This window comes from Streptococcus agalactiae, from assembly GCF_949788565.1.
Taxonomy (GTDB): Bacteria; Bacillota; Bacilli; order Lactobacillales; family Streptococcaceae; genus Streptococcus; species Streptococcus agalactiae.
This window is the reverse complement of record NZ_OX460931.1, coordinates 751,029-808,699: the sequence shown is the minus strand read 5'-3', so window position 1 is coordinate 808,699 and position 57,671 is coordinate 751,029. Positions and strand designations below refer to the sequence as shown.

The 57,671-nt window shown below is 35.6% G+C and carries 49 protein-coding genes and 2 riboswitches (1 of these 51 only partly in view); of the genes, 3 read left to right on the top strand and 46 right to left on the bottom strand.

Going from position 1 to position 57,671, the window contains the following annotated elements; translation table 11 throughout:
• The 5 genes from lpdA to QOR44_RS04205 all read right to left on the bottom strand — a co-directional run.
• Positions 1 to 377 carry the 5' end (the start) of a dihydrolipoyl dehydrogenase gene (gene lpdA / locus QOR44_RS04225; RefSeq protein WP_000863368.1) on the bottom strand. It extends 1,381 nt beyond the left edge of the window, so 377 of the gene's 1,758 nt are visible here — the first part of the coding sequence; the start codon lies at positions 375 to 377; the stop codon falls past the left edge of the window.
• Positions 378 to 436: 59 nt separating this feature from the next.
• A complete protein-coding gene (locus QOR44_RS04220) occupies positions 437 to 1,825 on the bottom strand; it encodes a dihydrolipoamide acetyltransferase (RefSeq protein ID WP_000257565.1) in 1,389 nt (462 codons plus the stop codon).
• A 126-nt stretch (positions 1,826 to 1,951) separates the two neighbouring features.
• Positions 1,952 to 2,950 carry an alpha-ketoacid dehydrogenase subunit beta gene (locus QOR44_RS04215; protein ID WP_000005088.1) on the bottom strand — a complete coding sequence of 333 codons (999 nt, stop codon included), beginning with the start codon at positions 2,948 to 2,950 and terminating at the stop codon, positions 1,952 to 1,954.
• 74 nt (positions 2,951 to 3,024) lie between these two features.
• Complete coding sequence (locus QOR44_RS04210) at positions 3,025 to 3,993, bottom strand: thiamine pyrophosphate-dependent dehydrogenase E1 component subunit alpha (RefSeq protein ID WP_000258166.1); 969 nt, start codon at positions 3,991 to 3,993, stop codon at positions 3,025 to 3,027.
• A 148-nt stretch (positions 3,994 to 4,141) separates the two neighbouring features.
• Positions 4,142 to 6,052: an ABC-F family ATP-binding cassette domain-containing protein gene (locus tag QOR44_RS04205; protein ID WP_017647152.1), complete on the bottom strand. Its 1,911-nt coding sequence runs from the start codon at positions 6,050 to 6,052 to the stop codon at positions 4,142 to 4,144.
• A 127-nt stretch (positions 6,053 to 6,179) separates the two neighbouring features.
• Between QOR44_RS04205 and mnmE the strand changes: the two genes are divergently transcribed.
• A complete protein-coding gene (gene mnmE / locus QOR44_RS04200) occupies positions 6,180 to 7,556 on the top strand; it encodes a tRNA uridine-5-carboxymethylaminomethyl(34) synthesis GTPase MnmE (RefSeq protein ID WP_000028886.1) in 1,377 nt (458 codons plus the stop codon).
• Between the two features lie 31 nt (positions 7,557 to 7,587).
• On the opposite strand, the gene QOR44_RS04195 is transcribed toward mnmE, so the two are convergent.
• Genes QOR44_RS04195 through rexB form a run of 3 tightly spaced genes read right to left on the bottom strand, consistent with a single transcriptional unit; the run spans position 7,588 to position 15,364 of the window.
• On the bottom strand, positions 7,588 to 8,505 hold the full coding sequence (locus tag QOR44_RS04195; protein ID WP_000634649.1) for a magnesium transporter CorA family protein: 918 nt from the start codon (positions 8,503 to 8,505) through the stop codon (positions 7,588 to 7,590).
• Between the two features lie 12 nt (positions 8,506 to 8,517).
• On the bottom strand, positions 8,518 to 12,141 hold the full coding sequence (gene addA / locus QOR44_RS04190) for a helicase-exonuclease AddAB subunit AddA (protein ID WP_000143237.1): 3,624 nt from the start codon (positions 12,139 to 12,141) through the stop codon (positions 8,518 to 8,520).
• Positions 12,131 to 15,364, bottom strand: a complete 3,234-nt coding sequence (rexB, locus tag QOR44_RS04185; protein ID WP_000772303.1) for an ATP-dependent nuclease subunit B — start codon at positions 15,362 to 15,364, stop codon at positions 12,131 to 12,133. The genes addA and rexB overlap by 11 nt, the downstream gene beginning before the upstream one ends.
• Before the next feature lie 177 nt (positions 15,365 to 15,541).
• Between rexB and ypfJ the strand changes: the two genes are divergently transcribed.
• A complete protein-coding gene (gene ypfJ, locus QOR44_RS04180; protein ID WP_000686764.1) occupies positions 15,542 to 16,444 on the top strand; it encodes a KPN_02809 family neutral zinc metallopeptidase in 903 nt (300 codons plus the stop codon).
• Positions 16,445 to 16,511: 67 nt separating this feature from the next.
• On the opposite strand, the gene pheT is transcribed toward ypfJ, so the two are convergent.
• From pheT to QOR44_RS04065, 23 genes are all read right to left on the bottom strand, one after another.
• Positions 16,512 to 18,917, bottom strand: coding sequence for a phenylalanine--tRNA ligase subunit beta (pheT, locus tag QOR44_RS04175; RefSeq protein WP_000961581.1), 2,406 nt, complete (start codon positions 18,915 to 18,917; stop codon positions 16,512 to 16,514).
• A gap of 53 nt (positions 18,918 to 18,970) precedes the next feature.
• Positions 18,971 to 19,492, bottom strand: coding sequence for a GNAT family N-acetyltransferase (locus tag QOR44_RS04170; protein ID WP_000078401.1), 522 nt, complete (start codon positions 19,490 to 19,492; stop codon positions 18,971 to 18,973).
• A gap of 82 nt (positions 19,493 to 19,574) precedes the next feature.
• Positions 19,575 to 20,615, bottom strand: a complete 1,041-nt coding sequence (pheS, locus tag QOR44_RS04165; RefSeq protein WP_000365655.1) for a phenylalanine--tRNA ligase subunit alpha — start codon at positions 20,613 to 20,615, stop codon at positions 19,575 to 19,577.
• Between the two features lie 290 nt (positions 20,616 to 20,905).
• On the bottom strand, positions 20,906 to 21,763 hold the full coding sequence (locus QOR44_RS04160) for a DNA/RNA non-specific endonuclease (protein ID WP_000163016.1): 858 nt from the start codon (positions 21,761 to 21,763) through the stop codon (positions 20,906 to 20,908).
• Between the two features lie 74 nt (positions 21,764 to 21,837).
• A complete protein-coding gene (locus QOR44_RS04155) occupies positions 21,838 to 22,029 on the bottom strand; it encodes a DNA-directed RNA polymerase subunit beta (RefSeq protein WP_000168511.1) in 192 nt (63 codons plus the stop codon).
• Position 22,030: 1 nt separating this feature from the next.
• On the bottom strand, positions 22,031 to 23,302 hold the full coding sequence (gene murA, locus QOR44_RS04150; protein ID WP_000357877.1) for a UDP-N-acetylglucosamine 1-carboxyvinyltransferase: 1,272 nt from the start codon (positions 23,300 to 23,302) through the stop codon (positions 22,031 to 22,033).
• 62 nt (positions 23,303 to 23,364) lie between these two features.
• Positions 23,365 to 23,595 (bottom strand): DUF1146 family protein, encoded by a 231-nt coding sequence (locus tag QOR44_RS04145; RefSeq protein ID WP_000602601.1) that lies wholly within the window; start codon positions 23,593 to 23,595, stop codon positions 23,365 to 23,367.
• A gap of 64 nt (positions 23,596 to 23,659) precedes the next feature.
• A complete protein-coding gene (locus QOR44_RS04140) occupies positions 23,660 to 24,073 on the bottom strand; it encodes a F0F1 ATP synthase subunit epsilon (protein ID WP_000068053.1) in 414 nt (137 codons plus the stop codon).
• A 12-nt stretch (positions 24,074 to 24,085) separates the two neighbouring features.
• Complete coding sequence (atpD, locus tag QOR44_RS04135; RefSeq protein ID WP_000094375.1) at positions 24,086 to 25,492, bottom strand: F0F1 ATP synthase subunit beta; 1,407 nt, start codon at positions 25,490 to 25,492, stop codon at positions 24,086 to 24,088.
• A 73-nt stretch (positions 25,493 to 25,565) separates the two neighbouring features.
• The gene (locus QOR44_RS04130) at positions 25,566 to 26,447 is read right to left on the bottom strand and encodes a F0F1 ATP synthase subunit gamma (protein WP_000919083.1); all 882 of its coding nucleotides are present in this window, start codon (positions 26,445 to 26,447) and stop codon (positions 25,566 to 25,568) included.
• 15 nt (positions 26,448 to 26,462) lie between these two features.
• Positions 26,463 to 27,968, bottom strand: a complete 1,506-nt coding sequence (gene atpA / locus QOR44_RS04125) for a F0F1 ATP synthase subunit alpha (RefSeq protein WP_000996613.1) — start codon at positions 27,966 to 27,968, stop codon at positions 26,463 to 26,465.
• A 15-nt stretch (positions 27,969 to 27,983) separates the two neighbouring features.
• Positions 27,984 to 28,520 (bottom strand): F0F1 ATP synthase subunit delta, encoded by a 537-nt coding sequence (locus QOR44_RS04120; RefSeq protein WP_001036757.1) that lies wholly within the window; start codon positions 28,518 to 28,520, stop codon positions 27,984 to 27,986.
• Entirely contained in the window at positions 28,520 to 29,017 is a 498-nt protein-coding gene (atpF, locus tag QOR44_RS04115) for a F0F1 ATP synthase subunit B (RefSeq protein WP_283572665.1), read from the bottom strand. The genes QOR44_RS04120 and atpF overlap by 1 nt, the downstream gene beginning before the upstream one ends.
• A 17-nt stretch (positions 29,018 to 29,034) precedes the next feature.
• Positions 29,035 to 29,751, bottom strand: a complete 717-nt coding sequence (gene atpB, locus QOR44_RS04110; protein ID WP_000446421.1) for a F0F1 ATP synthase subunit A — start codon at positions 29,749 to 29,751, stop codon at positions 29,035 to 29,037.
• Positions 29,752 to 29,782: 31 nt separating this feature from the next.
• On the bottom strand, positions 29,783 to 29,983 hold the full coding sequence (locus QOR44_RS04105) for a F0F1 ATP synthase subunit C (protein ID WP_001046538.1): 201 nt from the start codon (positions 29,981 to 29,983) through the stop codon (positions 29,783 to 29,785).
• 331 nt (positions 29,984 to 30,314) lie between these two features.
• Entirely contained in the window at positions 30,315 to 31,745 is a 1,431-nt protein-coding gene (gene glgA / locus QOR44_RS04100) for a glycogen synthase GlgA (protein WP_000699868.1), read from the bottom strand.
• Positions 31,742 to 32,875 (bottom strand): glucose-1-phosphate adenylyltransferase subunit GlgD, encoded by a 1,134-nt coding sequence (gene glgD / locus QOR44_RS04095; RefSeq protein ID WP_000687090.1) that lies wholly within the window; start codon positions 32,873 to 32,875, stop codon positions 31,742 to 31,744. The genes glgA and glgD overlap by 4 nt, the downstream gene beginning before the upstream one ends.
• A complete protein-coding gene (locus tag QOR44_RS04090; protein ID WP_000787289.1) occupies positions 32,865 to 34,004 on the bottom strand; it encodes a glucose-1-phosphate adenylyltransferase in 1,140 nt (379 codons plus the stop codon). Before QOR44_RS04090 ends, glgD begins: the two co-directional genes overlap by 11 nt.
• 41 nt (positions 34,005 to 34,045) lie before the next feature.
• Positions 34,046 to 35,914 (bottom strand): 1,4-alpha-glucan branching protein GlgB, encoded by a 1,869-nt coding sequence (gene glgB, locus QOR44_RS04085; protein WP_000066075.1) that lies wholly within the window; start codon positions 35,912 to 35,914, stop codon positions 34,046 to 34,048.
• Positions 35,915 to 36,119: 205 nt separating this feature from the next.
• Positions 36,120 to 38,420, bottom strand: coding sequence for a type I pullulanase (gene pulA / locus QOR44_RS04080; protein WP_000370747.1), 2,301 nt, complete (start codon positions 38,418 to 38,420; stop codon positions 36,120 to 36,122).
• A gap of 3 nt (positions 38,421 to 38,423) precedes the next feature.
• Positions 38,424 to 39,443, bottom strand: a complete 1,020-nt coding sequence (locus QOR44_RS04075; RefSeq protein ID WP_000744290.1) for a diacylglycerol kinase family lipid kinase — start codon at positions 39,441 to 39,443, stop codon at positions 38,424 to 38,426.
• A gap of 11 nt (positions 39,444 to 39,454) precedes the next feature.
• Complete coding sequence (gene ligA / locus QOR44_RS04070) at positions 39,455 to 41,413, bottom strand: NAD-dependent DNA ligase LigA (RefSeq protein WP_001883531.1); 1,959 nt, start codon at positions 41,411 to 41,413, stop codon at positions 39,455 to 39,457.
• 139 nt (positions 41,414 to 41,552) lie between these two features.
• Entirely contained in the window at positions 41,553 to 42,062 is a 510-nt protein-coding gene (locus QOR44_RS04065) for a QueT transporter family protein (protein ID WP_001091613.1), read from the bottom strand.
• Positions 42,060 to 42,173, bottom strand: a riboswitch (PreQ1 riboswitch). Its footprint overlaps the gene before it by 3 nt.
• 70 nt (positions 42,174 to 42,243) lie before the next feature.
• On the opposite strand from QOR44_RS04065, the gene QOR44_RS04060 reads away from it, so the two are divergent.
• The gene (locus QOR44_RS04060; RefSeq protein ID WP_000239850.1) at positions 42,244 to 42,699 is read left to right on the top strand and encodes a GtrA family protein; all 456 of its coding nucleotides are present in this window, start codon (positions 42,244 to 42,246) and stop codon (positions 42,697 to 42,699) included.
• A 16-nt stretch (positions 42,700 to 42,715) separates the two neighbouring features.
• On the opposite strand, the gene QOR44_RS04055 is transcribed toward QOR44_RS04060, so the two are convergent.
• The 15 genes from QOR44_RS04055 to QOR44_RS10260 all read right to left on the bottom strand — a co-directional run bounded on the left by QOR44_RS04055 (position 42,716) and on the right by QOR44_RS10260 (position 57,593).
• Complete coding sequence (locus QOR44_RS04055) at positions 42,716 to 43,636, bottom strand: YihY/virulence factor BrkB family protein (protein ID WP_000768440.1); 921 nt, start codon at positions 43,634 to 43,636, stop codon at positions 42,716 to 42,718.
• A gap of 1 nt (position 43,637) precedes the next feature.
• Positions 43,638 to 44,498 (bottom strand): methionyl aminopeptidase, encoded by an 861-nt coding sequence (locus tag QOR44_RS04050; RefSeq protein ID WP_000631567.1) that lies wholly within the window; start codon positions 44,496 to 44,498, stop codon positions 43,638 to 43,640.
• 22 nt (positions 44,499 to 44,520) lie between these two features.
• On the bottom strand, positions 44,521 to 45,804 hold the full coding sequence (spxR, locus tag QOR44_RS04045; RefSeq protein WP_000033796.1) for a CBS-HotDog domain-containing transcription factor SpxR: 1,284 nt from the start codon (positions 45,802 to 45,804) through the stop codon (positions 44,521 to 44,523).
• Positions 45,797 to 46,351, bottom strand: a complete 555-nt coding sequence (locus tag QOR44_RS04040) for a GNAT family N-acetyltransferase (RefSeq protein WP_000355951.1) — start codon at positions 46,349 to 46,351, stop codon at positions 45,797 to 45,799. The genes spxR and QOR44_RS04040 overlap by 8 nt, the downstream gene beginning before the upstream one ends.
• A gap of 101 nt (positions 46,352 to 46,452) precedes the next feature.
• Positions 46,453 to 47,712: a UDP-N-acetylglucosamine 1-carboxyvinyltransferase gene (gene murA / locus QOR44_RS04035; protein ID WP_001226245.1), complete on the bottom strand. Its 1,260-nt coding sequence runs from the start codon at positions 47,710 to 47,712 to the stop codon at positions 46,453 to 46,455.
• Positions 47,713 to 47,838: 126 nt separating this feature from the next.
• Positions 47,839 to 48,510: a thiamine phosphate synthase gene (gene thiE, locus QOR44_RS04030; protein ID WP_001883534.1), complete on the bottom strand. Its 672-nt coding sequence runs from the start codon at positions 48,508 to 48,510 to the stop codon at positions 47,839 to 47,841.
• Positions 48,511 to 48,523: 13 nt separating this feature from the next.
• Entirely contained in the window at positions 48,524 to 49,294 is a 771-nt protein-coding gene (gene thiM / locus QOR44_RS04025; protein ID WP_000280419.1) for a hydroxyethylthiazole kinase, read from the bottom strand.
• A gap of 1 nt (position 49,295) precedes the next feature.
• Entirely contained in the window at positions 49,296 to 50,093 is a 798-nt protein-coding gene (gene thiD, locus QOR44_RS04020; RefSeq protein ID WP_000221577.1) for a bifunctional hydroxymethylpyrimidine kinase/phosphomethylpyrimidine kinase, read from the bottom strand.
• Position 50,094: 1 nt separating this feature from the next.
• Complete coding sequence (gene tenA, locus QOR44_RS04015) at positions 50,095 to 50,775, bottom strand: thiaminase II (RefSeq protein ID WP_000910126.1); 681 nt, start codon at positions 50,773 to 50,775, stop codon at positions 50,095 to 50,097.
• Between the two features lie 83 nt (positions 50,776 to 50,858).
• Positions 50,859 to 51,527, bottom strand: coding sequence for an energy-coupling factor transporter transmembrane component T family protein (locus tag QOR44_RS04010; protein WP_000482627.1), 669 nt, complete (start codon positions 51,525 to 51,527; stop codon positions 50,859 to 50,861).
• Positions 51,515 to 52,801: an ATP-binding cassette domain-containing protein gene (locus QOR44_RS04005; protein ID WP_000953603.1), complete on the bottom strand. Its 1,287-nt coding sequence runs from the start codon at positions 52,799 to 52,801 to the stop codon at positions 51,515 to 51,517. The genes QOR44_RS04010 and QOR44_RS04005 overlap by 13 nt, the downstream gene beginning before the upstream one ends.
• Positions 52,802 to 52,804: 3 nt before the next feature.
• A complete protein-coding gene (locus QOR44_RS04000; RefSeq protein ID WP_000766004.1) occupies positions 52,805 to 53,359 on the bottom strand; it encodes an ECF transporter S component in 555 nt (184 codons plus the stop codon).
• Positions 53,356 to 53,922 (bottom strand): energy coupling factor transporter S component ThiW, encoded by a 567-nt coding sequence (gene thiW, locus QOR44_RS03995; RefSeq protein WP_000181409.1) that lies wholly within the window; start codon positions 53,920 to 53,922, stop codon positions 53,356 to 53,358. The genes QOR44_RS04000 and thiW overlap by 4 nt, the downstream gene beginning before the upstream one ends.
• Positions 53,923 to 54,077: 155 nt before the next feature.
• Positions 54,078 to 54,167, bottom strand: a riboswitch (TPP riboswitch).
• Positions 54,168 to 54,317: 150 nt separating this feature from the next.
• Positions 54,318 to 54,863, bottom strand: a complete 546-nt coding sequence (locus tag QOR44_RS03990; RefSeq protein WP_000724547.1) for a GA module-containing protein — start codon at positions 54,861 to 54,863, stop codon at positions 54,318 to 54,320.
• A gap of 66 nt (positions 54,864 to 54,929) precedes the next feature.
• A complete protein-coding gene (locus QOR44_RS10260) occupies positions 54,930 to 57,593 on the bottom strand; it encodes a Rossmann-fold NAD(P)-binding domain-containing protein (RefSeq protein ID WP_000743871.1) in 2,664 nt (887 codons plus the stop codon).
• Between the last annotated feature and the right edge of the window lie 78 nt (positions 57,594 to 57,671).

Genomic DNA, 57,671 nt, shown 5'->3' with positions numbered 1-57,671 from the left:
TCATCAGCTGCAAGTTCTTCTTTAGGAGTTGCTGCTGCAACTGTCTCTTGTGAAGGAGCAGCAGGTCCAGAAACTGATTGACCATCTTCAGCTGTGATAGTTGCATCAGCCGAAGGTGATGACGTACCTACTTCTTCACCTTCTTCTCCGATATAGGCAATCACTTCAGTGACAGGAACAACATCTCCTGCCTGATGTACAATTTTTAAAAGTACACCAGTGTCTTCTGCTTCAATTTCCATATTGGTTTTATCAGACATGATTTCAAGAAGGACATCACCTTCATTAACGGTGTCACCTTCATTTTTTTTCCACTCAAGGATTTCGCCTTCTTGCATGTCAACCCCAAGTTTTGGCATAATTACATCAAAAGCCATTTTTTATTTCCTCTTTCGTTTTTCGAATAACTTATTATATCAAATTAAGACCTACGGAATCAAATAAGTAAACCAAATGGGTTTTCCATTAAGTTCTTAAGATCAACCATAAACTTAGCACCATTCATTCCATCAACAATACGGTGGTCAATTGTTAAACACATTGCCATGATTGGTCGAGCTACAATTTCACCATCAACCACTGTTGGAGTCGGAATAGTAGCGCCTACTCCAAGGATTGCTGAGTTCGGTTGATTGATAATTGGGTTAAACGTCTTAGTACCAAACATACCTAAGTTAGTAATTGAGAATGTTGAACCTGACATTTCAGCTGATTTTAATTTACCTTCTTGAGTTTTCTTAATAACATCTTTAGATGCTATAACAAAGTCAGAAAGTGACATCTGATCAGCATTGTGAACAACAGGAACAATCAAACCATCATCAAGACCAACTGCGATTCCAATATTAACAAAATTATGAAGCTCAATTTCTTGTGCATCGTTAATTAATGAAGCATTTAGGTATCGATGCTCTGGTTTCATCAATGTCTTAACAACGGCCATTCCAATCAAATCAGTAAAGCTGACTTTCAAGCCCGTTTTAGCCATGATTGGATCAATTAATTTCTTGCGAAGAGCCATCATTTCAGTCATATCAATGTCATAGTTAAGTGTAAAGCTTGGAGCAGTGAGGTAAGAGTTAGTCATACCTTTAGAAATAGCCTTACGCATTGCAGACATCTTAATGACTTCAACACCTTCTGGTAATTGTTTTTCTTCTGTTGTTGGTGTAGCTTTAGTTTCTACAGGAGCCTCTGCTGCTTGCGGTGACATAGCAGCCAAAACATCATTTTTAACAATTTTACCACGAATACCACTGCCAGTGATTTCTGCTATATCAACTCCTTGATCTTCAGCAATTCGACGTGCCAATGGTGTAATACGTGGTTGAGCACCCTTGAAGTTTTCAACATCTTCTCTGTGAACGCGACCATTTGCCCCTGTTCCAGATACTAGTGCAAGGTCAATAGACATCTCTCTTGCTAATTTACGAGCTGCAGGAGTGGCACGTACTTTTTCACCACTTGTAGCTGCTGGCACACTTGGTTCTGATGTTTCTTCAACTTTTTCTGGTTCTGAAGTTACTTGTGTCGCGTTTTCTTCAACTGATGTATTTTCAGAAGAGGATGCTTCTGTTACTTCTTCACCTTCAGCACCAATATAGCCAATTGTCTCAGTTACAGGAACAACATCTCCATTCCCATGTGTGATTTTTAGTAAAACACCTGAGTCTTCTGCTTCAATCTCCATATTTGTTTTATCTGACATAATTTCAAGTAGGACGTCACCTTCATTAACAACATCACCTACCTGTTTTTTCCACTCAAGGATTTCGCCTTCTTGCATATCAACCCCGAGTTTAGGCATAATAATTTCGACAGCCATAGTTTTCCTTTCACACTAAACTATATCGTCAAATATATGTTTCATCTAACGATATAAATTAAAACCTATAAACAAGGAAAGAGGCTAAGTTTTCACTCATTCCTCAGTCCCTCTTTGTTTTATGAATTATTTACCTTTGTTAACTACTTTGTAGATAGCATCTTTAATTTTTGCTACATCAGGTAAGATTCCTTGTTCAAGTACACGTGAATACGGTACTGGAACATCTTCACTTGCAAGACGCACGATAGGATGATCAAGGTAATCAAATGCTTCACTTTCAGCAACCATAGTTGCAATTTCACCAGTGAAACCGCCAGTTTTATAAGCATCGTTAACCAAGATCAATTTACCAGTTTTCTTAACAGAATCGATAATTAATTCTTTATCAAGCGGAATAAGTGTACGTGGATCAACAACCTCAACGTTAATACCTTCCTCAGCAACTTCTTCAGCAGCTTGCATAACACGCTCAAGCATACGGCCATAAGAAACAATTGTTAAGTCAGTACCCTCACGCTTAATATCCCCTTTACCAAGTGGAATATAGAAATCAGGATCCATATTAACTTCTTCTTTCTTACCATAGAGAGCTTTTGGCTCTAAGAAGATAACTGGGTTATTGTCAAGAATAGAAGATTTCAAAAGTGCTTTTGACTCATTAACAGTACCAGGTGCAACAACTTTTAGACCTGGAATGTGTGTTAACCAAGCTTCTAATGATTGTGAGTGTTGTGCAGCCGAACCAATACCTGACCCTGATGCCACACGGAAAGTAACTGGAGTTGATAGACCTCCACCAAACATATAATTCGTTTTAGCACCTTGGTTAACGATAGCATCCATTGCAATTGTTACGAAATCCATGAATGTCAAATCAACGATAGGACGCAAACCTGTTTGTGCAGCACCGATAGCTGAACCTGCAATCGCAGCCTCTGAGATTGGTGTGTCGCGAACGCGCTTAGCACCAAACTCTTCTAACATACCAACAGATGTACCGAAGTCTCCTCCATATACACCTACATCTTCACCCATTAAAAATACTTTTTCATCTTTGCGCATTTCTTCGCTCATAGCGACATTAATCGCTTCGCGCAAAGCCATAACTTTAGTTTCGCTCATTATTTCCTCCGAATATCCGTTTTTTAATCAATTGAATAATAGAACGAGATAAATCTCATCTACTTTAGGTTATTTTAGTCCACAAAAACGTCTTCAAATGCAACAGACATATCAGGGAATGGACTTTCTTCAGCGAATTTAACCCCTTCTTCAACTTCTTTAATCACTTGTGCTTCAATAGCTGCAAGCTCTTCTTCAGTAGCGATTTCATTTTCAATTAAGTATGCACGGTAGCGTTTTACTGGATCTTTAGCTTTCCATGAATCAACTTCTTCTTTAGTACGGTATACCCCAGCATCAGCAGTTGAATGACCAAACCAACGGTATGATTCAACCTCTACAATAGCTGGTCCATTTCCTGAACGCACGTAATTGATAACTTCATGCATTTTTTCGTAAACAGCCATAAGGTCATTACCATCTTCAACATAATGCCCTGGAATACCGTACGCATCAGCACGCATGTAAAGGTGAGGAATTTTAGTTGAGTATGTGATGTCTGTTGAGATACCATAACGGTTGTTGATGATAAAGAAGATAACTGGTAAGTTCCAAACAGCAGCTAAGTTAACTGACTCATGGAATGAGCCCTCGTTAGTCGCTGAGTCACCCGAAAAGGCGATAACAATGTTATCAGTTCCTTCATATTGCTGTGTAAGGGCAGCACCTACTGCAAGCGCATATCCTCCACCGACGATACCGTTTGTTCCATAGTTACCTTTTTCAAGGTTTGCTAAGTGCATTGAGCCTCCACGACCTTTTGATGTTCCTGTTGCTTTACCAGCAAGTTCAGCAAACATTCCACCAATATCAATACCTTTTGCAATAGTTTGTCCGTGTCCACGGTGGTTTGAGAAAATGATATCTGAATCTGTTAAATCTTGGATAGCACCTACTGAAGCAGCTTCTTCACCAACAGAGAAGTGAGTCATCCCTTGGACGAAACCACGACGAACCAATTTGTTAAATTTCATATCAACATCACGAATACGTTGCATTTTTAGAAACATATCCAAGTGTTGTTCTTTAGATAGAGTTACCATTCTAACCTCCAAAAAAATCTTTATTACTTAATTATTGTATAAGTTTTTTTCACAAGATGCAAGAATTTGAACCGCTTTCTTTGTTTTCGTAAAAGGCATCTCAATTTAAAATGTACTTTTTTCACAAACTATTGTTTTTGAAATTTTCTCACAAATCTAGTCTCATATTTAGATTTTCCCACTCTTCCATTAATAGCAATTGTTCTTCTTGGATTGATTCCAGCTCTTTTTGCAAATCAGAGAGTTTTCCGATGTCATTGGTTTCTAACATTAAACCATTGATATTGTTTTCATCATTTTCAAGAACTTCCAAACGCGCCTCAATTTCTACAACGCGACGGGTAATTTTCCTAAATTCCTTTTGATTTGCTTTTTGTGTCTCATAATCTGATGTAACGTCGATTTCTGTTTTTGAAGCACTCACTTCTTCTTCATTTAAACGTGCTAATTCCTCTAGTTCGGCTTTCTTAGTGAGGTAATAATCATAATCTCCTAGATAGAGAGTACTTCCCTTATCAGAAATTTCGAGAACCTTAGTTGCCACACGATTAATAAAATAGCGATCATGACTAACAAAAAGTAATGTGCCATCAAATTCGATGAGTGCATTTTCTAAGACTTCTTTACTATCAATATCCAAGTGGTTTGTTGGCTCATCTAATATGAGAAAATTATTATTTTCCATAGATAATTTTGCCAATAGCAAACGCGCTCGTTCACCACCTGATAGCATTGAAACTGATTTTTTAACATCATCACCTGAAAAAAGAAAAGCTCCTAAACGGTTTCTAATTTCAACTTCTGGCGTTGTTGAAAAAGCATTCCATAACTCATCTAAAACAGTATTCGTTTTTGTTAAATTACTTTGACTTTGATCGTAATACCCAGTTTCGACATTTGCTCCTAATTTTGCTTCTCCTTTGATAAAAGGAATTTGCCCAACAAGCGATTTGATTAAAGTTGATTTCCCGATACCATTTGGACCTACAATTGCAATAGCATCAAATTTCTTCACGTCCAAATCGATTGGCTCCGATAAAGAAACACCTTCATAACCAATAGCTGCATTCTCAAGTGTTAAAACAACATTCCCTGAGACTTTCCCAGCATGAAAAGTCATATTAGCTGATTTTTGCTCTACATTCGGTTTGTCGAGTCGTTCCATCTTTTCTAATTGTTTACGACGAGCTTGTGCTCGTTTAGTGGTTGAAGCCCTAACAATGTTACGTTGTACAAAATCTTCTAACTTAGCAATTTCTTTTTGTTGCTTTTCAAAATTCTTTTCTTCAGTCGCTATTTTCTCTGCCTTAAGATCCATAAATTTCGAATAATTGCCTACATAGCGGTCTAGAGAATGTGTCGTTAAATCATAAGTTACTGTAGCTACCTTGTCTAAAAAATAGCGGTCATGGCTGACAATAATAAGGGCTCCTTGATAATTTACAAGATAATTTTCTAACCAAGCAATCGTATCAATGTCTAAATGGTTCGTTGGTTCATCTAAAACAAGTAATTCTGGCTTTTCAAGTAGCATTTTTGCAAGCGCTAATCGTGTATTTTGCCCGCCAGACAATTCACTAATAGGCATTTCCCACATATCACTGTTAAACTTAAAGCCATTTAAAATAGCCTTTATATCTGATTCATAGGTAAAGCCACCTTTTTCACGAAATTCTTCTGACAAAATATCGTATGTTTTCATTAATTGTTCCAGGTCACTTCCTGAAACTTGGCCCATTTGTAATTCCAATTCGCGTAAGCGCTTCTCTACTTCTCTTAATGAGTCAAAAACTTGTAACATTTCTTGGAAAATTGTATTTTCAGATTGAAAACGACTATCTTGTGCCAAGTAGGACAAACTCAAATCACGCTTTTTATTTATTTCTCCTTTTGTCGGAGCCTCTTCACCAACTAAAATTTTAAGAAGCGTTGATTTGCCAGCACCATTACGTCCAACAAGAGCAATACGATCACGTTGATCAACTTGAATATTAATATTATCAAAAAGCACATCACCTGAAAATGAGCGCTCAATTTTGTTTCCTTGTAGTATAATCATAGTTTTATTATAGCATACCTTCAAATAAAACCATTATGGAAATCTTCTCTTTTAATCAAATGATTGCACCTTTTAGGGCTTTAGGTTACAATGAATGTTAGTAATTTCCAAGAAAGAGAGAGACTTTATGTCTATTACAAAAGAATTTGATACCATCGCAGCTATTTCAACTCCTCTCGGTGAGGGAGCTATTGGTATTGTCCGTATATCTGGTACAGATGCCTTAAAGATAGCATCAAAAATTTATCGCGGAAAAGATCTATCCGCGATCCAATCCCATACTTTAAACTATGGTCATATTGTGGACCCAGATAAAAATGAAATCTTGGATGAAGTTATGTTAGGCGTTATGCTTGCTCCAAAAACATTCACAAGAGAAGATGTTATTGAAATTAATACGCATGGAGGAATTGCAGTTACTAACGAAATTCTTCAGTTAATTTTACGACATGGAGCACGAATGGCTGAACCAGGAGAATTTACTAAACGTGCTTTTTTAAATGGTCGAGTCGACTTGACTCAGGCTGAAGCTGTTATGGATCTTATTAGAGCTAAAACAGATAAAGCAATGGATATTGCCGTTAAGCAATTAGATGGTTCTCTAAAGACACTAATCAATAACACTCGACAAGAAATTCTAAATACTCTAGCCCAAGTTGAAGTTAATATCGATTACCCTGAATATGATGACGTTGAAGAGATGACTACAGCACTGATGCGTGAAAAAACACAAGAGTTTCAAGCACTTATGGAAAATTTACTTCGAACTGCCCGACGTGGAAAAATTCTTCGAGAAGGACTTTCAACAGCAATCATTGGTCGTCCAAATGTCGGTAAATCCAGCTTACTAAATAACCTCTTACGTGAAGAAAAGGCGATTGTGACAGATATTGAAGGAACAACTCGTGATGTTATTGAAGAATACGTCAATATTAAAGGAGTTCCTTTAAAGCTAGTTGACACTGCTGGTATCCGTGATACAGATGATATCGTTGAAAAAATTGGTGTTGAACGTTCAAAAAAGGCTTTAGAAGAAGCCGACCTTGTGTTGTTGGTTCTCAATAGTTCCGAACCACTAACATTACAAGACCGCTCCCTTCTAGAACTAAGTAAAGAAAGTAATCGTATCGTATTACTCAATAAAACGGATCTTCCTCAAAAAATAGAAGTTAACGAATTACCTGAAAATGTTATTCCAATTTCGGTTTTAAAAAATGAAAACATCGATAAAATCGAAGAACGTATTAACGATATTTTCTTTGACAATGCTGGTATGGTAGAACATGACGCTACTTATCTATCGAATGCTCGCCATATCTCACTAATTGAAAAAGCCGTTGATAGTTTAAAAGCTGTCAATGAGGGCTTGGAATTAGGAATGCCTGTTGATCTCTTACAAGTCGATATGACTAGAACTTGGGAAATACTTGGAGAAATCACTGGGGATGCAGCTCCAGATGAGCTAATAACTCAGCTCTTCAGCCAATTCTGCTTAGGTAAATAAAAAATGTTCGGTGCTTACGCACTGAACATTTTTATTTTCTTAAGTTAAAAACTCGTTTTAAAATTTGAGCAATAATAACCCAAAGTAAGACCGAAGTAGCAATAACAATTAACCATGAACTCCGTGATTCTGTAAGAGGTAATGGAATATTCATCCCAAAAAAGCCAGTAATTGCTGCAATAATCGCTAAATTAATCGAAATGATATTCAAACCTGTTAAGTTTTCGTTCAAGTTATTATTTAAGACATTGTTAAAAGTAGATGATAATTGTGAAAGTACCTGACTGTTTAATTGTGTCATACTGACTAACTGATGCGCTTCAATGAGAGCATCTGATAACTGTTCTTTTTCCACTTCAGAATTAAATCGCTGACTAGGATGAACATCTAATTGCTCTAATACCAATGCATTTTGATTGGCAGCTGTCAAAAGATAAACGGATCCTGTCTCTAGGTCACTCATGGCTAATAAGCGCTTATTGGTTGTTTGTTCTCTCAATTGACGGTTGAGAATATCCTTTTCTCTATCAATTTTCGACACAACATTAAAATATTGTTTTGTAATCAAAGTTAAAGCTGCAAATAAAAATTTTTTAGGAGAGACATCTGGATTACGGTCTAGATATTTTTGCAATAGTTCTAGCATATAACTATTTCGAGACCGTGTCACCGTTATCAAACGGTCGTGTGATAAGCAAAAGGTCATCGGAACGGTCTCATAATAACTTTCTTTCTGCTTTAGATCAATAGTATTAAAAATAATCGTCAAGACTTCTTTTCCTTTAATATGAGAACATTCCATAAAGGCTCGTTCATAATCATCCAGAGCATATGTAATAATCTCACTATCCAAATATTTTGCTTGAATTTCCGATGTTTCTGTTCGCAATTGCTCTGCTTCAATGTTAATCCAAGTAAAACCATTTCCAAATTTTTGTTCGACTATCATTTTTTCCTTTCTTTAATCCATTTTTACCACTTCTAGCTGTTTGCCACCTAAAAGAATTAAGTATTTGTCTATCTTTTCTATCTCGTAAGATTTTTTTAAAGCTTCTGCATATAAAGCCATTTGTCCCTGATAGCGTTCTTTTAATTCCAGAGGATTGACAAATTTATCAGTCTTATAATCAAATAGAATTATCCGATTTTCTAATAGTAGATACCCATCAATAATACCACGTACAACGAATTTCTCACCACTCTCCGGATCTTCTTTTAACATGGCAAAAGGTGCCTCTCGATGCAGATGTTCTACTTCTTCTTGTATATACTTACCGAGTGAGGTTTCTTGGAAAAAATAGTTGATTTTTTCAATCTGAATAGCCGCTTTGACACTTGTTTCAGCATTCACTTCTGTCAAGGCTTTTTGAATATCTTCCATTTTGACATGAGATGACATCTCTATGCGTTGCATTAATTCATGTACAGCAGATCCTAAAGCTGCTGGGTCTTGCTTTTTACTTGTAGAAAAATCAGGTAACTTAAAATCTACTGATGTTTTAGTAATAGTTTCCATCACATCAACGCCTTCTATATCTAGAATAGGCTCATAGAATTTTTTGACTTGACTTGGTGTTCTTACTGTCGGTAACTCAATAGCCGCTTTATAAGTTTGATTAATCTGTTCAACAGATTCTAACACGCTAATCGCGCGCACGATATCTTCAGACTGACGATTCTCTGCCTTATTATCGGGATTGAAAGGTAGACTAGGATTAACCATCCCTATGTGGTGATCTGTTAATTCCTCTAATGATACGAAGTTGATGTCATAAAACAACTCTTGTTTCTTATAGGTTTCATGAACAGCCAGTAACCAATCTTGAAAGGTCACAAAAGTCTCACGACTAGCTAATGGGAGATGATTATTTTCAGATACTAAGTCATAATGATCAGCCCATTTGGTTTGACTAGCCTTACCAACCAGATATAATTTTTTCTCTGCACGTGTCATAGCTACGTAAAGTAAACGCATTTGCTCTGATAAAGTAGCTAAGCGTAACTCTCTTTTATTAAGTTGGTAAGGAAGTGTTTCCATGCTAACCTTTACTGCAGGCAGTATCTCTTCTTCGAGTTCATGTCGCATATCAGCAACATATTTAATACCAATTCCTTGATTTCGGCTTAAAATAAGAGGGGAAGTTATGTCTACCATTGAAAATTTCTTATCAATATTTAAAATAAATACATACTTAAACTCAAGCCCCTTTGATTTGTGTATAGTCATTAGGTTAACAGCATTTTGCGGTAATGCCACCTCAACATCTGCCAAATCATTTTCATTTTCTAAAACTTTATCAATCATTCGAATAAAGCGTGATAAACCCTTGAAACCTGTTTTTTCAAACTGATTTGCTCGAAGTGCCAAGGCATATAGATTGGCTTGACGTTGCTCAGCTTTAGGCAGAGCTCCTACATAATCATAATAAAAACGGTCATTATATATTTTCCATATTAAATCATAAAGCGAATGCCATTTAGCAAAATCACGCCAAGTCTGGAATGTTTTCATAAAGTGATCTATTTTAGAAGATAATTCTGGAGTAATTAAATCACTATGATGACCTTCTTTATGATAAGACAATTTCACTTTATGATAAAAAGCCATTTTGACATCCTGAATAGCAATTCTTGTTAAATCATCTTCATTAAAGCCAAACATGGGAGATCTCAAAAGAGCAACTAGAGCATAATCATTTAAGGGATTATCAATTGACCGCAAAGTATCAAGCATTACCATCACTTCGACTGATTTTAAGTAATTTTGCTCCCCACCGTCAGTTACCAAAGGAATACCATAACGGTCAAAAGTTTGTAAGATACCATCATTCCTTGTCCTTGAAGAAACTAAGAGGGTGATATCTTGAAAGGGAACATTCTCTTCTTTATGCAATCGAATAATTTCTTTTGCGACTAACTTTGCTTCAGCTGGGCTAATATCATATTGTTGACTATCACTGTCATCTATCTCATCTTCATCAGTATCTAATAGTAAAACTTGTGTTTTATTATTCGGATGTCTTTCTTGCTGTCTTGGACTACCAGCTTTTAATTGGTGACTTTCATCATAAAGAATGTCTCCTACTTCTTCATCCATAAGATGTGTAAACACACTATTTGTACTGTCTAAAACCTCTGATTGACTCCGAAAATTCTCTTTCAGAATAATTAATTTCCCTTGACTTGGATTGTCTTGGTAAGCTTTGTATTTATCATTAAAAATTTGTGGATCAGCCTGACGAAAACGGTAAATTGATTGTTTTATGTCTCCAACCATAAAACGATTATGTCCATTAGACAATAGTTCTAACATTCTCTCTTGGGTGTGGTTATTGTCCTGATACTCATCAACCATTACTTCATGATACTTATCTTGATAAAGTTGCCTAATATCATGATTTTCTTCCAATATTTGAATTGCAAAATGGGCAATGTCAGAAAATTCAAAAGCATTTTCTTGAATCTTCTCCTGTAAATATTGTTCTGAGAAATCTAGAACAAAGGATTGCAATAATTCTAACAAGAAAAGAGATTCTCCTTGATACTTAAAAATAACTTCTAAGTGCTTAAGTCCAACGATACGATTATGCAATTGTTTAAAGATAGGATATTTAACGCCAGCAACTGTAACATCATTGCCTGAAGGAATCACATTAGTGATATCACGTGCCAAATTAGCCAATCCTTTTTTTCCATACAGCAGATTAAAGTCTTGAGACCAATGGACTAAATTTTCAATTATTTTAAGGTGTTTTTTGTAATTTGCTGTCGGAACCCCTTTAGCAGTTAATTGCTTATAATCTTCTTGATCCGTTAAATCACGTAATTGATTAGCAGTTGTTTGCATTACATTTAAAAGGCTTGAAACTTCTTGATCTGGAATAGCTTCAAAATCAGTGTAAGTTTGTGCACCTTTTAGAAAAACTGTTTGCATCCAGCGCTTGGGGTTATCGGTGGACTGGCTAAAAGCATAAACTTTATAAACCATTTCTCGAAAAGCTTTGCTATCTTTACGATTACCTGAGAAATTTTTGACTAATTTTATGAATGAAGCTGCATTCTTTCCAGTCATGTAGTCAGAAAATAAATCAGCATAGACCTCATTCTTTATGACGTCTTGCTCATTTTTATCTTGTAAAATCCTAAATATAGGTGATATGCCCAAAGTATAACCATATTGGTTAACTATTTTTTGCGTAAAAGCATCCATAGTACCAATATCAGCTGTTTGAATGCTGACAAGTTGCTGGGTGAGAAACTGTTTTAAATCATCTGATTCTGCGGATTTCAAAGACTCGTTTATTTTCTTTTCTAAACGTTCTTTGAGCTCACCTGCCGCTTTTACTGTAAATGTTGAGATAAACAAAGAGTCAATCGGAACCCCTCTTAAAAGTTTATCTAAAATCCGCTCAACCATTACAAAAGTCTTTCCAGAACCAGCCGAAGCTGATACCAGGACATTGTTACCAAAAGTATAAATGGCTTCAATTTGTTCAGGCGTTCGCTTTTGTTTTTTATCAGAATTTTTTTCTTCTGTCTGAATAACAGCAATATCTTCTGGATTTAAGAAAGGCTTAAAGGTCATCATTTTCCTCCTCTTGCTGCATTAATGTTAAGAAACCTTGACGTTTTTCCTTAGCAGGTAATTTATAAAGCGCTCTGGCACGTGCCATATGCCTATCCGCCTCGAACCCCGTAATACTCTTAAACTGATCACCGTCAACTGTTTTAGCATCTTCTGTATATGGATTGATCAAAAACTTACCTGACTTAATAGTCTCAGATGCTTTTTTGTAAAGCGATTGGTTATGTGCTTGTAAAATAGCAATTTCAGCCTCTGAATAAAGGGAATCTTTGAGATGGTATTTCCCATTTGCTAAAAATTCTTTTTCAGCTTCTGAAAATAATCCTTTATAAGTTAAAGCTTGATGATTTTTTGTTACTAAATCATCTAAATTTTTAATTTTAGACAAGTCTTGTCTAGGTTCTTGCATATGTAAGTACATAGCTCCAAAAATCGGTGGTTTTTGTTCAACTTCCCTGTCACGACTGATAGCATCAATGTAGGTGACTAATTGTGGACTTAGACCGTTATAAAATTTTTGGATATCGAATTTTTGAGCGCTTGATTTATAGTCCACGACACCCAAAGAACCATCAGATAAACGATCGATACGGTCAATAATACCGTTAATTTTTATAGTATTATCAATCATTAGTTCAAATCGTTCTTCTTCACTTTCAACAGTCATCTGACTATCTTGTCGTAATATGGTTGCAGTTGCACGCGCGATATCTTCTAAAATTTCTAAAGAATAACGACTTTCTGCATCTTCTGAATACAAGGATTTGAAAACATCTTCTTGATTGGTTTTATTAATTGCAGAGTTGAGTTTCTCTTCAAAAGATTCTATCCCTTGGTTTTTCATCAGAATTTCAAAAACACGATGAAGGTACGTTCCATGGTGCCGCATATCTGGATGAATTGAGTCTTGTTCTTCCAAACCTAACACATATTGTAAAAAATACTTATATTGATTATTATAAAAAGTTGTCAAAGCAGATGAGGATAATTTAAGTGGGTGATCTTCTGGGAAGCGTCTGGTCATCACATCTGATGAAACTGTCACAGTATCAAGACTATCTGTAATTATTGGTATTTCGATCCCTTTAGAAGTTAATTGACGACGCAAATAACGAACAGCAACTGACCAAAAAGTTTGTTCTTCTTTAGTCATCTCTTTGTCAATAGCAGAGCGATACAAGTCAACAACACGCGATAATAAAGCTTTGTAATTCCCAATATTATCAGCTTCTTCTTTTAACGATTGGCGTCCTTTATGATTAAAAGGAACACCTATATCTCTTAGTTCGACAAGATATGGTGACATCTGATCTTCAGACTCATTCAATAATTGTGGTATAGTCAACACTAATTCTTGTTTAGCAGCATTAAAAAGAGAGAGGGCAGCAAAATGGTTTTTCTTCAAATTTTCTCGCGTCATAATGTCAAAATGACCATCAGTGTCATTGGCATCGTTTATAAGCTGACGTTCAATATCAGATATTAAAGATTTGTTTTGAGCAATCTTTGGAAAATGTGATTGTGTCATGCCTAGGGCATAGACAAATTGATTACTATGTGGTTCTACCAAGTCGTAAGACTTAATAGTAACCACATCAACAGTAGCAGGGACCATACGATACTCGGCTTGCATCATACCTGAATTTAATAACGATAAAAATTCGTCTAAATTTAATTTTTCTTGACCAAATATTGTTTGAAACTGCTCTAAAATATCTGTAAATGTTTTCCAAACTTCTTTATGTTTTTCTTGTTCATTTTCAGACATTTGACCAACTAATCGCGATAAATTGTCACTCAAACCTACCTGAGTAAGGAAAAACATGAATTGGTTGAGTGTTTTTATACCGTCTTGTTTTTTCGTTTTAACAAAACTTTCCAGTGGAGTAAGGAGGGACTGACGAATAGTGTTAAGACGCCCTAAATCAAATTTTTTAGCCCCCACAACAAAATCTGTAAAGAACTTCTTAGGACCTTTAATGTCTGCATATGAGATATAAGCCTCAAAATAATCTAAATCATCTTGACTAATCTCTCCATAAATACCTGTCTTAAAAAGATTTAAAACATCTTCAGCTCTAAATCGATAACGTTTTATTCGAGACAAGGAATCCATAAAATGAACTAAAGGGTGCGCAGCCATTGTTTCAGCTTTACCGAAATAATAAGGAATATCATACTGCTCAAAAATCTTGCTTAATTGTAGTTTATAACTATCTACATCTCCTAGTAAAACTAAAATATCTTTGTAGCGATATCCTTGATAAAGTTTCTGACGTATAGCTCTAGCCACATGTTCCACTTCATCTTTTTGATTAATGCACTCCCAAATTGTTATACAATCTTTAGCAGTGTCGTCTAAAATGTGACTACTATTTGTAAAATCATGTTTACCTTCGATATTTTTCGAAATCATTTCAAAACCAGACTTACTTTCCCACTTGGACAAGATAAATTCTGGTTTTGTTTGAAATGTCGTTGCTAGATATCTTAAAAAATCAACCCCTGCAGAATAAATATTTCCATTAGTAAAGTTAGCCTTATACGCTTTTTGGCTAGCATAAGCTCCGATGATAATCTCTTGACAACGTGAACTCAGGCTTTTAATTAAAGCTTCTTCTTCAGCTGAGAAACGGGTAAAACCATCGACTATAAGGATAGTGTTCTTTAAATCCACATCTAGCTGGCCTGACCTTACTTGTTCTGTAAAAAAGGCAATTTTAGATTGATTGTCGTATTCTCCTTCTCTTAAAAGATCTGAAACCACTAGAAAAATAGCTAATAAATCTTCAAATTTTTCAGGAGAATGCAAATATTTTAAATCTAAAATACTCAGATTTGCTGTCTGCAATTCTTTGTATAGGTCTACCAATTGACTGATAAAGGAAGCATCTTGCTTCAATCGTCCAAAAACTTTTAATTGTCCATCTTCAAAACTTGCTAAAGCACGATAAAAGATCATTGCTAATCCAATATCGTTTAAACTTTCTTTTTGATTAGGCTGGTTTAAAGTAAAATAACGTGCCAATTGAGCAAAGCGAGTAATTGTAATAGCAAAAGAGGCTTCTTGAGGAAGGGTCTCTAATACTGCACGCTCCTTTTCAAAAGATAAAGAGTTTGGAGCAATATAAAAAATACGCCATCCAGCTTCAGCAGCATGCGCGGCCTGATTGACTAAGATTTCTGTCATATCATGATTAATATCAGTATAAAGTAATTTCATGAATCTCCTATCTTATAAGTCAACTGAGAAGTAAACCTTCTTCAACTTATCCTTTACAGTTTATTAATATTATACCAAAAATAGCTTCAAATCTAGGGGAAGATATTTAGTTAAAAATTCAAGCATTTCTTATTAAAATAGTTTATAATGAGCCTATAAAACACTTTGGAGATACTTATGAAAATAGATGACCTAAGAAAAAGCGACAATGTTGAAGATCGTCGCTCCAGTAGCGGAGGTTCATTCTCTAGCGGAGGAAGTGGATTACCGATTCTTCAACTTTTATTGATGCGAGGGAGTTGGAAAACCAAGCTTGTGGTTTTAATCATCTTACTGCTACTTGGCGGAGGGGGACTAACCAGCATTTTTAATGACTCATCCTCACCTTCTAGTTACCAATCTCAGAATGTCTCACGTTCTGTTGATAATAGCGCAACGAGAGAACAAATCGATTTCGTTAATAAAGTCCTTGGCTCAACTGAGGATTTCTGGTCACAAGAATTCCAAACCCAAGGTTTTGGAAATTATAAGGAACCAAAACTTGTTCTTTACACCAATTCAATTCAAACAGGTTGTGGTATAGGTGAATCTGCTTCAGGACCATTTTATTGTTCAGCAGATAAAAAAATCTATCTTGATATTTCTTTTTACAATGAATTATCACATAAATATGGTGCTACTGGTGATTTTGCTATGGCCTATGTCATCGCCCATGAAGTTGGTCACCACATTCAAACAGAGTTAGGCATTATGGATAAGTATAATAGAATGCGACACGGACTTACTAAGAAAGAAGCAAATGCTTTAAATGTTCGGCTAGAACTTCAAGCAGATTATTATGCAGGGGTATGGGCTCACTACATCAGGGGAAAAAATCTCTTAGAACAAGGAGACTTTGAAGAGGCCATGAATGCTGCCCACGCCGTCGGAGACGATACCCTTCAGAAAGAAACCTACGGAAAATTAGTGCCTGATAGCTTTACCCATGGAACAGCTGAACAACGCCAACGCTGGTTTAACAAAGGCTTTCAATATGGTGACATCCAACACGGTGATACTTTCTCCGCAGAACATCTATAAATTTTAAATAAAAAACAGCATCTTAATTGATGCTGTTTTTTATTTATTTTTCAACGTAAGATATAAATTATCTTATTTCTGCATTAACTTTCTCAACGAGTGATTTAGTGATTTTTTCCATATATTTAGCCACTTCTTCGTCCGTTAGATTGTCATTAGGGTTTTGGAAAGTTAAGCTATAAGCCATTGATTTATACCCTTCTGCAATATTATTTCCAGCGTAGACATCAAACAGTTTAATCGCTGTTAGACGTTTTACCCCTGATGACTCAATTGCTGACACAATATCATGATGACTAACAGATTCTGCAAGTAATAATGCAATATCGCGAGATACAGACGGATACTTCGTAATATCTTCAAAAATCAACGCTTGGTTCATTTGACTTTCAATAGTTGATAGATTGATTTCAGCAACATAAGTTTCAGGAATATCATATTGTTTTGCAGTTTGTGGGTGTACTTGACCAACAAAACCAATCTCTTTCCCATCTAATAAGATAGTTGCTGTACGACCTGGGTGCATACTTGCTAAACCTTTTTGTGCTACAAAAGTAACATCTAATTTTAATTTAATAAAGAGCGCCTCTACAATACCTTTGGCGTAGAAGAAATCAACTGGCTTGGCTTTTGTTTGGAAATCTTTTTCCTCTACTAGACCTGTTAAGGCAAAAGTAAACGTCTCTACTTCAGTTGGTAAATCTTCTTTTGGATTACCAGTTTGTTCAAAAACTTTTCCTATCTCATAAACTGCAAGGTTACTGTTTTTGCGAGCAACGTTATAAGCAATTGTATCAAGCATTCCTGAAACAACATTTTGGCGAAGTGCTGAGCGATCAACAGTCATCGGCCACATAAGTTCAGTTATATTAGTTGGTTGAGTTGAGAACTGCACTGCTTTTTCTGGAGTTGTTAAAGCATAGGTGATAATTTCAGATAATCCTGCTCCTTCAGCAACCGTACGGACTCTACGACGTAAGCGTTGCATACTCGTTAATTCTCCTGCAGTCGCTCCGGCTTCTGGCAATGTTGTTGGTAATTTTTCGTAACCATAAATACGGGCAATCTCTTCAACTAAGTCAGCTTGAATGGCAATATCCCATCTACGACGCGGTACCAACACAGTAAATTTCACTTCTGAACCAGAAATAGCAAAGCCGAGTTTTTCAAATACTTCTTCAATATCAGTATAGGTAAGTTCTGTTCCCAAACGAGTATTAACGTAACCAAGAGTCGTTGATACCTCTACCGGCTCAGTTGGAAGAACTCCTTCTGTAACTTGCCCAGAAAGAACTTGACCGCCTGCCAATTCTTGTAACATTGCAGCCGCAAAATCCATAGCCTCTGAAACCGTATCATAATTGATACCTTTTTCAAAGCGAGAAGATGACTCTGAACGAAGGTTGAGTCTTCCACTTGTTTTGCGGATACTTGTTCCATTAAATACTGCCGCTTCAAGGACCACTGTCTTAGAAGAACTATCAATTTCAGTTGATTGTCCTCCCATAACGCCTGCCAAAGCAACTGGTTGATCATTTACCGCAATGACCAAGTCATCAGCTATTAAGTCACGCTCTTCACCATCAAGAGTAATTAACTTTTCACCATTCTCAGCATTACGTGCTACTATAGTTGTCCCATCAAATTTATCAAAATCAAAAGCATGCATTGGTTGACCATAAGTCAAAAGAACATAGTTTGTCACATCAACAACATTATTAATTGGACGTATACCAGCATTCATCAGTTTATTTTGAAGCCATTGTGGACTTGGTGCAACTGTTACATTCTTAACAATACGAGCCGAGTAAGATAAAACTTTATCTGATTCAATGACAACAGAAATCTTATCAGCTGCCCTTTCTGCTTCTTCAATGAGATTTTTTTCTTCAAAATGAACTTTTTTCCCATAAATTGCTGCCACCTCATGGGCAACACCACGCATTGAAAGAGCATCTGCACGGTTTGGTGTAATTGATAATTCAATAATTTCATCATCTAAGTCAAGATAAGAGAAAATACTATCACCAGGTATAGCTCCCTCAGGTAAAATTTGGATACCATCAGAAAACTCTTTTGGAATGATACTTTCCGATAAGCCCAACTCTTGAAGTGAACAAATCATTCCAAGTGACTCCATACCACGGATTTTACCTTTTTTAATCTTATAGTTATCTGCAATACGAGCACCAGGAACCGCTACGATAACATTAATACCAGTCTTGACATTTGGAGCACCACAGACAACTTGGCGAAGTTCATCGTCCCCTGTATCAACTTGACACAAATGTAAGTGGGTATCTGGAACATCTTCACACGAAACAATATGACCTACAACTAATTTTGATAAACCTTCCGCTGGTGTCTCCACACCTTCAACCTCAATACCAGTGGTTGACATTTTCTCAGCTAGTTCTGCTGTTGTGACATCAACATCCACTAACTCTTTTAACCATTTATACGATACTAACATGTAATTTCTCTCTATTTATTTTCTTTTATTTTTATACAAGTGCTTTGTAGTTTTTAGTGTAAACTTTTTCTTAATAACCAATCCGTATCCACTTTATCACCTACTGAAAATTGGTGCTCAGAAAATTTTTCAAATCCGTATTTAGCGTAAAATGCCTGAGCTTTATGATTAAACTCCCAAACACCTAACCAAGCCCAATCTAAGCCTGATTTATAAGCTAAATCCAAAGCAAATTCGAAAGTAGCCTTACCTATACCTTTCCCTTGGTAGGCATCTAGAAGATAAATCCTTTGAATTTCAAATGCTTTATCAAGAGCTTTTTCAGTTTGCTGACTTCCCCAGTTTACTTTTAAATAACCCACTAAATCTGTATCAAGATAAACAAAATAAGTATCAGATTCAGCATGGGTAATTTCCGATTTTAATACTGGTAAAGTGTAAGACTCATTGAAAAATGCTTGAAGTTGTTCCTCACTATTATCATGAGAAAACGTCTGCCGAAAGGTTTCTATAGCAAGATTCTGTAAAATATTCACATTATCAAGGCCAACCTTTTTAAAAGTAATTTGAGACATTAGAAAACCTCCTATTGAGTAAGGTAATAGCGTTAACATAAATTTATCATCACACCAATGATGCTACTTGCTTTCTAAAATCTTAAAATTGATCTGTGAAGCGAACATCACCTTGATAGAAGCCACGAATGTCATTGATACCGTAGCGTAACATTGCAATACGTTCTTGACCTAAACCAAAGGCAAAACCGGAGTATTTCTCAGAATCAATACCAGACATTTCCAAAACACTTGGGTGAACCATACCAGCACCCAATATCTCAATCCAACCTGTCTGTTTGCAGACATTACATCCCTTACCTCCGCACTTGAAGCAAGAGACATCAACTTCAACTGAAGGTTCTGTGAATGGGAAATATGAAGGACGAAGTCGGATTTTACGCTCTGCTCCAAACATTTTTTGAGAAATCAGTTGAAGTGTTCCTTTGAGATCGCCCATTGAAATATTTTCTCCAACAACTAAGCCTTCAATTTGATGGAATTGATGGCTATGAGTAGCATCATCAGTATCACGACGGAAAACACGTCCAGGAGAAATCATTTTTAAAGGCCCTTTAGAAAAATCATGTTGGTCCATTGTTCGTGCTTGAACAGGCGAAGTATGAGTACGTAGCAAGATTTCTTCTGTAATATAAAAAGTATCTTGCATATCACGGGCTGGATGATCTTTTGGTAAATTCATTCGTTCAAAATTATAGTAGTCTTTCTCAACTTCAAAACCATCAACCACTTGGAATCCCATACCTAAAAAGATATCTTCAATCTCTTCGCTAGTTTGTGTTAAGACATGACGGTGACCTAATGTCATTTGACGACCAGGCAAGGTAACGTCGACACTCTCAGACTCTAACTGTGCTTGAATCTTCGCAGCTTCCACTACTTTAGCTTGTTCCTCAAACGCTTTTGTTAAAATATCACGTACTTCATTGACTTGTTTTCCAACAACTGGTCGTAAATCATTAGATAAATCTTTCAGACCTTTTAGTAATTCTGTTAGAGAACCTTTTTTTCCTAAAACTTGTACACGTAAGTCTTGTAATTCTTTAGTGTGGTTCCCAGTCATTTCTTTAAGCTTTTCTTGAGTTGATATTTTCAACTCTTCTAATTGTTTTTGTAAATCCATCTTTCCTCCAAGTCAAAATAAGTAGCTTTGAAAACAAAAAAAGCGTGCCACTACCCCTTAATCGGAGCGTTGACACGCGGTACCATCCGTTTTCTATCTGATCGACCAATCAGACCTTAATTATAGTCCTATTTGTGAGTGAATTCCACCCTCTTTCACTGATTCAGCTTGCAGTCACGGCTGAACTCCCTAAGCAGCTTCCCTTGGTTTACTAGTCTCACAGACCTCTATTCAATTAAAGACTATTTTATCAAATTTTTCAGTCTTTAACAAGCACTATTAGATAAAGATTACTTTGTCTGCTTCACTTTTCCTGTTGCATAATCAAATAATAATCCCGATTGTACATTAGGAATAAAAACATTAAATTCTAAACTTCCATCTGAAGATTTAGCCTCAATATGTGATCCCGAAGATAAAAGATTATCTCTGTCATAAATTAAAGTCACACGATACCTAACAGCTTTATGACGATCCAATGCTTTACGAACTAAAGTTTCATAATAATTTTGCCCTGTTGATTGGTTGCTATTAGCTTGGTTTGCCCAAGCTGCTTGTGTGGCAATATTTTTAGGATTACTTGTGGAGGCATCAAATCCTCTTAAACTCCCTACTAAAGCATAACCAATTAAATGGCCTCTGTCCACAGCGTGGTTATAGCTCCCTTTTAATCCATTTATCTGATGCCATCCAGCTGGTTTCCAATAAGTTCTACCATTCCCTGTTTCTTCTCGATTTCGATATTGACGAGTTGCTTTTGTTAATAAGGCATTTGCTTTAGTTGGAACAATTTGGTTATTAACCCTCTTTATTTCATTAATAGCATATGGTGCACTTGACACTTTAGCATTCAAATCTGTTTTATTTTGATTAATGATAAAAGCACCTGACTGGTTCCAAGCTATATTTGTTCCCAATTGTTTTTTAACATTGCTAGTCAAAACAGATTCAGATAACTCTCTACTAGGGGTTCCTGATATATTTTTAAGGGAAGTATTTTTGCCAGATTCATTACTAATAATTAAATCTGTCACCTGTTTTAAAAAGTGATCATTAGGCAAAGATTTGCTTTCACCTAACCCTATTGCCAGTAATGAAAAAAGCAAAGTTACAATCGAAGCTGTTATTTGTTTTTGTTTTTTTGTCATTGTATTATTCTACTGCTAAAATTAACTCTCAAAGGAAACCACTATAAGCATCAAATAACTTATAGTGGCTCTTTCTATTTTCCTAAAAATTTTCCAATAATATTTTGCCATTTATCCAGCGATAAAATAGAGTAAGCATGCTCTCCGTCACCAAAAACACTATAACCCAACATCAATCCAACCGCTAAAAACAGCAAGGCTAACAGTATGACTAATACTATTAGACCGATTTGTTTTAATACATATTTCCAACCACTAGATGCCATATTACGCCTCACTTACACGTTTAATATTAGCACCAAGAGCCGCTAATTTTTCATGGAATTGATAATAACCACGGTCTAAATGGGTTAATTGGCCAACTACTGTTTGCCCTTGCGCAACCATTCCTGCCAAGATTAAAGCTGCACTAGCTCGTAAGTCAGTAGACATGACCGGTGCACCTTGTAAGGCTCTCCCACCATGAATCATTGCAGTATCTCGTAAAATTTCCGTTTGTAATCCCATGCGACGCATTTCTTCCAAATGTTGAAAACGATTTTCAAAAACTGTCTCAATCATAGTTGATTCGCCATTAACTACTGCCATTAGAGCTGTAAATTGAGCTTGCATATCAGTAGGAAATCCTGGATGAGGGAGTGTTTTCACAGTCACTGGCTTCAATTTTTTAGTATCAGCTTTTACACGAATACCATCTTCTTCCTCTGACACTTCAACACCCATCTCCATCAATTTAGAGATTAAAGGACGGTTATGTTCCCAAATAGCATCCTTTACTAGAACATTTCCAGAAGTCATAGCAGCTGCCACCATAAAGGTTCCAGCTTCAATACGATCTTGGACAACATCATGTTCTGTACCATGTAAAGCATCAACACCAATGATCGTTAATGTTTCCGTACCAGCACCCTTTACTTTAGCTCCCATTTTATTTAGTAACTGCGCAAGGTCTACAATTTCTGGTTCACGTGCAGCATTCTCTATCGTTGTTGTGCCTGAAGCAAGTGTAGCAGCCATCATTAAGTTTTGAGTGGCACCGACTGAGGGAAAATCCATGTATATATTAGCTCCCTTAAGCTTTTCAGCTTGGGCAGTAATATCACCACCATTTTGTGTAATCGTAGCTCCCATAGCTTCTAAACCTTTAAGATGAAGGTCAATTGGTCGGCTACCAATTGTACAACCGCCTGGCATTGAAACCTTAGCATGGCCATTTCTAGCTAAAATAGGTCCCAAAACAACAATAGAAGCTCTCATTTGACTAACAAATTCATAAGGTGCAACATCTAAAATATCACCTGAGGCATCCACTAAGATTTCTTTTTTATCGCAATTAAAATCAACTTGAATATCTAAACCACGAACAACATTGTTCATTGTAAATACATCAGACAAGATAGGAACATTGGTCAACAATGTTTTCCCTTGGCTTGGTAAAATTGTGGCTGCTAAAAGAGGTAAAACTGCATTTTTAGCTCCTTCAATAACAACTTGACCTTGAAGCTGCGTTTGCCCACCTTCCACAATAATTTTATCCATTTGAATCTCCATTCTTATAACAATAGTAAGTTGATTATATCATAGTTCAGCTAATATTTCCTTTATTGGAGAGCCCAAAAGATTGATTGACACAACTGAATCACTTCCAATAAAAAATGACTAACCACATAGCCACCAACTATACTTATCAACAAAATAAAAACTTTTAATTTTGAGATGTTTTGAGGGGACATTTTAATCATTTTAGACCAGTCAAATAAATCTACAAAAAGTTGATAAAAAAGGGCAATAAAAATAAAATTACTAACTATAGTTACTATATTTAATATCATATTCATGCCTTCTATTATACACTAAAAAAGCCTAATTAGTCACAAAACTAATTAGACCATTTTTCTACTTTTTACCGACGCTAATACGGTTAATTGCGCGACGAAGAGCAACCTCAGCTCTACGCATCTCATCAATATTCTGAGTTGTTTGAGCTTTTTCTAATGCACGCTCAGCGCGTTCCTTAGCCCGTTCTGCACGGTTAAGGTCTATATCACGTGCTCGTTCTGCTGAATCCGCAACAATTGTCACCTGATCCTCATTAACTTCAATTATACCACCATTAACAGCTACCCAGTCTACACCTTCTTGATGAGAACGATTAATCTTCATCTGATGAACAATAAGGGGAGCAATCAAATTTATGTGACCTGGTAAAATTCCCATTTCACCATCTGGCGTTCTAACAGTAATGAGACTAGCGTGATGGTCATATCTAATACCATCTGGTGTTACTACTTGAACAGTCAATTGTGCCATAGCATCACCTCATTAATAGTTCATTTTTTCTGCTTTTGCGATAACATCCTCAATACCACCAACCATACGGAAGGCATCTTCTGGAATTTGATCATGTTTACCATCTAAGATTTCTTTGAATCCGCGAACAGTTTCTTCAACCGGAACATATGAACCTGGTTGACCAGTAAATGTTTCTGCAACATTGAAGTTTTGAGAAAGGAAAAATTGGATACGACGTGCACGTCCAACCAACGTTTTTTCCTCATCTGATAATTCATCCATACCTAAAATCGCAATGATATCTTGCAACTCACGGTAACGTTGAAGAACCCGCTGTACTTCTGTTGCAACTTCATAGTGCTCATCTCCAACAATTTCTGGTGTGAGTGCACGAGAACTTGAAGCTAATGGGTCAACGGCTGGATAAATCCCCATTTGTGTCAATTTACGTTCAAGGTTAGTTGTTGAATCTAAGTGAGCAAAGGCTGTAGCTGGCGCAGGGTCAGTATAGTCATCTGCTGGCACATAAATAGCTTGGATTGAGGTAACAGAACCTTTTTTAGTTGAAGTGATACGCTCTTGTAATTGTCCCATTTCTGTAGCAAGTGTTGGTTGATAACCAACGGCTGAAGGCATACGACCTAAAAGCGCTGACACTTCTGACCCCGCTTGTGTGAAACGGAAGATATTATCAATGAAGAGAAGCACATCTTGTCCTTCTACATCACGGAAGTACTCAGCTATTGTAAGGCCAGTAAGTGCCACACGCATACGTGCTCCTGGTGGTTCATTCATTTGACCAAAGACCATAGCCGTTTTTTCAATAACGCCAGATTCTTTCATTTCCCAATAAAGGTCATTCCCTTCACGAGTACGTTCTCCTACACCAGTAAATACTGAAATACCACCATGTTCTTGGGCGATGTTGTGGATTAATTCTTGAATAAGAACGGTTTTACCAACACCCGCACCACCGAAAAGCCCGACTTTACCACCTTTTAAGTAAGGTGCTAATAAGTCAATAACTTTAATACCTGTTTCTAAGATTTCTGATGATGTTGATAATTCATCAAACGATGGTGCTTTTTTATGGATTGGTTGACGTTCTGCATCTTCTGCAAAAGGCTCTTCAAGGTCAATAGCATCTCCAAGAACGTTGAAGACACGACCCAAAGTATCCTTACCAACCGGCACACTAATTGCACGACCAGTATCTAATACTTCCAAACCACGTGTAAGCCCATCAGTTGATTCCATAGCGATTGTACGAACGAGGCCGTCACCAAGTTCAAGAGCAACTTCAAGTACTACTTTTTGTGACTTATCGCCATTTTTATAGACAATCAATGCATTATTAATCTCAGGAAGTTTGTCGCCACTTGCAAATACAACGTCAACGACAGGTCCAACTACCTGAGCAATTTTGCCTGAGCTCATGTATTTCTCCTTATCATATGATACAAAGGATTTAAGATACCTTTGTTCACTATTTTTTCTATAGACTAATTAATTATTCAAGTGCATTAGCACCTGCAACAATTTCTGTAATTTCCTGTGTGATAGCTGCTTGACGAGCACGGTTATATTGAATAGTTAAATCATTGATAACATTTTTAGCATTATCAGTTGCAGTCTGCATAGCTGTCATACCAGCCGCATGCTCTGCTGTTTTAGCATCAATAATAGCTCCATAAATCAAACTCTCAGTATATTGAGGCAATAATTGCTCCAATATAACTTCACGGTTTGGCTCAAGTTCAAAACCAGTAATCACTCTATCCTCAGAAGCCTCTTCTGCATCCAATTCTTTGATAGGAAGCATTTGTTGCATTCTGACTTGGCTAGTTAAACTGTTAACATGGTGATTGTAGCAAACATATAATTCATCGAATAACTCATTTTTGTACATTTCAACTGCTTGAGCAATAATTTTACCAACTTGATCAAAACTTGGTTGGTCCTCTAAACCACGTAATTCGAAAGAAACATTCATTCCACGTGCTTTGAAAAAATCAGAACCAACACTACCAATTGAAATGATGGCATAATCATCATTCTCAGTATGATAGTCAGTTATAGTGTCCATCATCGCTTTTAAGATTTTTGAATTGTAACCACCAACTAAACCCTTATCAGAGGTAATAACAATATAACCTGTTTTCTTCACCGGACGTGAAGCTAACATAGGGTTATCTGATCCAGATACTAAGTCTGACTTCAAGAGGTTAGTAGTAATTTGACGAATTTTAGAGGCATACACTTGAAAATCTCTAGCAGCTTGTTCAGATTTAACCAACTTAGCAGATGAGACCATCTGCATCGCACTAGTAATCTTACTTGTTTTTTCTGTAGAGAGAATCTTGTCTTTAATTTCACTAAGAGAGCCTGCCATATTAGAACCCTCCTATTATTTAAATTGTGATTGATCTTTAAATGCTTGAATAGCAGCATCTAATTCTGCTTCTTCTGGTAAATCTTTTGTTGTGCGGATTGTTTCGAAGAGATTATCATAATGAGCATCAAAGTAATCATACAAAGCTTCTTCAAAAGCTAAAATATCATTTACAGGTACATCATCAAGGAATCCATGTGTTAGAGCATATAAAATCACAACTTGTTTCTCAACTGGTAATGGTTTGTGTAATGGTTGTTTTAACACTTCCACTGTGCGACGACCACGATTTAGTTTTGCTTGTGTTGCTGCATCAAGGTCTGAACCAAATTGAGTGAATGCCTCAAGTTCGCGATAAGAAGCAAGATCTAGACGAAGCGTACCTGCAACTCTCTTCATCGCTTTAATTTGCGCTGCACCACCAACACGAGATACTGATGAACCTGCATCAATCGCTGGACGAATACCTGAGTTAAAGAGATTTTCTTGCAAGAAAATTTGGCCGTCAGTAATTGAAATAACGTTTGTAGCAATATATGCTGAGATATCACCTGCTTGTGTTTCAATGAACGGAAGCGCTGTAATCGAACCTCCACCTAAAGCATCTGATACTTTAGCTGAACGTTCCAAAAGACGACTATGAAGATAGAAAACATCCCCTGGGTAAGCTTCGCGACCTGGAGGACGGCGAAGAAGAAGCGAAAGTTCACGATAAGCTACGGCTTGTTTTGATAAATCATCATAAACAATCAAAACGTGTTTCCCGTTATACATGAATTCCTCAGCCATTGCTACTCCTGCATATGGAGCAATGAAAAGTAATGGAGATGGTTGTGATGCTGAAGCTGTCACAACGATTGTATAATCAAGGGCACCGTATTTACGCAAAGTTTCAACTTGTGTACGTACTGTAGACTCTTTTTGACCGATAGCCACATAGATACAGATCATATCTTGACCTTTTTGATTCAAGATTGCATCAATCGCTACAGACGTCTTACCAGTTTGGCGGTCACCGATAATCAATTCGCGTTGACCACGTCCGATAGGAACCAAAGCATCAATCGCTTTGAGACCTGTTTGAAGAGGCTCAAAAACTGATTTACGTTGCATAACACCAGGTGCTGGTGTTTCAACTGGGCGTGTTGCTGTCGTCTCAATTTCACCTAGTCCATCAACTGGTTGACCAAGCGGATTGACGACACGTCCAATCATAGCTTCCCCTACTGGTACTTCCATAATTTTACCAGTACGTTTTACCACATCACCTTCACGAATTTCTGAGAAATCACCCAAAATAATGATACCCACGTCATTAGACTCAAGGTTTTGAGCCATACCGTATGCACCATTTGAAAATTCAAGAAGTTCTCCACTCATAGCATTATCTAGCCCACGAGCACGAGCAATACCATCACCGATATATGTAACAATACCAGTTTCTGTGACGTCAAAATTTGGCTGGAAGTCTTCAATTTGCTTTTTAATTAAAGCGCTAATTTCTTGTGCATTAATTGCCAAAAGTCACACCACTTTCTATTTTAATTTCATTTTAAATTGATGTAATTGATTACGAACACTTGCATCAATTACTTTATTGTTTGCATTGACAACAAATCCACCAACAATAGATGGGTCAATGTGCTCAACTAACTGTCCATTTGGTAAAGCTAATTTAGTTTTAGCAATATCAAAAAGACGTTCTTTTTGTTCTGGAGACAAAGCAACTGCAGTTGTAATTTGAATTGGATATTGACCATTCACTTTGATAAGTTCCTGATCAACTGATTTCAAAATAGGATATAGAAGTGCTTCACGTTCATTTTGTACAATAACCTCAAGGAAATTAACAAGATAAGTTGAACATGATGTTTGCAATGTCTTCACAAAATGTTGTTTTTCATCATGTGAAACGGCAAGACTTGACAGGACACCCTCAAGCTCGCTTGTTTCAAAAATATCAATTAAAGCTGCTACTTCTTGTTGGATTTCTTCAACAATTTTATGTTCAATGGCAACTTCAACAAGGCTTTTTGAATATTGCTCAATTAGAGCCTGCGTCTTTTTATTCATTAGGCATCTCCTAGCTTTTTAATATAGCTATCAATGAGATTACTCTGAGCTTCTTTATCAAGATTTGATACCATAATTTTTTCAGCTAATAAAACTGTTAAATCTGCTACTTCACCCTTAACATCTGCTAGTACTTCTGCCTTATTTTGGGCAATATCTTGATGTGCTTTTTCTTTTAATCGATCAGCTTCAGTTTTTGCTTCTGAAATAATTTGATCACCTTTTGCAAGACCTGTCTCTTTAGCGTTATCAATGATTTGATTAGCTTCAGTTTTAGCGTTAGATAGTTCTTCCTCACGCTTAGTTGCAAAAGCTTCAGCTTGTTGACGTGCCTGTTCAGCAGTATCAATATCATTAGCTATCTTTTGTTCACGGGCTTCAAAAATACCTGTGATTTGTTTCCATGCAAAAGTCTTAATTAAGATAAATAAGAGAAGCACAGAGCCAGATACGATAATGATATCACCAATCGTTGTACTATTAATAAGTATTGACATATTTCTCCTCTCTTTTCTTATTCTTCTTCGTCACCATGAACTTTGTGTCCAATATAACTTGAGCTCAATATAATGAACACATACGCTTGGATGAAACCAATAAACATTGAGAATGCAGTCCAAACGATATTCAATGCAAAAGCTAGTGGACCTGTAAATGGTGATAAAACTGCAAGTTGTAAAAGTAATCCAGTGACAACTTCACCAGAAAAGATATTACCAAAAAGACGCAATGCTAATGAAGCAACATTAGTAACTTCTTCCAATAAATTCATCGGAAGCATTGCTGGTGTTGGTGATAAGAAACCTTTGAGATAACCACCAATTCCTTTTTTGCGAATACCTTCAATATGACAAATAAATGCTACTAATAATGATAATGTAATATCTACACCAAAATTAGCGGTCGGAGATGTCCAAAAATTATGCTCATGTGTTTTCAATGATGTCATCAATCCTAAGTTGTTAGCAATGAAGACAAAACTGAATAAAATAAACATCAATAAACTATAATTTTTAGTATAATGTCCTAAATTTTGTGAGATTGTATTATTAACAAGCTCATAGACATATTCTAAGACATTCTGCTTACCTTTTGGTTTTATTGTCATCTTACGACTAGCCCAGAAGACTAAGATAAAGATAATAGTAATTGTCAAGAGAGACATAGCTAGGATGGTTAAATCAAAATCAATGCCTAAAAAAGATACGGTTGGATTACTTGTAGATTCCAATCCTCATCCCTCCTTTTTTCTAAATTGTCGTCTATCTTACTAAGAATGTAAACGCAAATAGAACGAAGAAGGTACCTTCAATGAAGGCCACACCTGTAAACATCAATGTTTGCAGTTTGCTAAACATTTCGGGCTGACGAGCCGCTGATTTGGCAATATTTGCAACCAAAATTCCTTCACCGATTGAAACACCCATCACGGCGAAACCAAGTGCTAAAATAGCTAAATTCATAATAGAATTCTCCTTTAAAAAATATTTACTCCGTTATTTTATTCCTATTTCTTGTGCATGTCAATGAATTTCCTCATTTGATTACGTTTTCATGAAATAGTTTGAGATGGTTTACACAATCCTTTTCAAATAACAATTTTTAGTTTTTTTAGCTTTAATTTAATCCCTTATTAAGATATGACAACACTTTATTTTTGATATAGTGTCTCTTTACATTAATAATATTTTACCTTATAAGATAATAAAATCTCTATACTAAAGTGGTTTTACATAAGAAACGTTTAGCATAGAGATTCGATAAGCTTATCAACTAATCACTAAAATAAAGTGATTATTGTAGTTGCTGATACAGTTGTTCGTAAGCAACACATGCTGTATCCCATGAAAAATCTTTTGACATAGCTTGCCATTGTAACTTTTTCCACGCTTCAGGATAATCATTATAAACTTCTAATGCTAGTTTTAGAGTTTGCATTAACCAATAGCCTGAAAAATGATTAAATGAAAAACCTGTACCACTACCATCAAATTGATTGAAGGCTACCACAGTATCTTTTAATCCTCCAACTTCATGTACCAAGGGTAAGCTACCATATCTCATAGCCATCATCTGTGAGAGACCACAAGGTTCAAAAGCACTTGGCATCATGAAAATATCTGAAGCCGCATAAATCTGTTGCGCTAATCCTAAGTCAAAAGTAATATTAGCAGATAGTTTTTCAGGGTAACGACTAGCAAAATAAGAGAACGTTTCTTCAAAATGGTGATAGCCTGTTCCTAAAATAACCATTTGAATATCTTGTTGAAGCATATTGTCCAATTCAGAAGCAATAATATCAAATCCTTTTTGATCGGTAAGTCGTGAAACAATACCAATTAATGGTACATTTTTATCTTGAGGTAAGCCCAAATTTTCCTGTAAAGCCAACTTATTTTTAATTTTGCCCTCTAAGTTGCTTTTTGAAAAATGATATGGCAAAAAAGCATCTGTTTCTGGATTTAACAAATCGCTGTCAATACCATTTACAATTCCAGATAATTTGCCTGCTTCCATACGCATAATTTGGTCTAAACCTTTACCAAATTCTGGAGTTTTTATTTCATTTGCGTAGCTTGGTGATACCGTTGTCACTCTATCTGAGTAAAGAATTGCTGCTTTCATCCAATTAAGACAATTATTCCATCTAAGAGTTCCATCTTCATATCTCTCAGCGCCAACTCCAAATAAATCTCCTAACATTTCTGGACCAAACTGCCCTTGAAATTCAATATTGTGAATAGTAAAAACTGTTCTTATATTATTATAGGCCTGAATCCAGTGGTACTTCTCTTTCAATAAGAAAGGAATCATTGCTGTATGATAATCATGGACGTGTAAGACATCGGGAATAAAATTGATTTTCTCCATCAACTCTAAAGCAGCTAATTGGAAATAAGCAAAACGCTCCCCATCATCCCAATCACCATAGACATGACCTCTATAAAAATAATATTGATTATCAATAAAGTAGAACGTAACATTATCTTGAGAAAGTCTCTTAACTCCTACATATTGATGACGCCAGCCAACATCTGTATAGAAATACATGAGGTTTTCTATTTGGTCTCCAAATTTTTGGTCTACCATATCATAATATGGCATGACAACAGCGACATCATGACCTTTTTTACTAAGTGATTTTGGGAGTGCGCCAATCACATCTCCCAAACCACCTGTTTTAGCAAAGGGAGCACCCTCTGCCGCAACAAACATTATTTTCATTGTATAATATCCTCATTAATCTCTGAAAATTTAGGAATCACTAACGGTTTATCTAAACTACCTTTCAATGTAACTCCGGGTGCAACCTTAACGCATTTGTCAATAATAGTATTTTCAATGGTTGCCCCTTCCCCGATTTTTACTTTTGGAAAGATAATACTATTGACTACTCGAGTCCCATTTTCAAGGAGACAATTTCTAGAAACGATAGAATGGTCTAAATAACCTTTAATAATACTTCCAGAAGCTAGTTGCGAATTAGAGACATTTGATTGTTTATCAAAATAAGTAGCTTCCTCATTTTTCACCTTAGTATAAACTTTTTGGTTTGAAAAGAAGAGCGAATAAAATTTATTTGGTGTTAACATGTCCATGTTAGCATCATAATAGGATTTAATAGAAGAAATGTTTGACAAATAACCAGTGTATTCAAAAGCCAAAGCATTACTTTCAACAATTAAATCACGAAGTAAGAAGCGGAGTTTACGTGGTTCATTATTTTGAGCTTCCTCTTCCATTTTTTCGATTAACCAAGGTGTATTGATAACATAAATCTCAGCAGACATTTTTTGGTTATCGTCATTATCTACAGCTTTACCTAGACTCACTACATGATCAGATTCATCAATGGTCAAGACTTGATTAGCCTCTGCAATAGCTGATCTCGGCATTTTTTTATAAACCACGGTGGCTTGCGTACCATTTGCATTATGCAAGTGGATTACTTGACTTAAGTCAATATTACAAAGCATATCACAACTCATATATATCGTCTGGTCGCTACCCGAACGCCTCAAGTAAGTTAAAATTTGATCGTAATAATCCCCATTGACTGTACGAGTATCATCGTCTGTATCATAAAATCCTAAAGAATAGTGACTCAACAATGTACCTAAGCCCCACTCACGACCACTTCTAATATGGTCAAAAACAGAGCGAACATTATTCCCACGAAAAATACCATAAATACTTCTAACGCCTGCATTAGCTAAAGAGGATAATTGAAAATCAATTAAACGATACTTACCATCAAAAGGTAGAGAAGCAAGCGGACGATTATCCGTCAAACTGTGCATATCTGGGTAACTAACAGTATTTCCTAAAATCGCAGTATATTTATCAATCTTCATTTGGAACCCCCACTACTTCTTTATAACCAATAACTTCTACTTCTTTACTTCCATCAATCACAACACCATCACCGATAACAGCATCCTCACCGATAATAGCTCGATTTATCTTTGCACCTTCACCGATAGTCGCGCCACTCATAACAAAGGAGTCTTTAATAATAGCATTTGGTTTTACCTGGACATTAGTTGACAAAATGGAGTGCTCAACATTCCCTGCAACAAAGCATCCATCTACAACTAAAGAATCTTTAACATTTGCATCTTCTGTCATGAAATTAGGTGGTGCAATCAAATTTTTAGAATAGATTTTCCATGAACGATCACGACTATGTAATTTGTTATCTTCTCCAATATATTCCATATTAGCTTCCCAAAGGGATTCAATAGTACCAACATCTTTCCAATACCCATCAAAATTATAGGTATAAACACGTTCACCCGATTCAAGGTATGCTGGTATAACATTTTTACCAAAGTCTGACATGTCTATGCCGTTCTTTTCACCATCAATTAAAACTGTCCGTAATCTCTTCCAGTCAAAAATGTATATTCCCATTGAAGCTTTTGTTGACTTAGGATGTTCAGGTTTTTCTTCAAATTCGACAATACGGTCGTTTGAATCAGTATTCATAATTCCAAAACGGCTTGCTTCTTTTAAAGGAACATCTAAAACAGCGACTGTTAAGCTTGCTAAATTATCTTTATGTGTCTGTAGCATGTCATCATAGTCCATTTTATAGATGTGGTCCCCAGAGAGAATGAGTACATATTCTGGATTAATACGATCAATGTAGTCAATATTTTGATAGATAGCGTGGCTGGTACCTTGGAACCAGCGATTACCTTCTGTTGCAGAATATGGCTGTAATACAGTTACTCCCGAATCGATACCATCTAGTCCCCAGCTAGATCCGTTTCCAATATGAGTATTGAGTTCCAGCGGTTGATACTGAGTAATAACTCCAACATTATTAATACCTGAATTCGCACAATTTGAAAGCGCAAAGTCAATAATACGGTAACGACCTCCAAATTGAACAGCAGGTTTCGCAATGCTCTGAGTCAATTTTCCGAGTCGAGTGCCTTGTCCTCCGGCGAGAATGAGTGCTAACATTTCATTTTTCATATTATTCTTTCCTTTCAAAATGAGGTTACTAAATTACAGACTTATTTACGAAGCCGACGTTTTATTTTCCAAACACTTGCCCCAAGGGCTGGTAATGTAAAACTTAAAGTATGATCATAATCTTTCCATGTAGCCACTTGTGTTTTCGTTACAGGATTGTGGTTTTTCCAAACACCTCCAAACTCTTCCATTTCAGTATTTAAAACTTCTTCATAAATACCCGCTTGCGGAACACCAATAGTAAAGTTAGGGCGTTCTACAGGAGTCATATTAAAGACACAAAGTAACAAATCGCCTTTATCATCTTTTCGTATAAAAGATAAAACAGTTTCAGATTTATTATCCGCATCAATAATTTCTAGCCCATCAAAGGAATCATCAATACGCCATAGGCACTTATGATCTTTATAAAATTGATTCAATTGTTTAGTATAGCGTTGCATCTTTTGGTTCATATCATCATTTAAGTTTCCCCATTCTAGTTGATCATTATATTTCCATTCTAAAAATTGACCAAACTCACTTCCCATAAAGAGAAGTTTTTTCCCAGGATGACACATTTGATATGCATATAAGTTACGTAAACCAGCAAATTGATTATAACGGTCACCCCACATTTTATGCATCATACTCTTTTTACCATGTACTACTTCATCATGTGAAAAAGCTAGTACAAAGTTCTCATTGAATATATACATAAAACTAAAGGTCACTAAATTAAAATCATATTGCCTATAGAGAGGATCTTCTTCATAAAAACGCAGGATATCATTCATCCAGCCCATATTCCATTTAAAGTCAAAACCCAATCCTCCAGATTCTAAGTCTTTAGTTATTGGGGTAGAAGCTGTTGACTCTTCAGCAATCATCATAACATTAGGATGACGCTCTTTAATTACTTTGTTAAGTTTCCTTAAAAAGTGATACCCTTCCAAATTACGATTATCCCCAAATTGGTTAGCTTCCCATGGTCCTTCATCATAATCGAGATATAACATATTACTAACCGCATCAACACGAATACCATCAATATGATAATGTTCAATCCAGAATAAGGCACTCGAAATCAAAAAGGATTGTACTTGATTTTTTCCTAAATCAAAGTTCAGAGCTCCCCATCGATAGTTATGCGCACGATCATGATTTTGATACTCATAAGTAGCAGTTCCATCGAAATAGGCTAAAGCATCATCATTCTGAATAAAGTGTCCTGGAACCCAATCTACAAGAACTCCTATATTATTTTTATGACATGCTTCTACAAAGTCTTGAAATTCTTCTGGAGTACCATAGGTATGTTCAAAAGCAAAATACCCCATTAATTGATATCCCCAACTCATATCAAGCGGATGTGCCATTAAGGGCATAAATTCAACATGAGTATAATTCATCTCAACAAGGTAGGGGATTAAGTAGTCTTTTAACTGAGAAAAAGTCATAGGATGTCCAAAATCATCTTTTTTCCATGAACCAGCATGAACTTCGTAAATATTAATTGGACGCTTCTGAAAACCCAGACGTTTGCGCCTTCCCATCCAAAGGCCATCTTCCCACTTTTTATTTCTAAGAACTTTAATAACACTTGCAGTTCCAGGACGTCTTTCCATATAAACTGCCATAGGATCGATTTTCTCAACTACTTGACCACCTTTACGAGTAACCAAATATTTATATAAATCACCTTCGCGCGCATCCAAACTGTTAGTTTCCCAAACTCCTGCTTGATTTTTGTTCATTTGGAGAGGGCGATTTCGCCAATCTGTAAAATCTCCAATAACTTGAACATTTTCAGCATTAGGAGCCCAAACTCTGAAACAAAAGCTTTCATTTTCGCTATGTACGCCTAAATAATTCTGGAGATGAAAATTTTCACCTATTCCAAAAGTATATAACTCATCTTTATTGGACATCTACTCACCTCACAGGTCCTACTAGTCAATATAAGACAAAAATATTTCCTCAATGGTACAAAAAAAGAGGAATGCATTTTCCTCATACAGACGCATCTGAAAATATTTCACCCTCTATATTTCCGAAAAATTAACTAAAATATAAGAAACTCAAATTCAAATCAAATTCCTTAATATACACAAAAATAACCTGAATGTTTTCAGGTTATTTTGTGATATCAAGGATCATTACAGAAAGCTCATCATCTAATGAATCTATCGCTTTTCCTTCTTCATGATTTGATATTATTATATCACCTATGAAAGAATTCTGCAAGCGTTTTCCTTTAATATTGAAAATTATTTTTATTTTCTTATGTTCTTCGACTGTAAAACTTATGAAACCTGAATGGTATTGAGCAGACTCTACAAAAACATGTTTGCGAATCTCTTCAAAGCTAGAATAAGAAAAGTAAGGAGAGTTTGTCTTCAAAGTAATTATTTTCCTAATAAAATTAATAGTACTCTTATGAAAGGTAACATTATCCCAGTTGACCTGATTAACTTGGTCTGGGGCATTGTAAGAATTCATAGCCCTTTCTTTATCTGCTTGAGTAAGTTGACCTTTATCACCTGTAGGATAACACTTTGTTCGAAGAAACTCCTGACCTAATTGCATGAAAGCCATCCCTTGCATCAATAGATTCATAGCACTAGCTACTTCAACTCGGTAAATATGTTGTTTCTCGTTGTCATTAGGATGTAATTCCCATAGCAAATCATTTAAGTTGTAGTTGTCATGTGCTTCAACATAATTTAAAACTTGACTAGGATCAATGTATGATACTAACTCATCACTTCCTAAAATGCCTTTTGCAACAATATCTTCTGTACTGTTTCCAGAAACTAAGCCTTTTTTAAATTCTCCGTAAATTTCCGCACCTTTGACAGCGTCTCTTACATCATCATTGAAAAAGCCAATTCCAGGCATCTGATAAGCATTATCTTTTTTAGCTTTATTTTGAGGCGTGAGACCAGCTCCCATGTCCCATCCTTCTCCATAAACCAAAATACGAGGGTCGATTTTATTTAGCTCATTTCTTATAATGTTCATCGTTTCTACATCATGTAGCCCCATCAAATCAAATCGAAAACCATCAATATTATATTCTTTCACCCAATACAAAACTGAATCAAGAATATACTTACGACACATTTCTTTTTCACTAGCTGTTTCATTACCACAGCCTGACCCATTTTGAAATGTTCCATTGTGATTCATTCGATAATAATAATCTGGAACCGTTAGTTGAAATGCAGAATCAGTTGATGAAAAAGTATGATTATAGACAACATCCATAATAACACCAATGCCTGCATCATGGTACGCTTGGATAGCAGATTTTAATTCTAAAATACGCGTTGCAGGTTCATGTGGATTACTAGAGAAGCTTGCTTCTGGAACATTGTAGTTTTCAGGATCATATCCCCAATTATAAGCATAGTGACCATCATCATCAAATGTCTGATGATGATCGAAAATTGGTTGAAGTTGGATATAGTTAACTCCTAGGTCTTGTACATAATCAAAGGTCGTTTTATCACCATGCTGATTAACCGTACCTTTTTGATGCAATCCCTTAAATTTTCCGTGATAATCTGTCTTAACTCCTGAAGTCTCAGATATCGAAAAATCACGCACATGCATTTCGTAAATGACTGCTTGATTGGGGTTTTCGAGCCGCCACTTAGCTTCTTTTCCATGACTTATTTTAAACCCTTCCGGAGTTAATGCTTCTGGAGCAATAACAATAGACCTTTTACCATTTGCAGTCGTTGCAATGGAATAAGGGTCTCTCGTAATTTTAAAGGTACGTCGTCTATAGTAGACTCGATAAGTATATGCTTGGTAATTATAGTTTCCTTCAAGTTCAGTAAACCAGACTCCATGGGTATTTTCTTTATGATTTTTATAATTGACGGCTGTCCCTCTTTTCATAGAAAGAACTTTTGATACACTTGCTGTTTCATCTGTCGAATGATATAAAATCAGTTCTACACGTTCCGCAGTAGGGGCCCATAATCTAAAAGCCGTTTTAGTTTCTGAATATTCAAAACCTAACCAACCATCAAATCCCCATTTTTTGTCAAACGCTCTACTATTGATTGCCATGTCGTAGGCATGAGGTTGGCGTCTACTATAATGATGGCTACTAACTGCTGCTTGACGAGAATAATACAGATTGTCATCCCCATCTACAATCCAAACTTCTTTACGTGCACCACCTTGAGTACAATCAATGCGATAATCTATTGTTTTATGATGCCAATTTTTATCCTTAACAATCACATAATAATGGCTTAAAAAATATGGCAAGGGATATTTTAGTATCGCAACAGCACCGAAACTGTCAAACCGTGAAAAATGAGCATCTTGACCCTCTGAGCCATCGCGCCACTGCCATAAACTTAAATTAAAGTAATTTTTCTTTCGGCTATGGTAATGTACAATGACAGTATTATCCATTCATCAATCTCCTAATCCTTCTAAATCATCTACCTCATTAGCAAACTTCTGTGCAATAGCTTCTATCGCTAGTTCATCTTTATCTAAAACTAAAGCATCATCCGAAATTTCATCAGTATTAGCAAAGAACCTAATATGATTTTTAAGGTTTGCTAGAGTAATGGGAGCATCTCCTCCATATTCTCCATCTAAGTTAATCATCATACGCTCGTCTGATAGGGGTTTGATAGTTAGATAAGACGTTTTAATATACTCTACTCGTTTATCATTAATATGTTTTCCACCTGCAAGCACTAAACGAATGAGATGCATAATCTCAATAAGATTTGCAGTTTTTACCAAAATAAGGGTAAATTTCCCATCATCCAATTTGGCATCAGGTGCAATTTGTTCAAACCCTCCTACAGAATTTGTGATGGCAACAAAAATCATTGAAGCATCACCGATAAATTCACCCTTATCGTGAGTAATTTTGACTGGTACTTTTCGAACTCGAGGTAATAATTCAACACCCTTTGCTAGATAAGCAAGATAGCCAAACGTTGTTTTCAATTGACTTGGTACACTATAAGTTAACTCTGTCAAACTACCTGCAGCTGCAATATTAATAAAATAATTGTCCTCTTGAGCTTGACCAATGTCCATCTTAACAATTTGATTTTTACCAATTAATTTAGTTGCTTCAATAGGATTACCTCGCGGTATTTTTAAGGCACGAGCAAAATCATTAGTTGTTCCAGTTGGAATAATTGCCATCTTAGGACGACGTTTCAAAGGAGCAATACCATTAACAACTTCATTAATAGTACCATCTCCACCTGCTGCAACAATCAAATCAAAACCAGCTTGAGCAGCTCTAGCAGCTTCATCTCTGGCAGAATTTTTAGTTGGCGTTGTTTGAAAGGCTGATGTTTCATACCCAAATCCTTCAAGTATATCAAGAACTTCCGCTACATTTTTTTTCATAATTTCTTGACCAGAAGTTGGGTTATAAATTAAACGTGCTTTTTTTTGTTTCTTCATTTCTTCCTCACTTAAAGGTTGAGTAACCAGTCTTCATCTTGTATTGTAATCCCTAAATCTTGAGCCTTGGTTAGTTTACTTCCTGCATCGCTTCCTGCAACAATTAAATCAGTCTTTTTAGAAACGCTACCTGTCACCTTAGCACCAAGGTTTTGTAATTTCTCTTTTGCTTCATTACGAGTCATTTTTTCAAGCTTACCGGTTAAAACGACTGTTAAACCTGAAAGTTGTGCATCTGTACTAACTCGTTTTCCTAGATAATTAAAATTAACGTTATAGGAAGTTAATTCCTCTAGTAGTTTATCTACCTCTTCTTTTTCAAAGAACGTATGAAGTGATTTGGCAATAACCCCTCCTAGTCCATCAATTGAGGCAATACTTTCTTGACTTGCTTGACTTAGTTGCCTCAAATTACCAAATTCCTCCAATAAAAGGCGGCTCGCCTTGCTTCCCACATGACGAATACCTAGGCCAAAAAGAAGTTTTTCAGCAGAATTTTCTTTTGAAGATTGGATTGCATGATAAATCTTAGTTGCAGATTTCTCTTTAATACCATCTAAAGTTAATAAATCCTCTATGCTTAAACGATAAATATCTGCAACATCTGCTATTAAATGAGCATCAAATAATTTTTCGACTAAGGATGGACCAAAACCTGTAATATTCATAGCATCTCGGCTAGCAAAATGAGCTAAACGTTCTTTGATTTGGTTGGGGCACAGCGGATTAATACAACGTAAAGCCACCTCGTCTTCAAAATGAACTAATTCACTACCACAAGAAGGACATAGTTTAGGAATAAACATGACTTCTTGCTGGTTTCGCTTACTCATAACGACATTTAAGACTGCAGGGATGATATCCCCTGCTTTGTATACAACAACAGTATCTCCAATACGGATATCTTTTTCGGCAATATAATCTACATTATGCAGAGTGGCCCTACTAACGGTTGTCCCTGCTAGTTGAACTGGAGTTAGGTTAGCTGTTGGTGTTACGACTCCTGTTCGCCCAACTGTCCAATCAACAGATAATATTTCTGCTTCCTTTTCTTCAGCAGGAAATTTATATGCAATCGCCCAACGAGGTGCCTTTACAGTGAAGCCCAACTCTTCTTGCATTGCTAAGCTATTAACCTTAATAACAATACCATCGATATCATAAGGGAGGGAAATTCTATCTTTTTCTATAGTTTGGATAAAATCCCAAATTTTCTCCATAGAAGAGCTAATTAAACGATGATGATTGACTGAAAAGCCATAGCTTTCTAGCTCTTTTAAAACATCATCTTGTGTTTCTTTTTGCGTAGGGCTAGCTTCTTGATAAAGAAAAGTTGCTAATTTACGTTTCGCAACAATTCCTGTGTTTAATTGGCGCAAGGTTCCTGCTGCTGCATTCCTAGGATTAGCAAATTCCTGCTCACCATTTGCACGTTTTTCTATGTTAATAGCTTCAAAAGATTCTTTGGGAAGGTAGCACTCTCCGCGAACAGTAATATCTAAACTTTGGTCTAAATGTAGAGGAATATCATGAACACGCTTTAAATTTTCAGTAATATTTTCTCCAATATTGCCATCACCACGTGTTGCCCCAACCTGTAAAATACCATTTACATAAGTCAACGAGACAGATAGACCATCAATTTTCAGCTCTGCCATATAAGAAGCGGTTGGAAACTCTGCTTTAACACGTTTATCAAAGGCTATCAATTCTTCTTTTGAGAAAGCATCCTGCAATGAATACAAAGGATATTCATGTTGGTATTTTTCAAAGCCTTCTAAAACTAAACCACCCACTCGATGTGTGGGACTATTTGGCAAAATGTTTTCTGGATGTTGCTCTTCTAATTCTACTAACTCTCGATATAACTGGTCATATTGACTGTCAGAAACTGTGGGATTATCTTGTGTATAATACTCTTTTGCGTACTGATTCAACAAAGATACTAATTCATTCATACGATTTTCCATATTTCTATTTTATCACAAAGACTAAGGATATTAGTAAAAATTGGAGCATTTCTCATAAAAGTTGCAGCATTTTCTAGCTATGCTAACTATAAACCCAAACAAAAAAGCCGAGATCAATGTCTCGCGCTTTATAATATATTTATTTTGTAAAATCGACGTGTCTACTCAACTTATCCACAAGGACTGCTCCAACCAAAAGTGAAGCCAATTCACCAACAGCTGTCGTTAACCATGTTAATAATAAAGGTAATCCTGCTACAATTTTCAATTCAACTGCTACCGTAATCATTGAAGCAGCAAAGAAGAAAGAAAAGAAAAAGAATGCTTTGTTAATAAGACCATTAAATAGATAATCTTTTTGATATTGCTTGAATAAAATGGTTCCAAGATAAACAAAAAGTAAGGTTGAACCACCACCTACAAAGACATCAATCATTCCAAAACTATAAAGATTAGAAATCATACATCCTAACGTTACCGCAAAAAGGTATTTTCGGTGGTAAAAGGCCAAGAAATTTAGCATTTCTGAAACACGGAATTGATAAGCACCATAAGCAATAGCATTAAAAGGTGGCGTTATGGTTAAAACGATATAGATAGCTGTTACAATAGCCATGTGAGCGTAATCGCGAGTTGTAAATGTGTTCATAATTTCTCCTTTAACGTTTAGATAGTTAACACTTCTAACGTTTGTAATATGCTTGATGAAAGGGAACTAAGCATCAAGGGTTGTGTAAAACAACTTACTAAGTATATCACAAACAAAAAGTAAAGCCAAGCTTATGGGAGATTTCCTCATCACTTTGAAGCATCCGTGATATAATAAAAATATGGTTAAATTAAAATCGTTACTGAAAAAAAGTATTCAAAATGAAGTCAGCTTATATTTACTGTTCGGACTATTAACATCCCTTCTTTATTTAGTTATTCGACAAGGGATTTTTAATTTCTCGCAGGACGCTCCATTCTCTGCAATAGTTGCTAACATAATAGCTATACTTTTTGCTTTTTTTACAAATGATCGATTTGTTTTTAAACAAACTAAAATTGGACAGCTTCAACGCTTACAAACATTTGTCATCGCTAGATTAGGCACATTAGGATTAGATTTGATATTAGCTGTTATTTTTGTTGATCAATTTCCTTCTATTATCGGACAATTCGTTCAGCACAATTTAAATAAAATCAACACCATTGAAAGCCTTGTATCTCAAATATTAATTATTTTACTCAACTACATCTTGAGCAAATTTGTTATTTTTAAAGACAAAAAAAGGCAACTCTAACAAGAGCTGTCTTTTCTTATTTTTCTTCTTTGGATTTTTGGATAAGAGACATAATATCTCCACGCCTTGATTCAATTTTTCCTGTCGCAATTTCTTGAACGCTGGCATTCAGTATTGCACCTAAAATCATAATGTGGGCTAAGAAAATAAACCATAGCATTAAGATAAAGATAACGACCGAACCAAACGTTTTAATATCTACCATTTTCTCAACCCTATTTAAGACGTATTGGCTAATTAAATTACTAAAAAAACCAATAACAAACGTTGAAAATAATGTCCCTGGAATGACATAACGTACTTTTCTAATTCGTGCGTTAGGTAAAATAAAGTATAAAATTCCAATACCTAAAAATATAGTCAAAAATGTAACTGGTTGTGCAAGATTTAAAAGCCACGCCGTTAGAGTATCTCCCAAATCATACATGTTTACAATTATCTGTAAAACTGGTTTTGAAAAGGTTGAAAAAATTAAAACAAAAGTCAGTAAAAATAGGATGATCAGCCCAGTCCCCACACCCACTAAACGACTAATCACAAAGTCTCTGTGTTGGTCAACACCGTATGCTTTATTAATGGCTTTTTGAAGAGAGGTCAAACTTTTAGACATTGTCCAAAAAGCTGTTAATGACGCGAATCCCAAAATGCCGGTAGACGGTTTCGAAAAAGCATCTACTGCTAAGCGTGAGGCAGGTTCATAAATATTTTTCGGAAGATTTTTTTGCATAAGTGACAATAAATCCGACACATTAATATGAAAATAAGGAAAAATATTAGCAGCAATAACTAGTAATGGAAAAGCTGTCACTAATAGATAATAAGCAACTGCTATGGCTGATAAGTCCATCTCTGCACTTTGAAAATGACGCATAAAAACTTGAATGGGTCTATATTCTAGTTTAGCCAGCAAATCCTCAAAGAATTTTTTTAATTTCATTTTAGTAAGTTCTTTCTTCTCCTTGACTTGTTAAAATAACAGGACCATCTTTAGTGATAACAAATTGATGTTCATATTGACAAGAAAGACCACCATCTAAGGTTTTATGTGCCCAACCAGTTTTCATGTCTGTATCAATTTCCCAAGTACCAGTATTAATCATTGGTTCGATGGTTAAAACCATCCCCTCACGAAGGCGGAGACCTCGACCTGCTGTACCATAGTTAGGCACCATAGGCTCTTCATGCATTGTTGGACCAACACCGTGACCAACCAAATCACGAACAACTCCATAACCACGACTCTCTGCATAATCCTGAATAGCAGCTCCAATATCACCGATACGGTTTCCGATAACTGCTTTTTCAATCCCAATATACATTGCTTCTCTTGTCACAGACATTAAGTCTTTCACCTCTTGTGAAACTTCACCTACAGCATAAGCCCAACACGAGTCTGCCAAACCACCACTATATGTTTCCGTGTACTTTTTCATTTGAGCCACGTTGTCAAAGTTTAACGATGAAACGTCAACAATCGATTTATCTAAAGGTTCGCTTAAAACCATATCTACTTTTAAAAGGTCACCTTGTTTTAGGGTATAATGACGAGGAAAGGCATGAGCCACTTCATCATTAAGCCCACAACAAGTAGCATATGGGTAATCCATAACTGCACCATCAACCCCGATTTGCAATGGCAATACGTTTTCTTCTTTACAACGTCTACGAACGTATTCTTCAACTTCCCACATATCAACTCCTGGTTTGATAATATCACGAAGTCCAATGTGGATGCTGGCTAAAAAATCACCTGCTCTATCCATTGCTTCAATTTCGCGTGCTGACTTTAATGTAATCATTTTCTATTTATTCTCCTTATATCTAATTAATTTTTACCGCTATCATAGCTTTAGCAATAATTTTATTTTCTAATTTTAATTCTAAATCGAGTGTAGCTTCGCGCCGTTTTTCTGAAATAATGGTTGGCGTTACCATTATTATTTCATCAATTTGAACAGGTTGCAAGAAATAAAGTGTCATTTGTTTAACAACAATACTGCGTTGATGCTTACGAGTTAAGACACGAATACAAATTTCTTTTAAGAACTCCGTCAAAACTCCTTGTGTTAAGCTACCTGTATGGTCAATCATAGCGGGTTCTACTAAAAACGAAAAGTGACCATCTTCAATTTGTAAATTAGACAAGATTTGATCACTATAGGTGTATAAATCTGTCCCTTGCGACATCGATAAATTTTCTACAGCTTGTCGTCTTGTAATAACGCCTAATAATTCAAAGTCATCCGATACTACTGGCATCATATTCAAATCTTCAAAAATCATTTTTTGACTGATATTAGCTAGACTCATTCGAGGTTTAGCAACAATGATATTTTTTGACATGACTGTTGCCAATTTTACTTCTTTATCTTTTCCAAGAATATCTTGAACACTAACAACACCAACGACAACATTAGCTTGGTTGACTATTGGAAAACGAACATTTTTAGTTTGTTTAACAAGAAGATTAAATTCTTTTACGGTATCATCTTGCGCTAAGAAACCATAATCCATTTGCGACTGATAGACTTGTTCAACGGTCTTTAAATCCGTACGAATTTTGGCATTTGACAAAGTGTGATTAATCATCGTTGATACTGTGAATGTATCATAGTGTGTTACCATTACGGGAATTTGAAGTTTATCTGCTAAACGACAAACAGATGGGGAAACATTAAAGCCACCTGTAACTAAGATAGCGTTTTGATGTTGTAAGGCTAAATGTTGTATCTCATCACGGTCGCCAACAATCAATAACCCTCCTTGCACCAAATATTTTTCAATATTTCTGTGAGTCATTGCGCCTATAGAAAATTTACTAAACTCCTTGCTGAGTCCCTCTGTTCCTGCAACAACTTGTGAGTCACTAATCCTTGCAATTTCAGCATAAGTCAGTTTTTCAATATTAACCTTTGCTTTTTGAGCAACACGTACTGTCCCACTACGCGGTCTAGTCTCAACAATACCCCTATTTTCTGCCTCTTTTATAGCGCGGTATGCAGTGCCATCACTCACCTTTAAATGGTTTGAAATACTGCGTACACTAACCCTCTTACCAACAGCTAAATTTTCTAGGTACTCCAAAATTTCTTGATGTTTACTCATAACGATAATCACCCCTAGTTAATTGAAACTCAATATAGTCTCTTATACGGCGTGTATAACGGTCGCTTCCTTTAAAACTCCTAGATTGTTTGAAATGCGCCTTCAAAGCAACCTTCTGACTAGCAATATTCTCTTTATGTGTTACTATGATCAATTTGTCCATCCCAAACTCTTGAAAAGCAAAAAAAGAAAGTGTCTTTAGACATTCAGTCATAATGCCTTGACCCCAAGAACTTTCTTTCAAAAAATAGCCAATTTCAGCTGTCTTTTTAGATAAATCAATGTTTTCAAAACGGATAACTCCAAACATTTTATGACTAACTTTATCTTCAATCGCCCAAACTCCCAACGGCTCTTTCATAAAAGAATGAACTAAAAGAAAATCACTTTCCTTCTTACTGGTTTGAACAGGAAAAATAAATTGTAAATTTGTCCTTTTTGAAGCTATTCGCCAAAAAGCTTCCCTATCAGTGTAGGCAACAGGACGTAGGTTAACATGTTCTGTTTCAATGAATGCAAACCGTCCTAAATTTGTCCATATATCCATGATAATATTATACCACAAGAGATTTCAAATACCTATAAGTGACTTAATCTAAAACAAGAAGAAAAGAGCTAAGAAATATTCTCAACTCTTTGTTATATATACTATTCTTCAACCAATTGGATATCCGCACCCAATGATGTTAGTTTCTCGATGATATTAGAATATCCACGTAAAATAAACTCGATGTTCGTAATTTCAGTTCGTCCCTCTGCCATTAAGCCAGCGATAACTAAAGCAGCGCCTGCACGCAAATCTGTTGCTTTTACAGGTGCACCAGATAATTGATTAGGACCACTGTAAACTATTTTGCCCCCTAGGGTAGAAATATTAGCTCCCATACGTGCTAATTCGGGAACATGATTAACACGTTTCTCATAGATAGTATCTAATAAACTCCCGTTTCCTTCTGCTGTTAGTAATAAAGGGGTTAGAGGTTGTTGTAAATCTGTAGCAAATCCTGGGTAAGGTGAGGTTTTTATGGATACAGCTTTTAACTTTTCTTGTTCTTCAACAAAAATTGAATCCTCTTCAACTGTCATTCGAACTCCCATCTCATCTAACTTAGCAATGAAACTCTCAAGGTGTTCATATAACACATTGGTCACTTTTATTCCTCGTCCGATAGCTGCTGCCATAGCAATATAAGTTCCTGCTTCAATACGATCTGGAATTACTTGATGACGCGTGCCATGGAGCGATTTCACACCTTCAATTGTAATAACATCAGTCCCAGCACCACGAATATGAGCTCCCATATTATTTAAAAGAGTAGCCACGTCAATAATTTCTGGTTCACGCGCAGCATTTTCAATAACCGTACGACCATTTGCCTTAGCTGCTGCGATCATAGTGTTAATTGTCGCACCAACACTGACAGTATCCATATAAATATTTGCTCCTTGCAAAGGCTTTCCGTTTGTTGCTAGACGCATTGAATCACCTTCATAAGAAACACTAGCTCCCATCGCTTCAAAAGCTTTTAAATGTAAATCAATCGGACGGGGACCTAAATCACAACCACCAGGTAAACCTACTGTTGCTTGACCATAACGCCCCAATAAGCTTCCATAGAAATAATAGGATGCACGAAGACTATTGATTTTGCCATAAGGCATTGGAATATCTTTAACACCACGTGGATCAATTTCAAGCGTCTCACCATAACGCTTAATCTTAGCTCCCATAGTTTCCATAATGTCAACTAAACTGTCAACATCAGAAATAGCCGGAACTCCATCTAAGACCACAACATCATCAGCAAGGATAGTGGCAGGAATCAAGGCAACTACACTATTTTTGGCACCCGATACAGCAACTTCTCCCGTCAGTTGCTTGCCACCGTTAATAATAATTTTACGCATACTTTCAAATCTTTCTTTAACTAGAATTCAACTCTACTATATTATCATAGTTTAAATTCTTTTTCAAATACCAGTATTGTGTGATGATATAATATCTTAAAAATTCTTATAATTAACGATGTAGCTTTATTTGATTACATCACTGTGTTTTTGTCTATTAACCAGAGCTTTTTCAACTTCATAGCGCAATTGTCTGGTTGCATCTACAATATGATTTGCTTTTGAAATAGCCGATATAACTGCAATCCCATCTGCACCTGATTCTACAATATCATGAACAAAATCACTAGTGATTCCGCCTATTGCAACGATTGGAATATCTTGATTAATTTCTCTAACTGCCTTTGTTGTCCTATTGCCAACAGCAGGCTTAGCATCTGCTTTTGATTGTGTCGGATTAAAAGGACCAATTCCGATGTAATCAACAACAGATAATTGTGATTTCTGATATTCAGCCATTGTACTCACAGATAAACCGATGATTTTATCTGGTAAACGTCTCCGTGCCTCATCAACAGGTAAATCATTTTGTCCAATATGAAGACCATCAGCATCAATTAACTCAACTAAGTCAATGTCATCATCAATAATAAAAGGAACTTGATATTGCTTACAAAGTATTTGGAGTTGCTTAGCCATAGCAATTTTTTCCTTACCTTGTAATGCTGTAAAACCTTTTTCTCTAAATTGAAATAGAGTTATACCTGCTTGTAAGGCTTCTTCAACAACAGTCAATATATTCTTCCTAGAGCAATCCACAGTCCCACAAACAAAATATAATTTCAATGTATCTTTCATCTACTGACACCACCTATTTGTCCATAATCATTTCTGATTTCATCTGAGAAAGGGCATCTAAAAATGCAACTTGGAAACTTCCCACTCCCTTACCTTTTGCCACCTTCTCTGCAATTTCTCCAGCAACATTATAAACAGTCATGGCCTCTGTCAGACAAGCAAGATCATCGCTTCTGTCAGAACTACCAATAAAAGCAGCTAATACTGCCCCTAATAGACATCCAGTTCCTGTAACAAGTGGCATTAAAGGACTACCATTTTGTAATAAGCGAACTTCTCCTCTAACAGCGATAGCATCAGTTTCTCCTGTGACAACCACTGGCACATCAAAAACTTGATTGGCTTTTACAGCAATTGATTCTAAATCAGCCACTTTTCCCCCATCTGCCCCTTTAGACGCTTGTTTTTCACCAACCAAAGCAGCGATTTCACTACCATTTCCTCTAAGTAAACTAATAGAATAATTCTTCAATAAATCAAGTGACACTTCTAATCGAAAACGACTTGCTCCTGCTGCTACAGGATCTAATACAACTGGAACTTGGTTTTTATTTGCTATTTTGATTGCTTCTTGGTAAAGCTGCCAACTTTCTTTTGTTAGTGTTCCTATATTAATTAATAATGCATCTGCAACTTTTAACAAGTCTTCTAAGTCCTCTATGCACTCGCTCATAGCCGGAGAAGCTCCTAAAGCTAATAAACCATTGGCTGTAAAGTTTTTGACCACATTATTAGTGATACAAATGGTTAAAGGATTTACCTCTTTTAATTGTTCTAAATACATTTTAGTCTCCTTGATAGCTAGTATGATTGACAGGACCGTTGCCAAGACCCAACTCAGGCGCTGTTTCGATAGCTGAAGTAATAAATGATTTAGCGGTACTTACCGCGTTTAGAATTGATTGCCCTTTAGCTAACTCCGCTGCAACGACTGCTGCAAATGTACACCCAGTCCCGTGAGTATGAATAGTATTGATACGTTGATTACTAAGAGTTATCAACCCTTCTTTTTCCAAAAATAAATAATCTTTAGCCAAGCCATCTAGATGTCCTCCCTTTATAAGAACATTTCTAACAGAATATTGTTTTTGAATATCGTAACCTGCTTTAATAATACTTACTTCATCTGATAAGTCATATCCCACTAAAACCTCAGCTTCTGGTAAATTTGGTGTGATAATAGTTGCTAATGGCAATAAGTCTTCTTTTAATGCTTCTACGGCATCTGAATCAATTAAACGATGTCCGCTAGTTGCCACCATAACAGGATCTAATACATAAGGTTGTGGATATTTTTTTAAATATGAAGCGACTAAACTAATCGTTTCCCTCTCCGCTAACATTCCTGTTTTGACTGCCTTTGGCTTAATATCATCATAGACACAAGCTAGTTGTTGATCAATGATAGCTGTTTCTATATGCTGAACGCCTCTAACCCCACAAGTGTTCTGAGCAACAACACTAGTCACAACAGCCATCCCGTAAGTCCGACGAGCTTGAAATGTCTTTAAATCCGCCATAATCCCTGCTCCACCGCTAGGATCAGTTCCTGCAATAGTTAAAACTGGTGCTAAATAAGTCATATTAATCCTCCCATTTTTCTTGATTTATTGCCATTTGAAAAAAACGTCTCTCATGCTGACAAGATTTCACAAAAGCATCTACCAAATCAGCTTGCTTCTCTTTTGACAAATTCTGCGCATAATAATCCATCATACGAAAATAGTTTTCCATTAACTCTTCAACTATATCGTTAGCATAAAAAGTTATCCAATTATTAAAAGGGTTACCATTCAAAAACTGGTTCTCCTCAATTATTTTTTTAGCCAATTGATGGTAAATCCATGGACATGGGCTCATTGCAGCTAAAGCACCAGCAATACCATTTTCGTAAAAATGAAAATACATATGTTTAATGTAATGATCTGCTGACGGGTACCATACAGCCTTTTCGATAATATCCTGATAAGATCGATTAGTATAAGCTGCCAAGGCTTGATGTGGACCTTCACCATCTGCTAACTCCCGATTTAATGTAAAGTCAATTTGTTCAAGGAAAAATTGTTTATCTCGTAAATTATCAGATTTTGCCAAGCACAGGGCATAAATATCAGCAAATTTCCCAAGGTAGATATTATCTGCCTGTAAATAATGGCAGATTACGTCATGGTCTAAACGCCCTTTTACAATTCCTTGAATAAATGGATCTTGATAGATGGATTGGATATATTTTGCCCCTTTAGCAATCATCTCATCTTTTAACATAGTAATCTCCTTTGTTATGATCTCATGAGCAGAACACACTCATTCTATATAAATGCACAATTGTATTACTAAACTAATTGTACTTATTTAAAAATCATCCCTATAGACAATAAAATACTCATACCAAGTAAACTATAATCTCGAAAACGAACGGGATAAGTTGAAGCATGTGTTCGCTCTTTACCCACTTCAAAACCTTTAGAAAGCATTGCTAACTCTAACTGTTCTACCCAATATATCGTCTTTAATAAAACTGACAATATTAGTCTAGGCGATAATGCCCAAGTTACCTGATTCTTCAGTCGGAATGCGAGTCGATTACGTTGGTATTGTAATTTAATTAATGGTAGAAGATTAAAGACCGCAAAAATACCATATGCAAAATGACTAGGCACTTTGAAAGTTTGATAAAGAGATTCTATAAAATCATAATTAGAATGTGATGCATGAAATAACAAACCCACGTTCATAAAAATAAGCGGACGACAGGCTACTAGACTAGCTAAGACGAATTGATGGGGTAATTTCCCCCAAAAATACGTCCCTAGAAATAAAGAGAGTCCCATCACAAATGAGATCAGATTGACCTTCGCCCAAGTTTTTAAAGAAACCTTTACGAAGCATTGCAGTGTTACTACTATAATTAGAAATAACAAAGACGTTCTTAACCTCAATGTGAAACTAAACGAAAAGGTTGGTATTAATAAACATAGGAAGGTAATAGCTGGATGATAGTTTTTCAAATTGAACAAGATGACACCTCCAAGAAACGTGTTGCAAAACACTCTTTTAAGTGAGGATCATGGCTAGTAAAAATAACCCCACAATGATTTTTGTGACAATAACTCAAAAGAAGAGTCGTAATCATATTAGCGTGATAGGCATCTTGTCCATAAGTTGGTTCATCTAATAATAGAAGTTTACTATCACTAGCTAAAATACTGCCAATGGCTAATCGCCTCTGTTGGCCTTGACTTAGTTGAAATGGTGAAAACTGTTTCTTATCCCAAAGATTTATGGTTTCCAAAATATCCCTCGCTTTGTTACTATCCTTGCAAACCTGAAAAATTTCGTCATAAACTGTTGAAAAAATAAATTGATCTAAGGGATTTTGAAATAAAAAGCTTATAGGAATTTTCTTTCTATGAATAAATTGTTTCTTTCCTTTAGTCCTATAGAGCCCTAACAATCCCATAAAGAAACTAGACTTCCCCACGCCACTTGGTCCATCTAAGCACAACCTCTCCCCACTTGCTAAATCAAAATCAAGGTAAGAGATGAATTTGTTTTTTGAAAGTTTAACTTGGAAATCTTTAATTGATAACAGTTTGTCACCTGTATTATGACTTTTCTTTTCTAATTCGAAGACATTCAAACGATTGAGCATATAATCAAAATCGACCCTTATCAACCATTTTTCCAACCAAAAATAGTGATCCATTATATCTTGATAATAAGTAATCAAATGATCGATTACAATCAGCATTGATTGATTGTTTGCTTGATAATTAAGAACTAATTGTAATAGTTGACTGGCACTCTCTTGATCCAAATTCGCAAAAGCTTCATCTAAAATAATAAGTTTAGGAGATTTTAAAAAAATAGTCGCCAATGCTAATCGCTGTTTTTCACCTTGAGATAAAGTATAAATCAAACGATTCTGAAATCCTTTTAAACCAACTTGTGCCAATACAAACTCACTTCTATCTTGCATTTGCTCCGGTTCTATTTGTAAATTTTCTAAAATAAAATACAACTCATGCGCCACAGTATCCATACAAAATTGCAAATCAGGATTTTGAAAAAGAAACCCCACATCGCTTGGTTCTATTAATGAGCCGTTTAATAAAACTTGACCTTTCCCACTTTCTTTTAACCCTGATAGTAAAAGAGCCAATGTACTCTTACCACACCCTGAATAGCCACTAATTAAAATTCGTTCTCCTGGGTTAAGACTAAAAGTCACTTCATCAAATAAATAATGACTATCGCCATGGGTGTAAGCTAATTTTTCAACAGATAGCATAGGCTACTTCCCTTCATGAATCCCATAAGCATTCAGTACACCACTTCTATGCAATTGGTCACATATATTCTTTGTTAATAAGAAGAAAATAATAGATGAAACAGTTCTTACTATAAGCATCAGAATGTTATATGAAAATGAAAATGCACTAAGTCCATTGGCATAAAAACTCCATGCAAAACTAAAAATTGATGTCAAAATAGCAGACAATATAAAAGCTGGCAACTTGTAATTATGATACCTAAACAGCGTAAAGCCTAATTCTGACCCTAAACCTTGAAGGGTACCAATGACGAGTACACTTGGTCCATAAATTGATCCAATTAAAACCTCTGTCAAAGCAGCTAACAATTCTGCTACAATAGCGGTTCCTGGCTTCCTCAATATATAAAGAGCCATTGGACCTGCCACAAACCAAATACCATAAATAACTTCATGCGCTATAGGACCTACAAAAGGTACAAAAGCATTTGAAATATAGCCTGCTCCAAAGTAAACAACGCCCAGAACAACCGCTAATAAAGCAATCAATAATACATCTTTTAAACCCAATTTCATTTTACTTTTTCTCCTTTAAATAATGCTTGTATTGTCATAAATACAGGAACCCGCTTTAATCCCTGAAGTAGCAACAAAGCAATAACACCGCCAATTATAGTCGCCCCTATAAACCTTGGCATAAAAAGAAAAATGGATTGAGCTGCAGATGCTTTAGCTAACACTTCGTGATTTCCATCCGCTGTCCAAGTCCAAAACCAGACCATAATTGGAGCTGATAAAAGTGCTCCAATTATCCCTGTTCCTATAAACTCACCCACCCAAGACATCCAGTCTTTCGCATAAAACCGATAAAACCAACCCGCTAAGAAAGCTCCTGGACCAGCTCCTAGAATAGCTAAAGGTGCAACAGATGCTACTCCTGCTTGAGTTAAAATACGAATAAAAGCCGTTACAAGTGCCATAACTAATGCATAGATTGGTCCCATTATAACTCCAGCGATAATATTAACCACACTAGACATAAAGGCCATGCCTTCTATTCTAAAAATGGGCGTTAAAAAAACATCTAAAGCAATCATAATTGCTAAAACCGTTAATTTTTTTGTTTTATGATTAGTCATCATAACTCCTTCTCTATGACAGATAAGGGGCAACAACCTACAAAAAATTTTGACAACAAAAAACTCCATCTGCAAGCAAACGGAGTTTATTATCTGATTAACTAGAGCTAGCTGTCTCCTAAGAAGACACTACGCCCTTTTCCACCACAAAAAACTTGTAATGGCACACATTTCCCTTCGACAGTACTAACTGCATCAAGTTCAATGGGTATAATCTCAGCTGTTACGCACCCCAAATGTCCTATTTAATTTACTTAAGAATAATAACATAGTTCCTTTGAAATGACAAGGCTTACATTCTGAGCAGAAAGCTATTTAAAACAGTAAAACCCTACTCACTAATCAATGAGTAGGGTTTAATGTCTTATATTTCGGAATGTTTGTTAGTTTAGAAACTAATTATATTTTTGGATATTTCTGTTTATCGCCTCCACTCTACTTTCATTGAGATAAACATGTTCATACATATCGTCCAACTCAGCATAAAAGTTTTTTAAGTCTGTATTACCTTGATGCGATGCAAGTAAGACTTGAACCTTATCACGTGTAGATTTGATTTTTTCAAATAAATCATAGTTGCGTTTATACAAAGCCTGAGCTTCATTAACAATATCTGAGACATTTTCCAAAGAATAGGCATTATCAATACGTTGGATGAACCCTTTAGACTCCTGAGAAATAAGAATGCCTAAATTGTAGATATCATTCCTAGCCTTTTCTTGTTTAAGAGGTAGTTGATGCCTTATTTCTGAATTATTAAAAGTCTTCACAGTAGTATGTGTTTTACGTTGTTTTTCTTGTAATCTTTGATAAAACGCTTTTGATTTTTCACTCATTTTAACATAACGTGTTGGTACTTCAAAGTTATCATCAGCTTTAACCGATGTCGTTGCAACTAGTAATAAGCTACTAGCTAAGATTAAAGTTGTTATTTTTTTCATATTAGTCTCTTTCTATCTTTTAGGTTAGTTTAATACAAAAGTTTAAGATCGTCTTGATAGCAGTGTCTACTCTTTTATACGCGATGAGATTGATTTACTCATCTCAGTAACTTCTAATAAACTAGCCACAAAAGCTTGATCCATGTGGCGCGCTCCGATACGATTGTCCAAATGGCTAATTTTAGCTTGAGAACCTGCTAAAATAGCTTCAATATCATTATCAACTGGAACTGTTTCTGTCTTGATTTGGTTATTATAAGTATTACGAGCGACGTTGAATTCTTCAATAGCTTGGTAAGCACGATTCCAAATCATATTCTCAAGACGAGATGTATCTTCTCTCAATACATTGACTGCACCATTATTAACCTTATTATTCCCTAAAGCTTTCTCAACATCAGAAAGATTAGAAGTTTGAGTATTAATGAGCGAGGTCATTTCCGCAGTTGTTACACCGGCTGTATTAGCAATATTGACTGTTGATTTATACGCTGAAATGGCATCATGTGCTGCATTAATCTCCTCTTGAGAAGCTTTAGATTCTTGAACAACTGGTTGATCCGGAGCTGGCTGTTGGACAGAAGTTTGCGCAGTTGAACTTTGTTGTGGAGTTGCCACAGTTTCAGATTTTATTAAATCTTTATTTTCACTTGTCAACTGTTGATATTTTTTCATACCATTTACTTCAGTATCAGTAGTCGATATTATTTTTTCTTTACCAATATTGGTTATCCTTGCTTTCTGAGATGACTCCTCTTTTAGTTTAGAACTTTTATCCATATTTACATTCGAAGAGAGATTTACTATTTCTTCCTTAGAAGTCGGTATAAAACTTCCTTGTTTATTTGAATAATATCTTTCCTCAATTCCATCTCGTCTTATATTCACATTATATGTAAAGTTTTTAGTAAAATCAGAAATCCTAGGTTTTTCAAGAGAGTAAGTAAATTTTACAAATGCATTAGACTGCAGTTTATTTACCTTTTGAATTGATTCCTTAGTGAGTTTTCGACCTTGGAGTCTCTTAATAAATTTCTGATAATCTTCACGCTTTATAGCTGATAATCTATCTTTATAATTATAAAGATAATAATCCTCTAGGCTATCGTATGAATTTACAAATTCGCCTACATTTTTCTCTATCTCTGATATGTGAAACCCACTATTTTTAGGGATATATCTATAGTTTTTAAAATATTCATAATGTTCTCTAAAATCACTCACTAACCCTTCTAATATAGGGTCCTGGATAACTTCTGAAGTAATTTTTAATAATTTTTCTCCAAATCTTAGATGTAATTCAATATCAGTCTGAGTTTTATCATACCTTCGTAAAATTTGTTGTCTATAACCGTAAATCATTTTATTGAACCTTGACATGATGATTTTTAATTCTTTTACTTTCTTTTCTAATTCTTTTGCTTTTTCATTTTCATGAATAATGTTCATATCTACAAATGAACCATCTTCACGTTTTTTAGCTCTAATTTGTTTATATGACATCGGATCTGCCTTAGCCTTCACTTGTCGATTTAATAAATTTATTTCTTTAACGGCGTTTTTCAAATCATGCGACTCAGACAAAACTTCCTCAGAAATCTTTATTTTTTGCTCTTCCATCGAATATAAATCGAATAGTAAATGCTGTGCTTCCTTCACAACAGCTTTCACATAACTATTTAGATTTTCATCAGTTTCTCCTAATACATCATTTTTTATAATCTTTTCCGAAATTTCTTGTTCATTTAAATTAATCTCTGCTAAATGCTCCCCCTTAAAATTCACTGTTTCTTTATGTTTTTTTAGTATGAACTCTAAAGACTGTATTTTATCATTTAAAATTTTTAAATTTGGTATATCCTCTGTCAAAAATACACCATTTACTACATCATTTTTACTAAACCTTGATAAAAACCTAGAAGCTGATTTTTCATTGTTAACAATAACCGCAAACTCTGAGGTTAATTCATCAGTATTAATTTCTTTATTATTTATTATTTGTTCAATTTGGTCTTTAAGATAACGAAATTTTGTTACACCCTCTATATATTCCAACTTACTTTTTTCTATCAAAGATTGCGGTAATCGACTCATTAATTTACCATAATAATTATTATAAAAGTTTATAAAATGGCTATGAGTATGATTAAGATATGAAAATATACCTCCACCAAGGGCGTTACTTTTAAAATTTAGTATTTGTCCAAATGGTAATAACTCTTTATGTTCCGATTGTAACCTTATAATAGCTTCAGTAAATTTTTCAATAGCTAGGTTCAAATTATGCTCTATAATCTGATACTGAGCAACATTAAGACCGGTTACTAGCTCTTTTACTGTTAATTTGGAAGCTGATTTCCCAAATTTCTTCTCATTTTTTCTTTGTAGTGTAAGTAGATAATTCTCATAAGTAAATAATTTTTCTTTTAATGAATTTACTATTTCCTTATAATCTTTTGCATAATAATCATCGCTATATTCATCTTTATTAAGTAAATACTTTATAAAATCAACCTTATCAGATAAAGTAATAACCTTGTCATCTACATAAGCTGAGTAATCAGTTAATTCATTATAACCAATATAGGAGTCCAGCCATTCTAGGACTCTTTTATTTTTGTTGATATTATCCTTACTATTATTCACTATCGCCCCTACCGGCTGACTTGTAGATACTGCTGTTACTGCTAGCGATAGAATCGCTGCTGATTTTAAAAATTGTTTTTTCATTTCCATCTCTCTTTTCTTTTTCATGATAATTTTTACATCAAAAACTTATCACGAGATAACATATTAGCATAAGATTAG

What these genes read in the sequence shown, in the direction of transcription:
- QOR44_RS04195 (WP_000634649.1), bottom strand. Translation starts at nt 8,505, where the DNA reads ATGATAGTCGAACAAAAATTTGGAAATGGTTTTACTTGGATTAACATT.
- thiM (WP_000280419.1), bottom strand. Translation starts at nt 49,294, where the DNA reads ATGTATTTAGAACAATTAAAAGAGGTAAATCCTTTAACCATTTGTATC.
- QOR44_RS04060 (WP_000239850.1), top strand. Translation starts at nt 42,244, where the DNA reads ATGGTTAAATTAAAATCGTTACTGAAAAAAAGTATTCAAAATGAAGTC.
- QOR44_RS04090 (WP_000787289.1), bottom strand. Translation starts at nt 34,004, where the DNA reads ATGAAAAATGAAATGTTAGCACTCATTCTCGCCGGAGGACAAGGCACT.
- QOR44_RS04210 (WP_000258166.1), bottom strand. Translation starts at nt 3,993, where the DNA reads ATGGTAACTCTATCTAAAGAACAACACTTGGATATGTTTCTAAAAATG.
- QOR44_RS04205 (WP_017647152.1), bottom strand. Translation starts at nt 6,052, where the DNA reads ATGATTATACTACAAGGAAACAAAATTGAGCGCTCATTTTCAGGTGAT.
- glgB (WP_000066075.1), bottom strand. Translation starts at nt 35,914, where the DNA reads ATGTCCAATAAAGATGAGTTATATACTTTTGGAATAGGTGAAAATTTT.
- QOR44_RS04145 (WP_000602601.1), bottom strand. Translation starts at nt 23,595, where the DNA reads ATGATATTAAATATAGTAACTATAGTTAGTAATTTTATTTTTATTGCC.
- rexB (WP_000772303.1), bottom strand. Translation starts at nt 15,364, where the DNA reads ATGAAATTACTTTATACTGATATTAATCATGATATGACAGAAATCTTA.
- QOR44_RS04160 (WP_000163016.1), bottom strand. Translation starts at nt 21,763, where the DNA reads ATGACAAAAAAACAAAAACAAATAACAGCTTCGATTGTAACTTTGCTT.
- QOR44_RS04055 (WP_000768440.1), bottom strand. Translation starts at nt 43,636, where the DNA reads ATGAAATTAAAAAAATTCTTTGAGGATTTGCTGGCTAAACTAGAATAT.
- QOR44_RS04130 (WP_000919083.1), bottom strand. Translation starts at nt 26,447, where the DNA reads ATGGCAGGCTCTCTTAGTGAAATTAAAGACAAGATTCTCTCTACAGAA.
- QOR44_RS10260 (WP_000743871.1), bottom strand. Translation starts at nt 57,593, where the DNA reads ATGAAAAAACAATTTTTAAAATCAGCAGCGATTCTATCGCTAGCAGTA.
- tenA (WP_000910126.1), bottom strand. Translation starts at nt 50,775, where the DNA reads ATGTTAAAAGATGAGATGATTGCTAAAGGGGCAAAATATATCCAATCC.
- atpF (WP_283572665.1), bottom strand. Translation starts at nt 29,017, where the DNA reads ATGTCAATACTTATTAATAGTACAACGATTGGTGATATCATTATCGTA.
- QOR44_RS04170 (WP_000078401.1), bottom strand. Translation starts at nt 19,492, where the DNA reads ATGTCTCAAATTACTTTTAAAAAGGTTGGCCTTGATAATGTGAATATT.
- QOR44_RS04140 (WP_000068053.1), bottom strand. Translation starts at nt 24,073, where the DNA reads ATGGCACAATTGACTGTTCAAGTAGTAACACCAGATGGTATTAGATAT.
- QOR44_RS04155 (WP_000168511.1), bottom strand. Translation starts at nt 22,029, where the DNA reads ATGGCATCTAGTGGTTGGAAATATGTATTAAAACAAATCGGTCTAATA.
- atpD (WP_000094375.1), bottom strand. Translation starts at nt 25,492, where the DNA reads ATGAGCTCAGGCAAAATTGCTCAGGTAGTTGGACCTGTCGTTGACGTT.
- QOR44_RS04050 (WP_000631567.1), bottom strand. Translation starts at nt 44,498, where the DNA reads ATGATTACATTAAAGTCAGCACGCGAAATTGAAGCAATGGATAGAGCA.
- QOR44_RS04065 (WP_001091613.1), bottom strand. Translation starts at nt 42,062, where the DNA reads ATGAACACATTTACAACTCGCGATTACGCTCACATGGCTATTGTAACA.
- spxR (WP_000033796.1), bottom strand. Translation starts at nt 45,804, where the DNA reads ATGAGTAAACATCAAGAAATTTTGGAGTACCTAGAAAATTTAGCTGTT.
- mnmE (WP_000028886.1), top strand. Translation starts at nt 6,180, where the DNA reads ATGTCTATTACAAAAGAATTTGATACCATCGCAGCTATTTCAACTCCT.
- QOR44_RS04215 (WP_000005088.1), bottom strand. Translation starts at nt 2,950, where the DNA reads ATGAGCGAAACTAAAGTTATGGCTTTGCGCGAAGCGATTAATGTCGCT.
- murA (WP_001226245.1), bottom strand. Translation starts at nt 47,712, where the DNA reads ATGCGTAAAATTATTATTAACGGTGGCAAGCAACTGACGGGAGAAGTT.
- QOR44_RS03990 (WP_000724547.1), bottom strand. Translation starts at nt 54,863, where the DNA reads ATGAAAAAAATAACAACTTTAATCTTAGCTAGTAGCTTATTACTAGTT.
- QOR44_RS04220 (WP_000257565.1), bottom strand. Translation starts at nt 1,825, where the DNA reads ATGGCTGTCGAAATTATTATGCCTAAACTCGGGGTTGATATGCAAGAA.
- glgD (WP_000687090.1), bottom strand. Translation starts at nt 32,875, where the DNA reads ATGAAGATTGATAAATATACTGCGATTTTAGGAAATACTGTTAGTTAC.
- pulA (WP_000370747.1), bottom strand. Translation starts at nt 38,420, where the DNA reads ATGGATAATACTGTCATTGTACATTACCATAGCCGAAAGAAAAATTAC.
- thiE (WP_001883534.1), bottom strand. Translation starts at nt 48,510, where the DNA reads ATGAAAGATACATTGAAATTATATTTTGTTTGTGGGACTGTGGATTGC.
- QOR44_RS04105 (WP_001046538.1), bottom strand. Translation starts at nt 29,983, where the DNA reads ATGAATTTAGCTATTTTAGCACTTGGTTTCGCCGTGATGGGTGTTTCA.
- ligA (WP_001883531.1), bottom strand. Translation starts at nt 41,413, where the DNA reads ATGGAAAATCGTATGAATGAATTAGTATCTTTGTTGAATCAGTACGCA.
- QOR44_RS04040 (WP_000355951.1), bottom strand. Translation starts at nt 46,351, where the DNA reads ATGGATATATGGACAAATTTAGGACGGTTTGCATTCATTGAAACAGAA.
- ypfJ (WP_000686764.1), top strand. Translation starts at nt 15,542, where the DNA reads ATGAAAATAGATGACCTAAGAAAAAGCGACAATGTTGAAGATCGTCGC.
- QOR44_RS04005 (WP_000953603.1), bottom strand. Translation starts at nt 52,801, where the DNA reads ATGCTATCTGTTGAAAAATTAGCTTACACCCATGGCGATAGTCATTAT.
- addA (WP_000143237.1), bottom strand. Translation starts at nt 12,141, where the DNA reads ATGACCTTTAAGCCTTTCTTAAATCCAGAAGATATTGCTGTTATTCAG.
- QOR44_RS04120 (WP_001036757.1), bottom strand. Translation starts at nt 28,520, where the DNA reads ATGAATAAAAAGACGCAGGCTCTAATTGAGCAATATTCAAAAAGCCTT.
- thiW (WP_000181409.1), bottom strand. Translation starts at nt 53,922, where the DNA reads ATGACTAATCATAAAACAAAAAAATTAACGGTTTTAGCAATTATGATT.
- thiD (WP_000221577.1), bottom strand. Translation starts at nt 50,093, where the DNA reads ATGACTTATTTAGCACCAGTTTTAACTATTGCAGGAACTGATCCTAGC.
- glgA (WP_000699868.1), bottom strand. Translation starts at nt 31,745, where the DNA reads ATGAAAATAATGTTTGTTGCGGCAGAGGGTGCTCCCTTTGCTAAAACA.
- QOR44_RS04000 (WP_000766004.1), bottom strand. Translation starts at nt 53,359, where the DNA reads ATGAAATTGGGTTTAAAAGATGTATTATTGATTGCTTTATTAGCGGTT.
- QOR44_RS04075 (WP_000744290.1), bottom strand. Translation starts at nt 39,443, where the DNA reads ATGAAGAAACAAAAAAAAGCACGTTTAATTTATAACCCAACTTCTGGT.
- pheT (WP_000961581.1), bottom strand. Translation starts at nt 18,917, where the DNA reads ATGTTAGTATCGTATAAATGGTTAAAAGAGTTAGTGGATGTTGATGTC.
- murA (WP_000357877.1), bottom strand. Translation starts at nt 23,302, where the DNA reads ATGGATAAAATTATTGTGGAAGGTGGGCAAACGCAGCTTCAAGGTCAA.
- pheS (WP_000365655.1), bottom strand. Translation starts at nt 20,615, where the DNA reads ATGGATTTACAAAAACAATTAGAAGAGTTGAAAATATCAACTCAAGAA.